General features: G+C 39.1%; 35 protein-coding genes. 29 read left to right on the top strand and 6 right to left on the bottom strand.

What is annotated here, in order from left to right:
• From Q1R07_RS09890 to Q1R07_RS09880, 3 genes are all read left to right on the top strand, one after another.
• On the top strand, positions 1-441 hold a 441-nt coding region (locus Q1R07_RS09890; RefSeq protein ID WP_300489321.1), incomplete at its 5' end, for a cbb3-type cytochrome c oxidase subunit I.
• Positions 442-522: 81 nt separating this feature from the next.
• Complete coding sequence (locus tag Q1R07_RS09885; RefSeq protein WP_300489318.1) at positions 523-2,391, top strand: transglutaminase-like domain-containing protein; 1,869 nt, start codon at positions 523-525, stop codon at positions 2,389-2,391.
• The gene (locus tag Q1R07_RS09880) at positions 2,388-4,310 is read left to right on the top strand and encodes a DUF3857 domain-containing protein (RefSeq protein WP_300489315.1); all 1,923 of its coding nucleotides are present in this window, start codon (positions 2,388-2,390) and stop codon (positions 4,308-4,310) included. The genes Q1R07_RS09885 and Q1R07_RS09880 overlap by 4 nt, the downstream gene beginning before the upstream one ends.
• A gap of 107 nt (positions 4,311-4,417) precedes the next feature.
• On the opposite strand, the gene Q1R07_RS09875 is transcribed toward Q1R07_RS09880, so the two are convergent.
• Entirely contained in the window at positions 4,418-5,833 is a 1,416-nt protein-coding gene (locus tag Q1R07_RS09875) for an amino acid permease (protein WP_300489312.1), read from the bottom strand.
• A gap of 93 nt (positions 5,834-5,926) precedes the next feature.
• On the opposite strand from Q1R07_RS09875, the gene Q1R07_RS09870 reads away from it, so the two are divergent.
• The 23 genes from Q1R07_RS09870 (at position 5,927) to Q1R07_RS09760 (ending at position 41,810) form a co-directional block, all read left to right on the top strand.
• Positions 5,927-6,145 carry a (4Fe-4S)-binding protein gene (locus tag Q1R07_RS09870; protein WP_300489309.1) on the top strand — a complete coding sequence of 73 codons (219 nt, stop codon included), beginning with the start codon at positions 5,927-5,929 and terminating at the stop codon, positions 6,143-6,145.
• A 1-nt stretch (position 6,146) separates the two neighbouring features.
• Positions 6,147-6,428 carry a GNAT family N-acetyltransferase gene (locus Q1R07_RS09865; RefSeq protein ID WP_300489306.1) on the top strand — a complete coding sequence of 94 codons (282 nt, stop codon included), beginning with the start codon at positions 6,147-6,149 and terminating at the stop codon, positions 6,426-6,428.
• Positions 6,429-6,473: 45 nt separating this feature from the next.
• Positions 6,474-7,496 carry a Holliday junction branch migration DNA helicase RuvB gene (gene ruvB, locus Q1R07_RS09860; RefSeq protein ID WP_300489303.1) on the top strand — a complete coding sequence of 341 codons (1,023 nt, stop codon included), beginning with the start codon at positions 6,474-6,476 and terminating at the stop codon, positions 7,494-7,496.
• Positions 7,497-7,501: 5 nt separating this feature from the next.
• Entirely contained in the window at positions 7,502-8,428 is a 927-nt protein-coding gene (gene queG, locus Q1R07_RS09855) for a tRNA epoxyqueuosine(34) reductase QueG (RefSeq protein ID WP_300489300.1), read from the top strand.
• Between the two features lie 164 nt (positions 8,429-8,592).
• The gene (locus tag Q1R07_RS09850) at positions 8,593-10,890 is read left to right on the top strand and encodes an NADP-dependent malic enzyme (RefSeq protein ID WP_300489297.1); all 2,298 of its coding nucleotides are present in this window, start codon (positions 8,593-8,595) and stop codon (positions 10,888-10,890) included.
• A 94-nt stretch (positions 10,891-10,984) separates the two neighbouring features.
• Entirely contained in the window at positions 10,985-11,566 is a 582-nt protein-coding gene (ruvA, locus tag Q1R07_RS09845; protein WP_300489294.1) for a Holliday junction branch migration protein RuvA, read from the top strand.
• Between the two features lie 3 nt (positions 11,567-11,569).
• Positions 11,570-18,787, top strand: a complete 7,218-nt coding sequence (sprA, locus tag Q1R07_RS09840; protein WP_300489291.1) for a cell surface protein SprA — start codon at positions 11,570-11,572, stop codon at positions 18,785-18,787.
• 61 nt (positions 18,788-18,848) lie between these two features.
• Positions 18,849-19,229 (top strand): glycine cleavage system protein GcvH, encoded by a 381-nt coding sequence (gcvH, locus tag Q1R07_RS09835; protein WP_300489288.1) that lies wholly within the window; start codon positions 18,849-18,851, stop codon positions 19,227-19,229.
• Positions 19,222-19,596 (top strand): VanZ family protein, encoded by a 375-nt coding sequence (locus tag Q1R07_RS09830; RefSeq protein WP_300489285.1) that lies wholly within the window; start codon positions 19,222-19,224, stop codon positions 19,594-19,596. Before gcvH ends, Q1R07_RS09830 begins: the two co-directional genes overlap by 8 nt.
• Positions 19,597-19,649: 53 nt before the next feature.
• Positions 19,650-20,393, top strand: a complete 744-nt coding sequence (deoC, locus tag Q1R07_RS09825; RefSeq protein ID WP_300489282.1) for a deoxyribose-phosphate aldolase — start codon at positions 19,650-19,652, stop codon at positions 20,391-20,393.
• Positions 20,394-20,405: 12 nt separating this feature from the next.
• The gene (locus tag Q1R07_RS09820) at positions 20,406-22,505 is read left to right on the top strand and encodes a gliding motility protein RemB (protein ID WP_300489279.1); all 2,100 of its coding nucleotides are present in this window, start codon (positions 20,406-20,408) and stop codon (positions 22,503-22,505) included.
• 47 nt (positions 22,506-22,552) lie between these two features.
• On the top strand, positions 22,553-23,095 hold the full coding sequence (locus Q1R07_RS09815) for an SRPBCC family protein (protein WP_300489277.1): 543 nt from the start codon (positions 22,553-22,555) through the stop codon (positions 23,093-23,095).
• A 142-nt stretch (positions 23,096-23,237) separates the two neighbouring features.
• Positions 23,238-24,140: a heme o synthase gene (cyoE, locus tag Q1R07_RS09810; protein ID WP_300489330.1), complete on the top strand. Its 903-nt coding sequence runs from the start codon at positions 23,238-23,240 to the stop codon at positions 24,138-24,140.
• A gap of 23 nt (positions 24,141-24,163) precedes the next feature.
• Positions 24,164-24,745: a cytochrome c oxidase subunit 3 gene (locus Q1R07_RS09805; protein WP_300489327.1), complete on the top strand. Its 582-nt coding sequence runs from the start codon at positions 24,164-24,166 to the stop codon at positions 24,743-24,745.
• Positions 24,746-24,789: 44 nt separating this feature from the next.
• On the top strand, positions 24,790-25,770 hold the full coding sequence (locus Q1R07_RS09800) for a cytochrome c oxidase subunit 3 (RefSeq protein WP_300489274.1): 981 nt from the start codon (positions 24,790-24,792) through the stop codon (positions 25,768-25,770).
• Positions 25,771-25,794: 24 nt separating this feature from the next.
• A complete protein-coding gene (locus Q1R07_RS09795; protein ID WP_136403856.1) occupies positions 25,795-26,148 on the top strand; it encodes a cytochrome C oxidase subunit IV family protein in 354 nt (117 codons plus the stop codon).
• A gap of 80 nt (positions 26,149-26,228) precedes the next feature.
• A complete protein-coding gene (locus Q1R07_RS09790; RefSeq protein WP_300489270.1) occupies positions 26,229-26,879 on the top strand; it encodes a hypothetical protein in 651 nt (216 codons plus the stop codon).
• A 27-nt stretch (positions 26,880-26,906) separates the two neighbouring features.
• The gene (locus Q1R07_RS09785) at positions 26,907-27,533 is read left to right on the top strand and encodes an SCO family protein (RefSeq protein ID WP_300489267.1); all 627 of its coding nucleotides are present in this window, start codon (positions 26,907-26,909) and stop codon (positions 27,531-27,533) included.
• A 5-nt stretch (positions 27,534-27,538) separates the two neighbouring features.
• On the top strand, positions 27,539-28,078 hold the full coding sequence (locus tag Q1R07_RS09780; RefSeq protein WP_300489264.1) for a DUF420 domain-containing protein: 540 nt from the start codon (positions 27,539-27,541) through the stop codon (positions 28,076-28,078).
• Positions 28,079-28,121: 43 nt separating this feature from the next.
• Complete coding sequence (locus tag Q1R07_RS09775; RefSeq protein WP_300489324.1) at positions 28,122-28,304, top strand: hypothetical protein; 183 nt, start codon at positions 28,122-28,124, stop codon at positions 28,302-28,304.
• Positions 28,305-28,615: 311 nt separating this feature from the next.
• Entirely contained in the window at positions 28,616-30,493 is a 1,878-nt protein-coding gene (locus Q1R07_RS09770) for a T9SS type A sorting domain-containing protein (protein ID WP_300489261.1), read from the top strand.
• A 29-nt stretch (positions 30,494-30,522) separates the two neighbouring features.
• Entirely contained in the window at positions 30,523-41,160 is a 10,638-nt protein-coding gene (locus Q1R07_RS09765) for an RHS repeat-associated core domain-containing protein (RefSeq protein WP_300489258.1), read from the top strand.
• A 2-nt stretch (positions 41,161-41,162) separates the two neighbouring features.
• Positions 41,163-41,810 carry a hypothetical protein gene (locus Q1R07_RS09760; protein ID WP_300489255.1) on the top strand — a complete coding sequence of 216 codons (648 nt, stop codon included), beginning with the start codon at positions 41,163-41,165 and terminating at the stop codon, positions 41,808-41,810.
• Between the two features lie 131 nt (positions 41,811-41,941).
• Here the strand turns inward: Q1R07_RS09760 and Q1R07_RS09755 are convergent, their stop codons facing one another.
• Positions 41,942-43,333, bottom strand: coding sequence for a DUF4403 family protein (locus tag Q1R07_RS09755; protein ID WP_300489252.1), 1,392 nt, complete (start codon positions 43,331-43,333; stop codon positions 41,942-41,944).
• A 142-nt stretch (positions 43,334-43,475) separates the two neighbouring features.
• Between Q1R07_RS09755 and Q1R07_RS09750 the strand changes: the two genes are divergently transcribed.
• The 3 genes from Q1R07_RS09750 (at position 43,476) to tsaB (ending at position 47,058) form a co-directional block, all read left to right on the top strand.
• A complete protein-coding gene (locus Q1R07_RS09750) occupies positions 43,476-44,909 on the top strand; it encodes a TolC family protein (protein ID WP_300489249.1) in 1,434 nt (477 codons plus the stop codon).
• A 6-nt stretch (positions 44,910-44,915) separates the two neighbouring features.
• Positions 44,916-46,235 carry an efflux RND transporter periplasmic adaptor subunit gene (locus Q1R07_RS09745; RefSeq protein WP_300489246.1) on the top strand — a complete coding sequence of 440 codons (1,320 nt, stop codon included), beginning with the start codon at positions 44,916-44,918 and terminating at the stop codon, positions 46,233-46,235.
• 148 nt (positions 46,236-46,383) lie between these two features.
• Positions 46,384-47,058 (top strand): tRNA (adenosine(37)-N6)-threonylcarbamoyltransferase complex dimerization subunit type 1 TsaB, encoded by a 675-nt coding sequence (tsaB, locus tag Q1R07_RS09740; RefSeq protein WP_300489243.1) that lies wholly within the window; start codon positions 46,384-46,386, stop codon positions 47,056-47,058.
• Here the strand turns inward: tsaB and Q1R07_RS09735 are convergent.
• The 4 genes from Q1R07_RS09735 to Q1R07_RS09720 form a co-directional block, all read right to left on the bottom strand.
• Positions 47,045-47,818, bottom strand: coding sequence for a mechanosensitive ion channel domain-containing protein (locus Q1R07_RS09735; protein WP_300489240.1), 774 nt, complete (start codon positions 47,816-47,818; stop codon positions 47,045-47,047). The genes tsaB and Q1R07_RS09735 overlap by 14 nt on opposite strands.
• An 11-nt stretch (positions 47,819-47,829) precedes the next feature.
• A complete protein-coding gene (locus Q1R07_RS09730; protein ID WP_300489238.1) occupies positions 47,830-49,854 on the bottom strand; it encodes a thioredoxin domain-containing protein in 2,025 nt (674 codons plus the stop codon).
• A gap of 40 nt (positions 49,855-49,894) precedes the next feature.
• Complete coding sequence (locus tag Q1R07_RS09725; protein WP_136403866.1) at positions 49,895-50,095, bottom strand: dodecin family protein; 201 nt, start codon at positions 50,093-50,095, stop codon at positions 49,895-49,897.
• Positions 50,096-50,181: 86 nt separating this feature from the next.
• Positions 50,182-51,081 (bottom strand): NifU family protein, encoded by a 900-nt coding sequence (locus Q1R07_RS09720; RefSeq protein ID WP_300489235.1) that lies wholly within the window; start codon positions 51,079-51,081, stop codon positions 50,182-50,184.
• Between the last annotated feature and the right edge of the window lie 256 nt (positions 51,082-51,337).

Below are 51,337 nucleotides of genomic sequence, written 5' to 3'. Positions count from 1 at the left end.
ATGATGAACAAAAACTTAGGTTACATCCACTTCTGGGTAACAGCAGTGTGTGCGTACGGAGTTTTCTTCCCAATGCACTTTATCGGTATGGCAGGTCTTCCAAGACGTTACTATACCAACACCGCTTTCCCTTTATTTGATGATTTAGCAGATGTTAACGTACTAATCACAATGTTCGCTTTAATCGGAGCTGCATTCCAGTTGGTATTCTTATGGAACTTCTTCTATAGTATCTTCAAAGGACAAAGAGCTACGCAAAACCCATGGAGATCGAACACATTAGAGTGGACTACTCCGGTTGAGCACATTCACGGTAACTGGCCAGGTGAAATTCCTGAAGTTTACAGATGGTCATATGACTATAGCAAACCAGGACATGATGAAGATTTCGTTCCTCAGAATGTACCAATGAAGCCAGGTGAAGAACAATTACACCACTAGGATTATTTGAATATTATATATATGTTTGCAAAAGCCTTCCCAAACGGGAAGGCTTTTTTATGTGTCATTAATTTTTATCTGATGAAGGGAATATTGCATTGTTTGCTATTGCTTTTGCTATCGGCTCCGCTTTGGGGACAGAACAATAAATCAAAGTATATCTATTACAATGAGTCGGTCACCATACGGAATGATAAGAAACTAAGAATAGAAAATGAAGTAACCTATAGTAAGCTTGTTGCTAAAGCTAAAGAAAGACAACATACGGTTGAAAGTGTTTCGTATGACTCTTTTAGCGATATCAACGGACTCACGGCAAATACAACTATTTTAGCAACCAATAAGAACTATTCCAATAGCACGGCTGTTACTTCGGATGTGTTTCTGGATAATATTTTTCATAGCGATTACAAAAAGAAAACGATTCACTTTCTTAATGTTCAGGATAATTCACTACTCAATCTGAAGTATAAAAAAGAGTATTATGAGCCAAAATTGCTGGATGGTTTTTATTTTCAGAATACGATTGAAGTCGAATCCGCCAAGTTAACGATTAAATGCCCGAAATCAGTTGAGATTGGGTACAGCCTGTTTGGTTACGATCGGGATAAAATTGTTTTCAATAAAGTAACGGAAGGTGATACGGTACTATATACCTGGGAGATGAAGAATGTTCCGGCTTTTGAACCGGAAGAAGACATGCCGGGAACATCGTATGTTGTGCCACATATAGTGTATTATATCAATAATTATACGGTTAACGGAAAGAAAGAGGAAATGCTCGGAAATTCTGACAACCTGTACAATTGGTATCGATCTCTGGTTAAGGATATGAATAAGTCGGATCAATCGGCTGTTAAAGCAAAAGCAGAAGCGTTAATTAAAGGGAAAACATCCGATTACGATAAAGCAAAAGCAATATTCGATTGGGTACAGGAAAACCTGCATTACGTGGCCTACGAAGACGGAATGGGGGGATTTGTTCCGAGAGATGCTGCTTTGGTTTTTACCCGTAAATATGGTGACTGTAAAGATATGGCTAACATTACAAATGAGCTGTTGCGTTATGCCGGACTTAAATCGTATGTAACATGGATTGGAACACGTCAGCGAAATTATACCTACAAAGAATTGCCGTCACCTTTGGCGGACAATCACATGATCACCTGTCTGGAACTGGATGGAAAGAAATATTTTTTAGACGCAACCGGTAAATATTCACAATTCCCTATGCCTACCGATATGATTCAGGGTAAAGAAGCGCTAATTGGATTGGGCGATGGCTATGTGATCGAAAAAGTACCGATAATAGACAAAAAGACTAACGGAATAAACCTGAATGCGGATTTAAAAATATTGGACAACGCTTTGATTGGAAAGGTTAAAGCCAACTTTTCCGGATTCTATAAAATGCGCTTAGCCGGAATGCTAGCGAATAATTATCAGAAAGAAAATGAAATCTGGAAAAGTCTTTTGCTCGCCACAAATAACAAAGCCGAAATCCAAATTGTCGCTACTTCAATCAAACCGTATGAGACAACACCAGTGCATGCTGAATATGAACTAAAGTTGGACAACTGGGCTAAGAATATCGAGGGGAAACTAATTGTAAAACCGATTTTGTTTTTCCCGTTAAAGAGTGCTCTGATTGATGTCGACAAACGGAAATATCCGGTTGAAAATGATTTTGAACAACATAATGATATTACCTATACTATCGAAATTCCGGAAGGCTATACTGTGGAATATTTGCCGAAAAATAACAAACAGGAAAACGAATTATTAGGTTTTCAGATCAGCTACACCCAAAAAAATAATCTATTAATCGTAAAACAGGAAGTGTATTCAACGGCACTATTGTTGGAAAAAGAAAACTTCCAACAGTGGAACGATATAGTCAATCAACTTATAAATCAATATAATCAATCTATAATTCTGAAAAAAGCATGAAAAAATTAATGCTACAATTGCTCTTGTTGTTTGTGGTTTTCCAGGTAGATGCCCAGAAAATCAAAGACTATTCCTGGGACGAAAAGCCTGTGTTCGACACCATACCGGAACGATATCAAGATTTTCCCGCTATTGTTTTAAAAGACAATCGTTGGGTTCACTTGCGAATGGGAGGCTATGGCTACTCCTCTTTTATGATGAAGCATATGGCGGTGAAGATTAATAAAAAGGATGTGATTAACCAATATAATAAAGTGCGCGCCGTTAACGGATTAACGCTAAAAGTAAGAGATTTTCATGCCCGGATTATAAAACCCAATGGAACGATAAATGTGTTGTCGGAAGATAAAATTATAGAAACAGAGGAAGACAAAATCAAATCATTGGTCTTTGAAGGTGTGGAGGAAGGAGATATTCTGGAGTACTATTATATTTTAAAAGAAGTGCCGATTGCTTCCAACTATGAGATCTTTCAATATGAAGTACCCTTGCTAAGGGCACAATTCCAGCTTAGCGGTAACCCGGGCGTACGTTTTTTATATGATAAAAGCGATTTGTTTTCGAAATGGGAAGATAATAGTGGCTACGTGTTTGTTGCCGAAAATATCCCGGCTTATAAATATGAAAAAGAGGCAAAGAACACATTGCTGATCAATAAAATTGTATACGAGGCGACAATCTTAGGGACTTTTAGACACTGGGGCTCCTTTTTTGACGCGGCATTTAGAAAGTTTAATAAAACACAAATATCCAAAGGGAAGTCGAAAGACTTCTTAAAAGATTTGAAACTGGATGATGCTACGAAAAGTACAGACGAACGATTAACGATTCTGGATAATTATATCAAAGATAACTTTGAATTCAGACAGCGTGGAGAAGCGTCTAAAATTAAGGAACTGGCGACAGGAAAGCAGAAGTTGAGTAGTATGGAAATGGTGTCGCTTTATGGATTAACATTGCAGCAAATGAAGATTCCGTTTAAGTTGATTTTTGGCGTGGATCGTTTTGTAGGGATAGTGCATCCGGATATATTCTATAGTGTAGTACCGCATAAGATCGTGTTCTATATACCGGAAACGAAGAAGTACATTACGCCTACAGAAGATTATATAAGTTACGGCCCGGTTACGGAATATGAATTACAAGACTCAGGAGGAGTGGTCTATGATTATAGCAATCCAACGAAACCAGATTATAAAGTTGAAGTACATCAGTTTCCGATAACCAATGCGGATTATACCCGAAAAGCCACGGAGACTGTTGTCGCATTAACCAATGACGGTAAAAATGCTACTCTGGAGAAAAAAATAGCCGCAACGGGTTATTTGGGGCAGGCGACAAGAGGATTTGTTAAGGAATTGAAAGTAAATGATGAAAAAGAGGCAATTGAAAAATTTGTAAAATATATCGCTTTGGAGGGTATGGAAATCAAATTGAACGATTATGGTTTTAAAGCAGAGGAGTTTTCGAACAATTATACGAATACACCTTTTGAGATAAATTTAAAAGCGGAGACTGTAGCCGATTTTACAGAAAGTGCAGGAAACTATCTGATGGTTAATCTTGGTAAAGTCATTGGAAAGCAAAACGACTTGTATCAGGAAACCACCCGGAAAAAGCCAATTGCAACCAATTATGCAAAGCAATACCAACATAAAATAGTGTTTACGATACCAAAAGGATACACCGTTGAAAGTTATAAGGATTTTATACAGAACAAGGAGCTAAAACGTGAGAATAAAACAATAGTTAAGTTTAGTTCTAATGTTAAAATTGTTGATAACCAATTTGTTGTTGAGATTGAGGAATTTTATAATGATATTAATTATCCTGTTTCGGAATATCCGTCCTATAGAGAGGTAATTAACGCGGCTGCCGATTTTAACAAAGCGGCACTGGTTTTAAAACCGCAAGGATAATATCAAAAAAAAGCCATCATTATGATGGCTTTTTTTAATATTGTTTTCAAAACCTGTCAGAACTTTATTCCGATAGGTTTGTCTCTTTTCTCTTTGTTCTTTTCTCTTTACTCTTTACGCTCCTTCTGTTTCGTAAGGTAATAAACCGGGATTCCGGCGAGCATAATCAATACGCCCCAACCGCAGGTGCTGGTTCGGTCGATCAATAAAGCTACACAAATAGCAGTGGCTACAATAATGTATAATGCCGGTAATACCGGATAGGCAAACGCCTTGTACGGTCGTGGCATATCCGGCATTTTGCGACGTAAAATAAAAATACCGTAGATCGTCAGTATATAAAAGATAATTACAATGATCATTACGTAATCCAACAAATCCCCATACTTTCCGGTAAGGCATAAAAAAGACGCCCAGATACACTGAATCCATAAACCCCAACCCGGAACACTTGCTTTGTTTAATTCGGCTGCTTTTTTAAAGAAAAGGCCGTCTTTGGCCATGGTGTAATATACCCGTGATCCGGCCATAATCAATCCGTTATTACAACCAAAAGTCGAAATCATAATCATTACCGCGATCACAATCGTACCGGTAGCGCCAAAAATATGTTGGGAAGCCGCTACGGCAACACGCTCCGATGGTGCAAAAGCAATGTCGTTTAATGGCATTACGGCCACATACATCACATTAGCCAATATATAAATCACACTCACGATCAGGGTGCCTAAAAACAAACTCAGTCCTACGTTTCGTTCCGGTCGTTTGATTTCACCCGAAATAAAAGTCACCCCATTCCAGGCATCGCTGGAAAATAACGAACCAACCATCGAGGCGGCAATAGCCGAAACCAACGTGTATCCCGAAATGGCAACCCAGGAATTGGTGTCCTTGTTAAACGTTTGTGCATTCCAGGCATCGGCCCAGTTGGCATTCCAGATTTCGGCTTTTGCGGCTAGAATAAAACCGAAAAGGATCAATCCGAATAAGGACGCAATCTTGGTAATCGTAAAGACCGTTTGAATGTATTTGCCATTTTTGACACCTTTACTATTGATATAACTTAGGAAAATAATAGTAGCTATCGAAACCAATTGTGCGGCATTTAATTGAAACGTACCAATCTCAAATAAAATATGGGTATCGCTTACCGTCGGAATCAGATAGGCGGTAAATTTAGAAAACGCTACGCCAACAGCGGCAATCGTACCGGTTTGTATAACCGAAAAAAAGCTCCATCCGTATAAAAAAGCAATCAGTTTGTTATAGGACTCCTTGAGGTAGATGTATTGTCCGCCGGCGTGTGGAAACATGGCACTTAGCTCGCCATAACTCACCGCTGCTGTTATAGTAATCAAAGCCGATACAACCCAAATGGCAATAAGCCATCCGGCACTTCCGATATTCTGGGTAATCCCGGCGCTGACAATAAAAATTCCGGAACCAATCATTGAGCCGACTACCAGCATGGTTCCGTCCAGAAGACTTAATTCCCGTTTTAATGTTGGGGTTTCTTTTTGCATGTGTTGTTGTTGATTTATTGGGGATAAATATATGAAAAATGCGTTTTATTATGCTTTTTTTTGTAACTTTCATAAAGACAAAAACAAGACATTATGGAAAGTCCAAAAGAATATTCCAATGGTGAAATTACCGTAGTTTGGAAGCAACAATTATGTGAACATTCCGGAAATTGCGTTCGCGGACTACCCGAAGTTTTCCGGGCTAAAGTCAGACCCTGGATCGAAGTACGTAAAGCGGGCTCGGATGAGATTGTGGAGCAAATAAAAAAATGCCCCTCTGGTGCTTTGTCCTATTACCATAACAAAAAATAAAATGGAAGATCATTTAAAGCTAGCGAATAATGAAGCGAAAAGCCGCTTCGAACTGGAAGTGGACGGGCATATCGCTTTTATCGATTATAAAATCAAAGACAAAAAGATATACCTCATCCATACCGAAGTTCCGGCCGAATTGGGTGGGAAAGGCATTGGCAATGCCATTGTTCTGAAAACACTTCACTATATAAAAGATAATGGCTATTCATTGGTACCATTATGTCCTTTTGTGGCGGCCTATATTAAAAGACACCCGGAATGGGAAGCGATTGTTGCGTAGTAAGAATGCGCTTGATCCCAGCCAAACATTTCCTATCTTTGCCAAATGAATGAGCATTTAGATCCGACTAACCAACGATACAATCCGGAGGAACTTGATTTAGAAAAAAAATTAAGACCGTTGTCTTTTGACGATTTTACCGGACAGGATCAGGTACTGGAAAACCTGAAAGTGTTTGTACAGGCTGCCAATCTTAGAGGGGAAGCACTGGATCATACCTTGTTCCACGGGCCACCCGGTTTGGGTAAAACCACTCTGGCCAATATTCTGGCGAATGAGCTGGATGTAAATATCAAAATCACTTCCGGTCCGGTATTGGACAAACCCGGCGATCTGGCTGGTTTGTTAACCAATCTGGACGAACGGGATGTGTTGTTTATCGACGAGATTCACCGCCTAAGTCCCATTGTAGAAGAATACCTGTATTCGGCTATGGAGGATTTTAAAATCGATATCATGATCGAAAGTGGACCCAATGCCAGAACGGTACAAATAAACCTTAGTCCGTTTACATTGGTTGGTGCGACAACGCGCTCCGGTTTACTGACCGCACCGATGCGGGCTCGTTTCGGAATCCAAAGCCGCTTACAATATTACAATACCGAATTGCTAACCACGATTGTACAACGTAGTGCGTCAATCTTAAAAATGCCAATCACGATGGAAGCAGCTATCGAAATTGCCGGCCGAAGTAGGGGAACACCGCGTATTGCCAATGCATTGCTACGTCGTGTCCGCGATTTTGCTCAGATAAAAGGCAATGGAAGAATCGATGTGGAAATTGCCCGTTTCTCCCTTAAAGCCTTACATGTAGATGCGCACGGACTGGATGAAATGGATAATAAAATCCTGAGTACGATTATCGATAAGTTTAAAGGCGGACCGGTTGGATTGTCAACACTGGCAACAGCGGTATCCGAAAGTGGTGAAACAATCGAAGAAGTATACGAACCATTCCTGATTCAGGAAGGGTTTATTGTCCGAACACCACGTGGCCGTGAAGTAACCGAAAAAGCCTACCATCATCTGGGGAAAACCCGTCCCGGTATTCAGGGAGGATTGTTTTAATAACCATGATTAATAATACGGAAAAATATACCCAATTGATAAAAACCGAAGCCAAACGCCTCGGTTTTTTGTCATGTGGAATATCCCGTGCCGGGTTTCTCGAAGCCGAAGCGCCCCGACTGGAAAAGTGGCTTAATGGCCAAATGAACGGGAAAATGGGGTATATGGAAAATCATTTCGACAAGCGGCTTGATCCGACTTTGTTGGTCGACGATGCCAAAAGTATTATTTCGTTAACCCTGAATTACTATCCCGAAGTCAAACAGAACGTCGGGAGTTATAAGATTTCAAAATATGCCTACGGTCAGGATTATCATCATGTGATCAAGGAAAAACTAAAGGAACTGTTGTTTTTTATCCAAAATGAGATCGGAGAAGTATCCGGTCGGGCTTTTGTCGATTCGGCTCCGGTTCTGGATAAAGCTTGGGCGGCAAAAAGCGGCTTGGGATGGATCGGAAAAAACAGTAACCTGCTTTCCAAACAGGTGGGTTCGTTTTTCTTTATCGCCGAGTTAATCGTTGATCTGGAATTGGATTACGACAATGCAACAACCGATCACTGCGGAAAATGTACCGCCTGTATCGATGCTTGTCCTACTGAAGCGATTGTAGCGCCTTATGTAGTAGATGGCAGCAAGTGCATCTCGTATTTTACAATCGAATTAAAAGAAAATATCCCGTCGGAAGTAAAAGGGAAATTCGACGACTGGATGTTTGGCTGCGATGTTTGTCAGGATGTATGTCCCTGGAATCGCTTTTCAAAACCGCATCAGGAACCGCTGCTCAAACCCAATGAATCGATATTGTCCTTTTCTAAAAAAGACTGGGAAGAGATAACCGATGAAACCTTCCGGAAAGTTTTTAAGGATTCGGCCGTAAAACGAACCAAATACGAAGGATTAATCCGCAACATGAATTTCTTAAAAGAATAATTCTAAATACTACTCCTTCTTATCTTTTTGTGAATCAGAGTCTTGCTTTTTTTTTGGCTTTTTGATTTACTGTAATAGTGCATTGTTTTTAAAATATTCGCTGTTAAAAGTTTCTAAAATTATGTGTATACCGTTATCTTTGTGAGTTAGTAAAATAAAAAACTATGCATAAAGACAGCAAAAGAAGAGAGGCTTTATTATATCATGCGAAACCTACACCCGGAAAAATCCAGGTAGTACCCACCAAAAAATATGCAACACAGCGCGATCTGGCACTGGCATATTCACCGGGAGTTGCAGAGCCATGTTTGGAGATTGAGAAAGATGTAAACAATGTGTATAAGTATACGGCCAAAGGAAACCTGGTAGCGGTGATTTCCAATGGAACGGCTGTCTTGGGGTTGGGCGATATCGGACCGGAAGCTTCAAAACCGGTAATGGAAGGAAAAGGACTTTTGTTTAAAATCTTCGCCGATATTGATGTGTTTGATATTGAAGTGGATACCAAGGACGTAGATAAATTTATTGAAACTGTAAAAAATATCGCACCAACTTTTGGTGGGATTAACCTGGAAGATATCAAAGCGCCGGAATCGTTTGAAATCGAACGACGATTGGTGGAAGAACTGAATATTCCGGTAATGCACGACGACCAACACGGAACAGCGATTATTTCGGCTGCGGCCTTATTGAATGCTGTAGAATTGGCCGGTAAGAAAATGGGAGATGTGAAAATGGTAATCTCCGGAGCGGGTTCGGCGGCTATTGCCTGTGCCAACCTGTATGTGTCGTTTGGTGTTAAACAGGAGAACATCGTAATGTTTAACAGTAAAGGAGCGCTGCGCAAAGGAGATCCTAGAGTTTCCGAAATGCAGGCAAAATATGCAACCGACAAAGAATACGCTTCTCTTGGCGATGCCATGTTGGGTGCTGATGTGTTTATCGGTTTGTCTTCGGGCGATATCGTAACACCGGATATGCTAGTAGGAATGGCCGATAATCCAATCGTTTTTGCAATGGCTAATCCGCGTCCGGAAATCAATTATGATGTGGCTATTGCAACCCGTAAAGATATTATTATGGCTACCGGTCGTTCCGACCATCCTAATCAGGTGAACAACGTACTTGGGTTTCCATTTATTTTTAGAGGAGCTTTAGACGTTCGTGCAACCAAAATTAACGAAGAAATGAAAAAAGCTGCGGTAGTGGCTTTGGCTAATCTGGCCAAAGAATCCGTACCGGAGCAGGTAAATATCGCGTATGGCGAAACCAAATTAATTTTCGGTAGAGATTATATCATTCCGAAACCGTTTGATCCAAGATTGATCGCCGAAGTACCACCGGCTGTAGCCAAAGCGGCGATGGAATCGGGAGTGGCAACAGCACCAATCACCGACTGGGATAAATACCGCGAGGAATTATTGGAACGTATGGGATCGGATAACAAAATGCTACGACTATTACAGAACCGTGCCAAAACAGATCCGAAGCGTGTTATTTTTGCCGAAGCCGATCATTTGGATGTGTTAAAAGCAGCGCAGATCGTTTTGGAAGAAGGTATCGGACAACCGATCTTATTGGGTAACCGCGAAACCATTTTGGAATTAAAAGCGGAAATCGGTTTCGAAGAGGAAGTGTTGATTATCGACCCGAAAACCAAAGAAGAGGAAGAACGAAGAAATCGTTTTGCAGAAGTATATTGGAAAGCCCGTCAAAGAAGAGGAACAACTTTATTGGATGCTCAGAAATGGATGCGCGAACGCAACTATTTCGCAGCGATGATGATTAATGAAGGTGAAGCCGATGCTTTGGTAACCGGATATTCCAGAAGTTATCCAACAGTTGTAAAACCAATGTTGGAGCTAATCGAAAAAGGACCTGGGGTGTCACGTGTGGCAACCACCAACCTTATGATGACCAAACGCGGACCATTATTCCTGGCCGATACGGCAATCAATCCGAATCCATCGGCAGAAGACCTGGCAAAAATCGCCTTAATGACTGCCAAAACAGTAAAAATGTTTGGTATGGAACCGGTTATTGCAATGGTGTCGTTCTCGAACTTCGGATCATCTAAAAATGAAGGCGCTTCCAAAGTACGTGAAGCAGTGGCCTATTTGCATAAAAACCACCCGGATTTAATTGTGGACGGTGAGATTCAAACCGACTTTGCTTTGAATTCGGATATGCTAAAAAGCAAATTCCCATTCTCAAAACTGGCTAATAAAAAAGTAAATACCCTTATTTTTCCTAATCTGGACGCGGCGAATATCACCTATAAGATGATAAAAGAGTTGTATAAATCCGTATCGATCGGACCAATCATGTTAGGATTGGAAAAACCGGTACACATTTTCCAATTAGGCGCCAGCGTAGAAGAAATGGTAAATATGGCGGCTGTTGCAGTTGTCGATGCTCAGGAAAAAGAGAAACGTTTCAAGCAACAAACAGTAAAGAAATAATTGCCGGTAACCGGACAAAATAGTGACTTTGCACTATAAAATTAGGATAGTAAAAGATTTTTCTTATTTTTGGTAATAACGAATACGGGTCAATATGATTGCACATATTAAGGGACGGCTTGCCGAAAAGTCGCCAACAGAGGTAATTATAGATTGTAATGGCGTAGGATATCAGATCCATATCTCGCTCCATACGTTTTCGTTATTGCCAGATAATGAGAATATTAAGCTCTATACTTTTCTTCAGATTAAAGAAGATGCGCATACCCTTTTTGGTTTTGTTGAAAAAGCCGAAAGAGAACTGTTTAAACTGTTGATTTCCGTTTCCGGTGTCGGAGCGGGAACAGCACGGACGATGTTGTCGTCTATTCCTCCACAACAAATCATTCACGCCATAGCCAATAACGATGTCGCGACGGTTCAATCCATTAAAGGAATTGGAGCTAAAACAGCGCAACGCGTTATCCTTGATCTGAAAGATAAGGTACTTAAAGTTTATAATTTAGAGGAAGTTTCGGCAGTAGAAAGCAATACAAATAAAAATGAAGCGTTATCAGCTTTGGAGGTTTTAGGATTCCTGCGGAAATCAGCCGAAAAAGTAGTTGATAAAATTGTTAAAGATAATCCAGATGCTTCTGTGGAATCAATCATTAAACTAGCTTTAAAAAATTTATAATTCTTGGAAACATTTTACTCGCATGATTTTTTTAAGAAGATAAAGACCGGACTCACGATTTTGGTTTTATTCTTTTGTTTTTCTGTCCAGGCTCAGGTTGATGAAGAAGAACAGGATTCTATTAAAACCGGTTCTTCAGTAGGAAAACTCAATATCTCCAATCCGAAAAGTATTGTGGAAGCTTATACCTATGATCCGGTAACCAATCGTTATATCTATACCAAAACTTTTGACGGTTTTAATATTAATTACCCGATCATCCTAACGCCAAAGGAATATGAAGAGTTGGTGTTGCGGGAGTCCATGCGAGACTATTTCAAGAAAAAATCCAGTGCTATCGACGGTAAAAAAGCAGGTAGCGAAGATGCGAAAAAAGATTTATTACCACGATATTATGTAAATTCCAATTTCTTCGAAGCCATCTTTGGAGGAAATACAATCGATGTAAAACCACTCGGATCCGTAGAAGTGGATTTGGGAATGCGGTATACCAAACAGGATAACCCGGCATTTTCCCCAAGAAATAGATCGACCTTTACATTCGATTTCGACCAGCGAATCAGTTTGAGTTTACAGGGGAAAGTGGGAACCCGTTTAAATGTAAATGCCAACTACGATACCCAGTCGACTTTTGCTTTCCAGAATTTAATTAAATTAGAATATACACCAACCGAAGACGATATTATTAAAAAGATCGAAGTCGGAAACGTAAGCTTGCCGCTAAACAGTTCTTTGATCCGTGGCGCGCAAAGTCTTTTCGGGGTGAAAGCACAATTCCAGTTTGGAAAGACGACCATTACCGGGGTTTTCTCCGAACAAAAATCACAAACCAAAACCGTTACCGCACAAGGTGGTGGAACCATTCAGGAATTCCAGTTGTTTGCATTGGATTATGATTCCGATCGACACTATTTCCTATCGCAGTATTTCCGTAATCGTTATGACGAAGCCTTAAAGCAGTATCCGCAAATTAACAGCCGGGTACAAATTACCCGTGTGGAAGTTTGGATCACCAACAAACAAAACCGAGTTAGTGGTACCGATAACAACCTGCGTAACATTATGGCGTTACAGGATTTGGGAGAGGCACAACAACTTGGCGTACCGGATGCCAGCATCATCGGAATACCTTCCGGCGGATTTTTTAACCAGCCAGCGGGCGCACCTGTTGATAATAAAAATAACAAATTCGATCCGGGAGCGATCGGAACCAACTACCTGAATTCGGGTATCCGTGAAATTGTAAACGGAAGTGCCGGATTTAGTGTGCCAGCCTATAATGTTATCGAAGGAAAAGATTACGCTAAATTGGAAAATGCGCGGAAATTATCATCCAACGAATATACCTATCACCAGCAATTGGGATACATCTCGTTAAACCAACGTTTGGCAAACGACGAAGTACTGGCAGTAGCCTATCAGTATACCGTGGGAGATAAAGTATACCAGGTTGGGGAATTCGGAACCGATGGTATCGATGCTACACAGGTTCAAAACGGAATCCCGTCTACTCAAAGTCTTATCGTAAAATTATTAAAAAGTAACCTGACCAACGTAAACCAACCGATCTGGAATTTGATGATGAAAAATATCTACCAGATCCCGGGTGCTTACCAGTTGTCTCAGGAAGATTTCCGTTTTAATATTTTATATACCGACCCTTCGCCGTTAAACTATATCGTTCCGGCAGGTCCGGGCAGTGGATCGCAACCCGCGATTCCGTTACCGGGTGATGTGGAAAATACCCCATTGATCAAAGTTTTCAATGTCGACCGTCTGAATTATACCAATGACCCGCAAGTAGGAGGGGATGGTTTCTTTGATTTTGTTCCGGGTATTACGGTCGATCAGCAAAATGGACGGATTATCTTTACAACGGTTGAACCATTCGGGGATCACCTTTTTGAAAAATTACGATCCAACGGAAACGAAAATTATGATGGAGACGTAACTAGCGGTATCGATTATAATGCCAACCAGCGTAAATATGTATTCCGAAACCTGTATAAAACCACGCAGGCCGGTGCTTTACAGGATAGTGATAAAAATAAATTCCAGTTAAAAGGTAAATTCAAATCCTCAGGAGGAGACGGTATTGCAATTGGAGCCTTTAACGTACCGCAAGGATCGGTTGTTGTAACCGCCGGTGGACGCCGTTTGGTTGAAGGTGTCGATTATACCGTAGACTACCAGAGAGGGCGGGTGCAAATCCTGGATCCTTCGCTACAGGCATCCAGTATTCCGATCGAAGTGTCGTTGGAAAACAACGCCATCTTTGGTCAGCAAACCCGACGTTTTTACGGTTTAAACGTGGAACACAAATTCTCGGATAAATTCTTGATAGGGGGTACATTCCTGCGATTATCAGAACGTCCGTTTACACAAAAATCAAACTACGGTCAGGAATCGGTAAACAATACCATTTATGGTTTGAATACCAATTTCTCTACCGAAGTACCATTCTTTACCCGTTTGGTAAACAAACTTCCGAATGTGGATACCGATGTGCCGTCGAACTTATCCTTCCGTGGAGAGATCGCCTATTTACAACCGGGTGCTTCTACTGCGGATCAGTTTAACGGAGAAGCGACAACCTATATCGATGACTTCGAAGGTTCGCAAACTACAATCGACATGCGTTCGGCTCAGGCCTGGTCGTTGGCGAGTACGCCGGTTGGCTACGGAGACGAATTGGCGGCTCCGGATTATGGTTTCCGAAGAGCGAAATTATCGTGGTACTCCATTGACCCGACGTTCTATGCCTCATCGCAATTACCGGCCGGATTATCAGTAGATGATATCTCTTCAAACCGTACCCGTCGTATTTATAGTCAGGAGTTATATCCGGTTACTGATATTGCACAAGGGCAAAGTACGGTGATCAATACGCTCGATTTAACGTATTATCCAAAAGAAAGAGGACCGTATAACTTTAGCCCGTTGGCAAATCCTTCCGACAACTCCATAGCCAACCCACAAAATAACTGGGGTGGTATTATGAGAGCGATCAACTCAACCAACTTCGAACAGTCGAATGTGGAGTATATCCAGTTCTGGATGATGGACCCGTATTACGGTTCCGATGTTCAGGGGATTACAACCAACGAAGGAAAATTAACCTTCAATATTGGTGAGATTTCGGAAGACATCTTAAAAGACGGAAGAAAATTCTATGAAAATGGTTTGGGACCAAATCAGGTTTTGGTACAACCGCAAGGTCCTTGGGGTAACGTACCGGCGTCGCAATCGTTAATCTACGCTTTCGATACCAATGAAGGGAATCGTGAAGCACAGGATGTTGGTTTGGATGGATTGAACGATGCTGAAGAAGCAGCAAAATTCCCAGCTTTTGCCAGTAATCCCGATCCGGCTGCCGATAACTACCAGTACTTCTTAAATGCACAAGGAAATATTATCCAGCGTTACCGTAATTATAACGGTGTTCAAGGGAACTCGCCAATCGCTGTTTCGGATACCAACCGTGGATCGACAACCTTACCGGATGTAGAGGATATCAACCGTGATAACACGATGAATACGATCAATGCGTATTGGAAGTTTGAAGTTCCGGTGAAGTATTATCCGGGTGAAGTTCCGGTTGGACAGGATTTTATTGCCGACGTTCGTGTAAACAATAACGTTGATCTTGCTAATGGTGGTACCGGTCGTGTACGTTGGATCTTATATAAAATTCCAATTCTGGAAGCAACCAGTGCCAATCAGGAAGGTTCGATTTCCGATTTCCGCTCGATCCGTTTTATGAGAATGTTCATGTCGAACTTCTCCGATCAGATCACATTGCGTTTCGGTGCTTTAGACTTAGTACGTGGTGAATGGAGACGTTACACCGGAACACTGGATCCTAACGAAACCGAACAACAAAACGAAAATGACAATACCGGGTTTGACGTAGTGGCTGTAAACATTCAGGAAAATGGTAACCGTTTGCCAATTCCGTATGTAACGCCTCCGGGAGTAACCCGCGAACAATTATACAATAACAACACGATTATCAACCAAAACGAGCAATCGTTATCGTTACGTGTTTACAAAAAAGATTCTGCCCTTCCGGGACTGGGAGGTTTGGAGCCGGGTGATGCCAGAGCCGTGTTTAAAAACGTAAGTGTGGACATGCGTCAGTTTAAAAAACTACGAATGTTCCTTCACGCCGAAGCGTTACAACCACCGGCCGAAACACAACCGTTAATGGCCGATCAGATGGTGGCGTTTATCCGTTTTGGTAATGACTTTACGCAAAACTTCTACCAGGTGGAGATTCCGTTAAAACCAACGGCTTTCTCGGCGCGTTCGGCGGAAGAAATCTGGCCTTCGGATAACGAGATCGATTTACGTCTGGAATTGTTAACCAAGTTAAAAGTGCTCGCATTACAGGGGAACCTGCCAAACCCGGTTGATCCGTTAACCGGTATTGGATATGCACGTGAGGATGTCCTGGATCCGTCATTGAGCGGAAAACCAAATATGCTGACATTAGGTATTAAAGGTAACCCGAACTTTGGTTTGGTACGTACCTTAATGGTCGGGGTAAAAAACATCTCCACTCAGGAAGTGCGCGGGGAAGTTTGGTTTAACGAATTGCGTATGTCCGAAATGGATAACAAAGGCGGTATGGCGGCTATTGCCAATTTGGACACTAACTTTGCCGACCTTATGAATATCTCGGCTACCGGTAGAATGAGTACCATCGGTTTCGGAACACTGGAACAGGGACCAAACGAAAGAAGTCGTGAAGATGTAAAACAATACAACATCGTTACCAATATTAACTTAGGAAAATTATTGCCTAAGAAATGGGGAATCAACCTGCCGTTTAACTACGGAGTAGGTGAGGAAATCATTACACCGGAATACGATCCGTTTAATCAGGATATCAAATTACAGCAGTTGTTGGATGTAACCGCCGATAGCGCCGAAAAAGACAATATCCGCAACCGTGCGATCGATTATACCAAACGAAAAAGTATCAACTTTATCGGAGTGAAAAAAGACCGTGCACCGGAACAGAAACAGCACGTGTATGATGTGGAAAACCTTACCTTGTCGTACTCGTTTAACGAAATGGAACACCACGATTTTGAAGTGGAAAGTTTGGTGGATCAGCAGGTGAAAACCTCAGCCGATTATGCCTATACATTCAAACCAAAAGCCGTAGAGCCGTTTAAGAAAACGAAGTTCATGAAGAAAAGCAGCTATTGGAAAATGTTGAGCGACTTTAACTTTAATTATTTGCCAACAACCATTTCATTCAGCTCGACAATTTTACGTCAGTACAACAGACAACAGTTCCGACAGGTAGATGGTGTGGAAGGTATTGCAATCGATCCGTTGTACAGAAGAAATTACTTCTTCAATTACCAATACGGGTTTAATTATAATCTAACCAAATCGCTGCGTATTAATTATAGTGCGTCATCGAATAACATCGTTCGAAATTACCTGGATGAAAATAAAATACCGGATCCGACAAATACTATCTGGGATAGCTATTTTGATATCGGAGAACCGAATAACCATACGCAACAGCTAAACGTAAATTACGATCTGCCGATAAACAAACTGCCGTTCTTAAGCTTTGTGAAATCAACCTATACGTATACCGGTGATTACAACTGGCAACGTTCGTCGGATGCTTTCTCATCAATCGATGGTTACGATTTGGGTAACACGATCCAGAATGCGGCATCACACCGATTGAATACGGTATTGACGATGGATAACTTCTATAAGTACATCGGTCTAACCAAACAACGTAGAAAAGCGGCGCCAAAAGCCAATACACCGGCTCCGAAAGCTCCGGTTCCGGGTCAGAAAATTACCCAGATCCAGCAAGCTCCGGAAGACAAACCGAATGTGATTATTGACGGTTTGATCGGATTGGCAACCAGTGTGAAAAATATTCAGATTAACTATACCGATAATGGTGGTACGGTACTTCCGGGTTATTTACCTAAAGTAGGTTTCTTCGGAACCATGCAACCGACATTAGGATTTATTATGGGTAGCCAGTCGGATATTCGTTATGAAGCAGCCAAAAACGGATGGTTAACCAACTATCCGGAATTCAACCAGAGTTTTACACAGGTGCGTAATAAATTATTGGATATTACCGCACAGGTAGAACCGTTTAATGATTTGAAAATCGACTTAAATGCGAATCGTACCTATTCACAGAATTTCTCGGAACAGTATGATGTGGATTCCTTTGGAAACTATAACGCCCGTTCACCTTACGATTTTGGTAACTTCTCGATTTCGACTGTGTTGATTAAAACAGCGTTCTCAAGAAGTGATGAAACCGGTTCGGATGCGTTTAACGATTTCAGAGAAAACCGATTGACAATTGCAAGACGTTTGGCAACCGAAAGAGGACTGGATCCGAATAACACCACTCCGGACGGTTATCCGGTTGGATTTGGAAGAAACAGTCAGGCGGTATTGTTACCGTCGTTCCTTGCCGCTTATACCGGAACAAGTGCTTCGAGTGTGTCGACAGGAATTTTCCGCGACGTGCCAATCCCGAACTGGAATATAAAATATACCGGATTGATGCGCTATGGATTCTTTAAAGAAAACTTTAAACGATTCTCGTTACAACACGGATACCGTGCCTCGTATACGGTAAGTTCATTCCGTTCGAATTTCGATTACGATGCCGATCCGAATGCTATAAACCCGACAACAGGAAACTATCCGGTAAAAACGATTGTAGCGAATGTCAATTTAGTGGAACAGTTTAACCCATTGATGCGCGTGGATTTTGAAATGAAAAACTCATTCAAGATTTTGGCCGAAATGAAAAAAGACCGAAGCTTGTCGTTGAGTTTCGATAACGGATTGTTAACCGAGGTAAAAGGAAATGAATATACACTGGAATTTGGATATCGTTTTAAAGATGTTACGATCAACTCCAAACTGGCCGATAATCCAATGGGTGTGATTCGTAGTGATATTAACCTGAAAGCGAATTTAACATTGCGTCAAAACCAGACAATCGTTCGTTATTTGGATTACGATAATAACCAGTTGGCTGGTGGTCAGGATATCTGGTCGCTAAAATTAACAGCCGATTATATGTTTAGTAAAAACCTGACAGCGATTTTCTATTATGACCATTCGTTCTCACAGGCGGTGATCTCGACTTCGTTCCCGATGACGAACATCCGCTCCGGTTTTACACTGCGTTATAACTTTGGAAATTAATAAGGAAAACATTTTAAAGTTACCGCTAATAAAATTACATTTGTCAATAAAAATAAACACAATGAATATACCATCTAACTTAAAGTACACAAAAGATCACGAATGGGTAAGCCTTGACGGCGAGGTTGCAACGATTGGAATTACTGATTTTGCACAAAAAGAATTAGGAGATATCGTTTATGTTGAAGTAGAAACGTTGGATCAGACACTGGATAAAGACGAAGTTTTCGGAACCGTTGAAGCGGTAAAAACAGTATCGGATTTGTTCTTACCTTTAACAGGAGAGATCATTGAATTTAACGAAGATTTAGAGTCAGAACCGGAAAGTGTTAACAGCGATCCTTACGGAGCGGGATGGATGATTAAAGTAAAAATCAGCAATCCGGCAGAAGTAGAAGAACTTTTGTCAAGCGAAGATTATAAAGCCTTGATTGGTGCGTAAACTCAATCTTTTACTCGCATTAGGTTGGTCGTTAGTGATAGGTATTGCCTGTCTGATAACCATTAATACGGATGTGGGCGGAAAAATTCCTTTTAAAGATAAGTTTGTACATTTTGTTTTTTACTTTCTGTTTACCATTCTGTGGTTTCGGACACTCGATAGCAAGTTCCCAAAAGAACCATTGGTAAAAAAACTGCGAATCGTATTTCTTTTCGGGTTTTTATACGGCGTTGGAATTGAAGTTTGTCAGGGTTTGTTTACAGAAAACAGATCGGCCGACATTTTAGATGTGCTGGCCAATACCACAGGAGGACTTATAGCAATAGCATTGCTTTACATAAACAGAAGTCAGAAGCTGAAAGACTAAATTAATTGCAACATAGTAATCCCACTTTTGTGGGATTTTTTTATTTTTATACCATGGATATTAGAAATTATTTAGACTCGACCTATTTAAAAACCGCCGAACAGGCTGGTGTTTCAGAAACGGAGAACCGAAAAATTGTTGCCGACTATGTTGCGGAAGCAATTCGGGAAAAATTCAAACTGATTATGATTCGCCCGGATATGGTAGCGATGGCCCGAACGATGATCGCTGAAAATAATTCAGCGGTAACCATCGGAACGGTTATCGATTTTCCAAACGGTAACGGAACATTGGAAGAGAAATTAAATGAAGCGGAACAGGCCATTCAGGATGGTGCAGACGATCTTGATTTTGTAGCGGATTACGAAGCATTTAAACGCGGTGAAACCGATAAAGTAAAAAAAGAAGTCCTGGAGTGTACCCGTTTGGGATTATCGCATAACAAGATCGTAAAATGGATCATCGAAGTAGCGGCTTTAAACGACCATCAGATCGTACAGCTATCGGCATTGATCAAAAACGTCGTTATTGCCAATTTTAAAGAAAATCAATACGAATTGGTTTTTGTGAAATCATCAACCGGATTTTATAAAACCGAAGACGGGAAGCCAAATGGCGCGACTGTGCCGGCCGTAAAACTAATGCTGGAAAATTCATTTCCGCTACCGGTAAAAGCAGCCGGTGGTGTACGTACATACGAGGAAGCACTGGAAATGGTGCGTTTGGGTGTAAAACGAATCGGAACCTCTTCGGCGAAAGCTATTGCCAACGGAGAGCAATCAAATAGTGAATATTAAACCCGGTATTACATGAGGTATTTATGGTGTGCCCTGTTCTTGTCACTTGGATTGACAAATGCGTTTTCACAAACCGAAAACGAACAGTTTCCGGTTTTTAAGGACTGTAAAGATAAACCGCAAAAAGAGCAGGAATCCTGCTTTAATGCTAAAGTTCAGGATTTTTTCTATTCGCATTTTAAAGTGCCACAGCAGGTAACCGATGCGAATTATAAGGGAACGGTTATTGCCTTGTTTGAAGTCGATTCGACCGGGACATTTAAACCCTTGTATATCGATGCGGCCTATCCCGAACTGAAAGAGGAAACCAAAAGAGTTTTTGCGCAGTTCGAAAAAGTAGAACCGGCAAAATTTGCAGGTAGGGCAACCTATGCTAAATATACGGTGCGTATCGCTATTCCGTTGGAAAAATCGGTATCGGATGAAACAACAGCTGTAGCGACTACTTCCGGAAAAACCAATCCAAAAGTACAACAGGAACTGGATGAGTTTGATAAAATTGTTAGCAAGCCCTTTCGGAACCCGCAGTTTAAAAGCCATCTGAATATTCCTTTTTCACATCAGAATTATGCCGTTTTCGATGCGGCCGTAAATCAGGTGGGAAGTAATAACCATTCGGCTTCCAAACCGTATTCTTATGCGGAAGTGGCCAAATATTACGATTTCGATAAGGAACAGCAAAAACTGCTCAAAAATAAAACCTCCTGGTGGGGACGAAAACTCTGGAATGAAAACCTGGTTGCCATTCAGGGTGACGGCTATTGGTTTACGATCAACCCGATTTTCGACCTGCGCGTTGGGAAAGATATGGATAGCGAACTCAAATATACCTATGTGAACACCCGCGGGGTACATGTTCAGGGGGCGTTGGGCGAGCAGCTAACGTTCTCGAGTTCGGTTTATGAAAGTCAGGGGCGTTTTGCGGATTATTACAACCGTTATGCTGAATCGATTAAGCCATCGGGTGGAAATCCGGCGATTATTCCGGGTATCGGGATCGCTAAAGAATTTAATGGAGATGGCTACGATTTTCCGCTTGCGGAAGCCAATATATCGTATACGCCTAATAAATTCATCAACCTGCAATTGGGTTACGGACGGAATTTTATTGGAGATGGATACCGCTCACTGATTTTTAGCGATGTGGCCAGTCCGTATCCGTATTTTAAAATCAATACGACGTTTTGGAAAATTAAATATACCAATACCTATATGTGGTTGAAAGATGTTCGTACCGATGTAACAGCCGAAAAGACATACGCCACCAAATATATGGCCAATCACTACCTGAGCTGGAATGTTTCCAAACGATGGAATATGGGATTCTTTGAATCGGTGGTTTGGAGTAATACCAACGACCGTGGTTTTGATTTTAGCTTTGTTAACCCGATCATTTTTTATCGTGCCGTTGAATTTACATCGTCTTCCAAAAGCGGAAATGCCGTTTTGGGACTTACGTCGAAATATAAGCTGAGCAACCAAATGAATATCTACGGACAATTCCTGTTGGATGAGTTTTCGTTAAGTGATATTAAAGCGGGTAATGGAAGCTGGAAAAATAAATACGGCTTCCAGATTGGTGGAAAGTATTACGATGCATTTAAGATTAAAAACCTGATGTTGCAGGCCGAATACAATTATGTGCGTCCGTATGTGTATTCGCATAGTAATGTGTTAACGAACTACGGACATAATAACCAAAGTATGGGACATCTTTGGGGTGCCAATCTGAAAGAAGTGGTCGGAATTGCCCGTTATTATTATGGACGCTGGTTTGTCGATGCAAAACTGATTTACGGACAAAGAGGACTCGATTTTAACACGGCGGATAATACCTATAATTACGGCGGTGATATCTACCGTAATTATGACGAAGACCGTCCTTTTGATACCGGAGTGGTAACCGGACAAGGAAATAAAACGAATGTTTTAATAGCCGATCTTCAGGCGGGTTATCTGGTAAATCCGGCGATGAACCTGAAACTTTTCGGAAATGTGATTTATAGAAACTTTGATCCGGCTACCGAAACGCCAAGTGCAGTAAAAAGTTCGACAACCTGGTTTTCAGTTGGTTTGCGGGTAGATTTGTTTAATTGGTACTATGATTTTTAATTATTTTTTGTAATTTTAGAATTATAACCAATAAAAAACATCATTTTATGAGAATCATAAAAAATATCATACTGTTCTTCCTGGCGGTTATCGTATTGTTACTCGTGGCGGGTTTGTTTGTGAAAAAAGACTATGCTATTGAAAGAGAAGTAGTGATCAACAAACCTAAAGCGGAAGTGTTCGATTATATAAAGCATATTAAAAACCAGGATTACTATAGTGTCTGGAATCGGAAAGATCCGGCGATGAAAAGAGAGTATAAAGGAAACGACGGAGAAGTTGGTTTTGTTTATGCCTGGGAAAGTACCAATAGGGAAGTTGGAAAAGGCGAACAGGAAATTGTTCGTATTGTCGATGGCGATCGTGTGGATATGAAGCTGCGTTTTAAAGAGCCTATGGAAGCCGATGATGATGCGTATATGATAACCGAAGCGGTGTCGGAAAATCAAACCAAAGTCAAATGGGGCTTTAAAGGTTCGATAAACTATCCGATGAATCTGCTACTGCTGTTTATGGATATGGAAAAAGAATTGGGCGGTGCTTTGGATACTGGTCTGAAGGATATGAAGACACTATTGGAAAAACAATAAAAAAATATGGAGAGAGGTCGAAAGACCTCTCTTTTTTGTTAAAACTGCTGTTTGCGGTTGATTTTAAGGGTTTACTTTTGATGAAAACTAATTTTTGAAGTATATTTGCGCACCGTTTTTATAAATAATAATGAAAACTGCCTTGAACGCTTCAGAAAAAACAATTTCACTTACCTCTTTATTTGCGGATTTTAAAGGAATCACCAAAGCGGGACTGGCTATTAGTGTTGTCTTTTCGTCTATAGTAGGCTATTTATTAGGAGTTTCCGATGAAACGCCTTTTAGCTGGATTACTTTTATACTACTTGGAATTGGTGGCTATTGTATGGTGGGGGCTTCCAATGTATTTAATCAGATCATCGAAAAAGATCTGGATGCGTTGATGGATCGTACCAAAAACAGACCACTTCCTTCCGGGAGAATTTCCAAACAAACTGCCTTTATTTTAGGAGCCGTGCTTACCGTTGTCGGGATCGCTATTTTGTATACGATCAATCCGAAAACGGCCATGTTCGGCGCAATATCCATATTTTTATATACCAGTGTTTATACGCCTTTAAAGACCATGACACCACTTTCGGTGTTTGTAGGTGCTTTTCCGGGTGCCATTCCGTTTATGTTAGGGTGGGTAGCGGCGACCAATGAATTTGGTATTGAGGCCGGAACACTTTTCCTAATTCAGTTTTTCTGGCAATTCCCGCATTTCTGGGCTATTGGTTGGTTTTTGTATAAAGACTACGAAAAAGCCGGGTTCTTTATGTTGCCAACAGGAAAACAGGATAAGAAAACCGCCTTGCAAACGATATTGTATACTGTTTGGTTGATCATCGCTTCGTTGATTCCGGTAGTTGGGTTTACAGGTGATTTAAAACTGAGTTATGTAGCGGCTGGTTTTGTATTGCTTTTAGGACTTTGGATGTTGTATTTTGCAGTGAAATTATATAGAGAAATGGACGAAAAAGCGGCCCGCAAATTAATGTTGGTGAGTGTTTCGTATATTTCGTTGCTGCAATTGGTATATGTTATAGATAAATTTTTACGATAGGCTATATGAGTGCAATAAATAGTATGAAAATGTCAGTGGAAGAACATAACGAAAGAAAAGCAAAATCGTATAAGATGATGCTTTGGTTCGCGATGATCAGTATTGTGATGGTGTTTGCCGGCTTAACAAGTGCCTATGTGGTGAGTAAGTCCAGACCGGATTGGTTAAAGGATTTTACCCTGCCGAGTGCTTTTATTGCCAGTACGGTAGTGATGTTGCTGAGTAGTGTGACTTTTCATCTGGCTAAAAAAGCCATTCAGAAAGATAACAGAAAAGCGACTACCAATTTGTTATGGCTTACATTGGCTTTGGGAATTGCTTTTGTGGTATTGCAATTTGAAGGTTTTGCACAAGTTATCGAAAGCGGTTATTTTTTTACCGGAAGTGAGAGTACGATCACAACTTCGTTTTTATACGTGGTTGTAATTGTCCACTTAGCCCACTTATTCGGGGGTTTAATAGCACTTTTGATCATAATTTATAATCATTTTAAACAAAAATACAATTCAGGTCAAACCCTTGGTATAGAGCTAGGTGCGATGTTTTGGCACTTTCTTGATTTTCTTTGGGTGTATTTGTTTTTATTTTTCTATTTCTACAAATAGAAAAAAAATGTAAATTTGGGAACTTTTTAACTAATTACTTTATAATGGGAGCGACAGTTACTACAACAGCTACTAATGGAAAAACTTGGGACGGCGGTAATGAGCCGATGGGAGCAAGTTATGGTAAGATGATGATGTGGTTTTTCATCGTATCGGATGCCTTGACTTTTTCTGGATTTCTAGCAGCCTACGGTTTTTCAAGATTTAAATTTATAGAATCCTGGCCTATTGCGGACGAGGTTTTTAATCACTTCCCGTTCATGCATGGCGTTGATGCACCGATGTATTACGTGGCATTGATGACATTTATTTTGATTTTCTCATCCGTAACCATGGTATTGGCGGTTGATGCAGGACATCACATGAAAAAAACAAAAGTAGCCGTTTACATGCTTTTAACCATCATTGGTGGTTTTATCTTCTTGGGATCTCAGGCATGGGAATGGAAAAACTTTATCCAGGGTACTTACGGGGCTGTGGAAACTAAAGGAGGTTTAATCCTTCAGTTCGTCGATAAAGACGGAAAAAGAGTAGCGTTGGGTGATTTTGCTGCGCACCTTCCAAAAGAAAGAGAACAATTAACCCGAAATAAAGGGGTTTGGTATATGAACGAATCGCATGCTATTCCTACCTATTCTGTAGAGCAGGTTGTAGAAGGATTCAAAGCCAATCCGGATCTATTGATTCGTTCGGAATTCAATACAAAAGACAAAACGAAAACCGTATTGTCGAGAGAAGAATCATTGAAAAAATTAAATGACGTTAAATATGTAGTGGAAGGGGCAAACCTGATCCGCAACGAGTATGGTCATAAATTATTCGCAAACTTCTTCTTCTTTATTACAGGATTCCACGGATTCCACGTATTTACCGGAGTATTGATCAACATCTTGATTTTCTTTAATGTGATCTTAGGAACATACGAGAAAAGAAGAAGTTATGAAATGGTTGAAAAAGTTGGATTGTACTGGCACTTTGTAGATTTAGTTTGGGTGTTCGTATTTACATTCTTCTATTTAGTTTAATTGATTTAAAAGAATAAGTATATCATGGCACATACCGCGCACGAATCAAATACAAAAAGAATATGGGTTGTTTTCGGAATCCTTTCCGTAATTACAATCATCGAAGTTATTTTAGGTATCGATAAACCAAAAGCATTATACATGACAAATCTATTGTCGATGAATTTGCTAAACTGGATTTTCATTATCTTAACCGTTGTGAAAGCTTACTATATCATGTGGGCCTTCATGCACCTTGAAGGAGAAAAAGGAAGTTTCAGATGGTCAATTGTTGGACCTCTGGTTTTTTTAATTATCTATTTAGTGTTCATCTTACTGGTAGAAGGTAATTATATCTTTGATGTGTTTAAAAATTCCGATTACAGATGGATTTTTTAATAGCATATTAAATTATAAAAAAGGCGGTTATTCAACCGCCTTTTTTTAATTTTGTGAAGACTAAAATTCAGGTATATCCCATGAAAAAATATATTGTTCTCACCGTTCTTTTTGCATTGCCTATATGTGCTTATCTGTTCTTCGCATCCGGAGTAAACAGTTTTGCAAAATTGCCTACCGTAACACCTAATATCAAGGAACTTTCCAACTGGAAATCACTTGACGGCGATACCATTCGTCTAAAAGATAAAATCACGATTCTGGGATTCCCCGGATCCGAAATCTTGATCAATAAAGGAGACGCCTTTAACCTCGATCAGAAAATCTATAATAAAAACAGAGAGTTTGCCGATTTTCAGGTGGTGATGCTAGCACCCGAAGGAACCGAAGATCAGGCACGCCAGTTAAAAACGGAATTAAGCGGAATTTCCGATTTAAAAGTGTGGCATTATGTATTTGCCAAGCCGGAAGAAATCCAGGCCTATTACGATGCGCTTAAACTGGTTGGCAAGCTGGATAAAAACCTGAGAACGCCCAATGTTTTTATAATTGATAAAGATCTCAACCTAAGAGGACGCAAAGGGAAGAATAAAAAAGGCGAAGAAGAATATAAAGAAGGTTATAATACAATCTCGGCTGCCGATTTACACAATGAAATGAGTGACGATGTGAAAATCATTCTGGCCGAATACCGACTGGCGCTTAAAAAGAACAACAAACGCAAAATATAATCCGCATTACTCTAAATAGTTTACCTTATGAAAAACAAATCGTATATCGGAATTTCATTTATCGTGCTGATCTTCGGGATCTGGGCGGTGCCGAAAATTCTGGCCAAATTTCAAAAAGCAGATTTAGTAACCATCGGACCGGTGCCGAAGTTTGAGTTAACCGATCAGAACAATAAAAAAATAAGCAATACCGATTACCTTGGAAAAGTATACGTAGTGGAATTTTTCTTTTCGACTTGTCCGACGATTTGTCCGATTATGAATCAGAATATGCTGAAACTACAGGAAGAGTTTTACGGAAATCCAAGTTTCGGAATTGCCTCCATTACGATCGATCCGGAACACGATACACCGGCAGTTTTAAAAGCGCACGCCGATCAGTTGGGAGTGAAAAATTACAATTGGCATTTCCTGACTGGTGATAAAAAATATATATACGATCTGGCGTTAAAAGGATTTAATCTGTATGCCGGAGAAAACGATAAACAGGCTGGCGGATTTGAACATTCCGGTTTGTTTGCTCTAATCGACAAAGAAGGAAACATCCGTTGTCGTAAAGATAGTTTTGACAACCCGATTTTGTATTACGATGGTTTGGAAGAAGCGGGAATCAAAGCGATAAAAGAAGATATTAAGAAATTGCTAGAAGAATAAGTATAATGGAAAATTCAGTAGAAAAAAAATACAATAAATGGATTGTGGTGCTTTCGGTTGCGATACCGTTAGTAGTAGCGTTGTTGTTTGGTGTTAATCTTAGAAAATTAGGTTATGATGTACAGCCGTTATCCTTTTTACCGCCTATTTACGCGACGATCAACGGAATAACAGCGGTTTTACTGGTTGCAGCGGTTTGGGCGATTAAAAACGGCAAAAGAAGCCTGCATGAAAACCTGATGAAGGTGGCGATTGCCTGTTCGGTAGCATTCCTGGCGATGTATGTGGCCTATCATATGACATCCGATTCGACAAAATTCGGAGGCGAAGGAGCGATCCGTTATATCTATTACTTTATTTTGGTAACGCATATCCTTTTATCGGTGATCATTATTCCTTTTGTATTGATTACCTATGTAAGAGCGATAGCGGGAAGTTTTGACCGTCATAAAAAGATTGCAAAAATTACCTTCCCGATGTGGTTGTATGTAGCCGTAACCGGTGTGATTGTTTACCTTATGATTGCGCCCTATTATGTGCATTAAGAAGACTATAAAGCCACTGTTTTTATCGGTTGTGGTATTGCTAATGTCGCTAAATGCAAATGCGCAATGTGCGATGTGTCGGGCGGCTTTGGAAAGTGAAGAAGGAGGCGTAAAAGCAGAAGCCGTAAACGACGGAATTGTGTACCTGATGGTGATTCCGTATGTATTGGTTGGTGTGTTGGGTTATGCGATTTACCGCTTAAAGACAAAGAAGAAAGAGAGATAAAGAAATATTATATTATTGGATAAAACCGGAATTTTATCACTTAAATAAAATAAAAAGTGATAAAATTCCGGTTTTTCTTTTTTTTGATTTTTTAAATGTTTTTTTTAGCAGCTTTATTGTTAAAATCTTGTTTTTAGTATTTTAAAGCTGTAAGTATTGTGTTTTTTTTAATATTGTATGATGAAAAGCTTATGTTTTTATTAATAATTTAAAAATAAGTCGAAATTGCTGTTGTAATTTATAGTTTTGCTGTTTTGTTTAGAAAACAGTATTAAATTTTTGATAAAATAGTAATGAAGACAACTTTTTTTGTGAAATCTTTACTGATATCGCTGATTATCTTAGGTTTTCAATCGGTTTTAGCTCAGCATAATAAAGGCTTTTCCTCAAATCGATTATGGATAAAAGGCGTACAGGATACTTTACCAACTTCTCGTAATACAGTGGATAATGTTCTGCTGTTTAATTTTAATCCAACAATATTAAATACGGAAAGTCTGTTCAAAAACAAATTGAGTGATCAGTCATCTCTTTTTGTGGTTTTTAAATCGGATGTAGAAGAAGAAAAATCTGTTTTAACACTTAAATATGGAAAAGAAAAAACGTTTGTAACCAATAAACAAATACTTAGTGATAAAGTATTGGAATACAAAGAAGTTGATTCTAAAAATGGTATTGTATTAAGTTATCTCTATGATAAAACAGAACCGTTTGTAAAAAAGAAAAATACCCTTCTTTTTGATATTGTTGATGATATTCAAAATAGTAAAGACAACAAAGAACAATTGTTGGAATTTATTTATTTCCCGAAAGTCGTTAGCGCAATAGAACGCCGTAAAGTAGAAACCTATCTTTCGATAAAATACGGTATTTCCTTAAAAGGGAATTACGACTATATTAACGCTACCCATGATACGATATGGGATTATAACAAAAACAAAAGCTATAATAGCCGGGTAACTGGTATCGGTCGTGCCGATTCTCAGCAATTGTATCAAAAGCAGTCCGGGAATGCAGAACATGACGGATTATATATCGGTTTAGGGACGATTGAAAAAGAAAACAGAGCCAATAAAAATAAGCTGAAAGATAATACATATCTTATTTGGGGAGATAATAATAAGATGTCTGGTATTCCGGTTAAAAATGATGCGGGAGTACAAAAAATGGATCGAATATGGAAATCGGTTGCTTTTAATAAAATAGCGCAAGACACTATTTTTACTCAGGTGCAAATCCTGAAAAAAGAAATGAAAATCGATTCTGGTCGGGCTGAAAAAGATAAATTCCTTTGGTTAGTAGTTTCAGCACAAACGGAAGGGGAATTCGATTATACTTCTGCTATTTATTACAAACAAGTGCAGACGGTTAACAATGATACCCTTCATTTCAATAAAATTCCATGGAAAGATACAGCGTTGTTTACCTTTATAAAAGCACCGGCTTTCTTTGCCGAAATAAAAACAACAGATCCTAACTGTATCACAGTACAAGAAGGTAAGATCGAAGTTAAATTTATCGGTGGTCAGGCTCCGTATAATGTGACATTACTTTCCGGAAATCTGAAAAAACAATATACTACAACAGAAACGTCTTTATTGTTGGAAGATGTTCGTCCAGGTACTTATCGTTTAACGATTGTAGATCATAATAAACAGGTATTTGAAAAAGAAGCGATCGTAAAAAGTCTGGATAATTTGGATGTAAAACTTGCTGAAAAATGGTATTTAAGTACTGATGGATCAATCGAGATCATACCTATAATCACTGAAGGCAATGATAAAGGACTTACTTATGAGTGGTTTCAGGATACTGATATAATCGCAACCGATAAAAAAGCAACCATCACTCAAACCGGAAATTATTCGCTTCGTATTCTTAACAAGGAAGGTTGTTCAAGAGTGCTGCCTTTTAAAGTATTGGCAAACGATAATAGTAACGGTGATCAATTGGTACTTTATCCGAATCCGGTTGGCGTTACCAGCGATTTTGCTATAGTGTTTAACTTATTAGAAAAAGCCGATGCTCAGATTAAAGTATACGATTTAAACGGAAAACAAATTCGCGAGAAAAGCTTCAAAAATATAAAGTACCATACACATAAAGATAATATTGGTGTTGAAGGAACTTATATGGTACTGATCAGTATAAATGGTGAAACATCAGCCAGAAAATTAATAGTTAGATAATACAATTACCCCTACTCATATTTATAAGCATGGATTATAGAAATACCCATTATTCCGGAATAAAGAAAAACGTTTTTCAAACGGTTCATTATATTGTTTTGATTGGTATGCTGCACAGTACATTTGTAGCGCCGGCTCAAGGTGTTTTAGAAGCCTATTTTAAGCCGTCGAACATCCAATATTATGCCGGTTCGATGGCAAAAAAACATCCGGAAAGATTATTCGGTAATTCCGATACTACAACTTTGTCTAATCAAGTCGGACAAATTAAAACGGAACCGGTTCGCGTATCGGATGATATTACAACAGGAAAAACAGCAACGCCGGCTGCAAAGCAATGGGTAGCAGATATCCCGTCGGGAATTATAGGAAGTACAAAAGAAATGCCGCTGGATAGCCCTTCGGATAATGTTTTTAAATTCAATATCGATGCGTTGCCGGATAGCCGTGATTACAATGTCTATCTGAAATATGATGTATATGGTGTAGACGGTGTTAATGCCGTATCAAGATCCATTAACGACCGTTTGGCGACAGGTGGTTATATCGTTAAAGAAACTAAAAACTGGAGCCAACAAAAAGAAGAGATCGATGGAAATTGGTTAAAAAACGGAGAGAACAAAGTTGTTTTTGCCACTCCGGAACGATCAACCTACCAATATCGCATCAAAAATGTGACGATTGCAGTTGAGAAAAAGAACCCGTTAGAAATCGCACCGACGGTCATTGTATATAATTCAGATATCACACTGTCAAAAGATAATAAAATCTATATAAAAGGATTTTTAAAGGGGAAAGAAGAAGCGATTGCTAAAGTAACGGCTAATGGAAAAGCATTACGTTATAATAACGGTGAATTCGAAGGATTTATCGAGTTAAGTGACCGTATTAAAAAAGATCAGCTTGTTGTGATCAAAGCGGAAGAGGAAGAGGGATTAATCGGGCAGGAATTACTTACCGTTGGTCATCTTTTAGAAGCCGATCAGTCTTTTGAAATCGAAAAAACGAAAGATTTTATATCCAATCGTTTTGAAGCCTACAAAGGCGGTATGTTTGCCATATCTGGAGCTAAAATTACAATACCGGACAGTGCATTGGTAAAATCAAGATTGGTTTCGATTCGGGAGTTGCGAAAAATTGATATCGTTCCGTTAGGTTCAGGATTGATCAACGTAACAAAAGGAGGGAAGGCCTATCGTTTTTTACCGGATGGAACAAAATTTGAAAAACCCGTAAAAATTGCATTGGAATACGATAGTCTGTTAATCCCGAAAGGATATACAGCTGCCGATATTAAATCCTTTTATTTTGACACCCAACAAAAAAGATGGATTGAAGTAAAAAGAGATCAGGTGGATACGAATGCAAAAAGTATTGTATCCGAAACAACCCATTTTACAGATTATATCAACGGAATCATTCAGGTGCCGGAAAGTCCACAGTCGACAGCATTTGCGCCCACCATGATGAATGATATCAAAGCCGCAGATCCGTCTGCTGAAATCACAATGATGAATCCACCACAGGCGTCATACGACGGTAATGCGAACGTGAGTTATCCGATCAAAATACCGGCCGGAAGAAAAGGTATGCAGCCTAATCTTGCCGTACAGTATAGCAGCGAATCCAAAGATGGATGGTTAGGAGAAGGGTGGAATATTTCTGTTCCGGCGATCACATTAGATACCCGTTGGGGAGTTCCGCTTTTTGATGTGCAAAAAGAAACGGAAATTTATACATTAGCAGGAGAACAGTTAATGTATCCGAAAATGGCCAACGGAGAAGACTATATGCCGAACCGACATATGGATGCCGGTACAGCATCAAATGGATCAACGGTATATAGTACCGAAAAACAGTTACGTTCCTATGCTTTATCCGCAAATAAAAAAGCATTTTCATTTAGAAAGAAAACGGATAATACATTAGTTGAAAGATTTGGTTCAACACCTGCAAATTACTTTTGGAAAGTAACGGCAACCGATGGGACTGTAAGTTGGTATGGTGGAAAAGATGGAGCAATAGTCGATAATGCGGTTATTAAAAATGATAATAATAATATCGTGCATTGGGCGCTTTATATGACGGAAGATGTAAATGGAAACCGAATAAAGTATGTATATGATAATTTTAACCTTGGAGTCCAGTCAGGTGATAATGCAATTCTTACAGGTGGGAGAGTTTTTAATATAAAAAATATTTATTACACCGGTAAAGGAGGAGACGATGGAAAATACCGTGTCGATTTTACAAATGAAACAAATGTAATAAGACCAGATGTGTCTGTAAACAATAGACTGGGAATTAAGCAGATTAATGTATACCGATTGAAAAAGATTGATGTTCTATATAATACAGCATCGATAAGAAGCTATGACTTTGTATATGCGATTGGAAAGTTCAATAAATCATTGCTTAAGACAATTACTGAAAAAGATGCAACGGGACAGATAGCCTATTCTCATAATTTAATGTATTATGATGATTTAGAGAATACCAATTTGTTCAATCAGGGAGTAAAAGTACAGGTCCCGGAAATCGCACCGAATTACCAACTTAGTTTTGGTAATATGCTGAATGCATCAAAAATGAATTCTTCTCAAAATGTTGATAAAGGATGGGAAGTAGAACCGTCTTTAGGGATTCAGTTAAGGTTTTGGAGCATCAGTCAGAATCCGTCGCCTACCTTTATGTTTGGTTTTCCGTTTGGTGAATCTACAACAAAAGAGGTTGGAAAAGTGACTTTAGTTGATATTGATGGAGATGGATTAGAAGATGTGGTATATCAAAAAAGTGATGGACTTTGGTATCTTGGGCATAAAGTTCGGGACTATGATACAACGGAACATTATTTTGATTCCGCCAAAAAAATAAATAAAGCGGGAGAATTTTTTAGAAGTGAGGGTACATCTAAGAACAAGTTTTTAGAAGGATGGAATTTTAAGTTCCAGTTGTTTGGAGCACCATTCTTTTTCGGAACAAAACGATTTAAAAGTAGTTCGGAAACCATTACCTATTTTACAGACGCGAACCATGATGGTTTAATTGACATTGTAAGTAATGGAGTGGTGTATTTTAACCGACTGGATAGTAATGAAACACCAACGTTTTATGCTTCCAGTGAGCTAACACCAAATATGGTAATCACTGCCGATCCAGGTATAAGACCAAATGAAGAGCCAGATCCAGATAATCAGCAGATGGATGTGATGACGGATTATGATGTCGTACGGGTGTGGGTATCACCAGCTAGTGGACATGTTATAATAAGAGACCGAATTTCTCTACAAGGAAATAACCCTGAAGATAAGGCAGTCTATTCTATTGAAGTATTAGGAGGAAGAAACATCGGTTACAGACTTTATTTAAAAGAATTAACAGCTGCTCAACCACCGGTAGATGTATTGATTACAGATGATAATGTCCCTTTAGGGGCAGACTTTCTCAATAATAATGGAGTATTAGCAGTTGATAAAAATGTTAAATTCTATTTTAGGCTACATAAAAATACAAATGGCTCTAATGTCGTTTTAAATTCAAATCCTAGTATAGAGTTTGTTGATGAATTTGGAGTGCCGATGGGGCCGCTTTTAGATCCGAACGGAATCGATAATAATAGAAGTAACTATGCAGATTCTTTTATTTTGAGTAAGGAGGACGAAACGGAATTACCAGGGACAGGAACTGTTAAATTTGAGTGGTCCAATTTTACAGTGGCGAATATGTCGGATGATGTGACTTATAAAATTGTAAAATATACGTATGATCTGACTAATCTTCAAGCACAACCGTTGGAGGAGGTGATCTATCAGAAAATTTGCCCGCAAAACTCGAGTACGGTTGTGTCAATGGCAGGGAATACAATGGCTATAGATGTTAGTAACTACGTCATGTCTAATCTCTCAAATAACCAACAAGTTGTTTTTAAATTATTTGTAGAATCTGATTCTAACGTAAAATGGAAAGCAATTGAATGGAAACCAAAATTCACCTATATCCCTGATGCCAATGCAATTACTGGGGGAGTGGTAAATCGAAGCGTCTATAAATATCCGATAGTCAAATATTCAATATATAGAGGATACACAAGTAAATATCGTTTAGGTCCCAATCATAACAATGTATATGACAGACCTATAATTTGGAATGTGCCTAATACGGTTCAGACCTATGGTTTAAAAATTAATAATATGTTGGAAAGTAATCCAGCTTATCCGTTTACAAATGAAGATAATGGTTCTTTCCTGATGGTAGTAAAGAAAAATGGAAAATATATAGCGAAAAGAAAAATAACGATCCAAAATGGAACAGTCAATGTTTCAAATAATAATGACCCCATCCCTCTTTATACTGGAAATATAAACAGTATTGCGACACCGGTTGATATAAACGTAGAGTTTTATGTTGATGGTGCGCAAAATGATGAGCTTTTTGTAAAATGGAGAGGGTTGGTGCAGAGTCACTATGAGTCTTATATAGCGCCAGATGGTGTTACAATAGTAACAACTTATAAAGATAGAGGTTCGTTAATTTATATTGGTTATGATTGGTCATTACCCTATCAAACTGGATCTTATTATAATCGTGAAGTTCCTTATAGCGCTTACTATACCAGTAAAAGCTATGGAAATTCTCAATATCAATATTGGGGAGAAATATTCAGGTATTCTTTAGAACATTTAGGCTCATTGCATAATGGATGGGGACAGTTTTTGTACAACGAAAATCATGATCCAAATCCCAATACACGATCAGATAGTTATGGAAAACTACTTAATCATAGTGTAATTGCCAATCCGATGTTAGGAATGTCTACCGATATATTGGCAGATATGGGCATTGATACCAGTCAGTGTGATAATGCTCCGGATCCAGGAGCCTGTATACAAGGGGTGTTGACTTCGGCGTTTAATTTGCCGAATGAAAATACTGATTTTTCACAGTATAGCATTCAGGATTTACAAGCGTTGGGTGATTTATTAAACCAGTTTTCGATTAATCCGCCAGCTATTTGTTTATTGGAAGCAAAGCCAACGCGAAATGTGAATGAAAATAACCAAATGATTGAGAAATGGGAAGGTTTTTTTGATACCACATATTCCAGTGCAACGACTATGCGGGCTGGTGATTTTACAACATCGTCTTTTGGAGATATGTTTAATGAAGACGACAGTCATACTCATTTTACAGAGCAAGCGGATATGAATACAGGTATGTTTGCTATTAACAAACAGCATCAAAGTGCATCAAGATCGTATACTGTAGGTTGGGGACCGATTAACTTTAGTCGTAGTAGCTTGAATGATGAGGGATATAGCCAATCAACACGTGAGTTTATGGACTTGAATGGTGACGGATACCCGGAAATATTCCTAACAGACAATCTACAAACAACAACTATGACGGGTGGACATAGAAGCCCGTCGGGAGATCCCGGTTTTGGACATATATCGGTTAGTCATAGTGAAAATAATGGCTTTACCTTAGCTAAAGGATCTATTATTGCAGGGAATAAGAGTACCGGATCCGATTCAAATAGTGATAGCAATGGAAGAGGGGGGGAAGAAAAAAGAGCAATGAATATTGGGAAACCTTCTGATAGAATTGGAGTGTCGGTGAGTCTAGATGGAGATAATCACGGTGAAAACTTTTGGCAGGATGTTAACGGTGACGGATTGCCCGACAGAATTAATATCGATGGTAATGTTTTTAGAGTTCAGTTAAATAAAGGAACAATAGGACAAACAGTATTTGAAAATGCAAATTATAGAAACCTAACTTCTTATATGAGTACGCCAAGTCCGTTGGGAGTAAGTTTAGGTTTTAGTATTGATGGAATGGTTTCAGGCTTGTTACAATCTGTACCGCTCGAATTTAGTATTGATGTAGGAGCTAGTAGAAATGGAAATAACACAAGAGTTACTTTTGATGATGTTAATAATGATGGGCTTGTAGATATAATTACAAATAATGGAGTGCGTTTTAATGAAGGAACCCGATTCTCAGATACGGTTTATCCGATCACAGTAAATCTGAATAATGATTCTCAAAGCACTGCTTTATCCATAGCCGGACAGGTAGCCATGTTTTCTCATTTTACAATCTGTTGTAAATTCCTGTTTGTTTATTTTCCTATTCTGCACTTTAAATGGGGAGCTAGTGTAGGAGGTAATGCCAATCTTTCGATTACTGAAAACCTGAAGTCATACAGAGATTTTAATAAAGACGGGTTTACCGATATGGTAGCCAAAGACGGAGGGGATTTTATAGTTTATCACTCTAATATTAAAAGAACCAACTTGTTAAAAACAGTTCAGAATCCATTAGGAGGAACTTTTACAGTTGACTATACACCGAAACCGGTTGATTATAACAACCCGCATTCCCGATGGGTAATGTCCGGTCTTGTAATTCATGACGGAAAAACATTGGCTAATGAAGGAGTTGATATTTATAGAAAAAGTTTCGAATACGAAAGAGGACGTTATGACAGACGGGAAAGAGAGTTCTATGGTTACGGAATCGTAAGAACGCTTGATTATAAACCAAATGAACAAGCGTACAGAACTACGATAGCGGAATACCATAACGATAATTATTTCTTAAAAGGATTGGTGAAGAAATCGTATGTAAAAAAAGGCCCTTATTATGGTACAGCCAGCGGTCCTGTATTCTCACAAATGGAGAATTTCTATGAGTTAAGAAAGATATTAGCTAACGGGCAGATGGATACCAATTCTTCATTACCGTTAACATTTGACGTGGGTGGTAAAGAAGGTAGAAGACAGGCCGGTGTTGTAATGGTTAAAACCCGAAATGAGGTTTATGAATTAGGTACAAATACAATTGTTTCGGAAAGTCGTATGAAATATGACGGTTACGGAAGGGTGACTGATTATATAAATGATGGTGATCTGGCAACAACAGCTGATAATTATTCGTCTACGGTTTCTTATCATAATGATGCTGTTTTAGTCGCTAAAAATATCTTGAATGTTCCGAAAGAGATTAAGGTGTTCGATTCCAGTAGCGGTTCATCTGTATTAAAACGAAGAAGAATAACGGATGAAATCAACCCGAATACAGGAGCAATCGGAGCGATTCTGGCCTATAAAGACGCGGGTAGTTTTGTAAAGACCACTATGGAATATGATGGTTTTGGTAATCTTACACGGGTGGAATTCCCTCGAAATCATAATAACCAGGCTTTCTGGTATATGTACGGGTATGATACAGCAACCAATAAGTATGTGACGCAGATCGATGATGCCTTTGGTTATTATTCGACTACAGAATACGATCCGAAATTTGATAAAGTATTGGAGACTATCGATATTGGTGGTAGTATTGCGCAATATCAATATGATACCTTTGGTCGACTAGTTACAGTAAAAGGACCGAAAGAACTCGTTGCGGCCATTTCGGATTATACGATTAAATTTAAATATTATCCTACTCACGCGGATTTAGGAGCTAACCCATGTATTTCAAGTACCGACTTCCTTCCGGTAGCGGTAACAACGCATTATGACGAACAACACGATCCGAATGCGATTGAAACGTTTACGTTTATGGATGGATTGGGAAGACCAATGCAGGTGAAAAAAGATATTGAAATCAATACTGGAACAATCGATAAACCGGTGTATGAAGAAGCGATGTCGGTTTCCGGATGGGTGTATTACGATGATTACGGAAGAGGAATCCGACAGTATAATCCTACTTATGAAGGTAAAAGTTGTACAGTAAATTATAAAATCAACCAACAGGTGGTTTCGTATTTCTCGAAAACGGAATACGATGAGTTGGATCGTGTGGTAAAAACGATAGATCAGGATGGTAACGAAGCAATAACAAGCTATACTATCGATGCCGATCAAAATGGGAATCTGGCATTTAAAGCAAGATCGGTAACGGATCAAAACGGATCGCAACAAGTGATATCGGAAATATTTAAAGATATCAACGGAAGAGTGAATATGACTAAGAATGTAGGGCCATCCGGCGACATCTGGACAAAATTCAACTATAATGGAATTGGTGAATTGTTGACCTATGTTGATGCGGAAGACTTGACTACAACGTATGATTATGACGATTTGGGAAGAAAAACGGAAGTAACACATCCGGATAACGGAACAACGAAATATGCATATGACAATGCCGGTAACCTTACGAAATTGGAAACCGCTAATTTAACAAATGCCGGAACTGCTATTTCATATGAATATGAATACAACAGACCGATTAAGATTAAGTTTCCGCCAACCGCAAGTGGAGTCAATATTAGTGATGTGACCTATAAATATGGAAATGGCGGGCCGGTGACGGGTAGACTAGTCTATCAAAAAGATGCTTCGGGAGAGCAACATTTTGATTATGGTAGTATGGGCGAACTGATTTATAACAGACGTACCGTAGTAGGACCGAATATCCCGACGCGTGTATTTGAAACGTATTTTGAATACGATAGCTGGAACCGATTAAAAAAGATGACTTATCCGGACGGAGAAAGAGTGTCATATTACTACGATCTTGGTGGAAACTTGAACCGAGTGCTAGGAAATGTAGCTAGTACGGATTACGAATATATCAAACGTATCGATTACGATCACTATGAACAGCGAACGTATTTGTTATATGGAAATAATACGGAAACAAAATATACATATAGCCCGTCATTACGACGTTTGAGTAATCTGAATGTTAAAACAGCTGCCCAGCAGAATATGTTTAATAATAATTATACATATGATAATGTCGGGAATGTCAGAACAATTTCAAACAATGCGCCTTATAATCCTACAAATCAATTAGGAGGAACGTATGAGCATACATTCAAATACGACAACTTAAACCGACTGACATCGGGCAGAGGAAGTTTTATAGGGTTTGTAAATCGGGAGACGAATAACAACAGTGATTATTCATTGGATATGGAGTATAATGATACGCATGGTGTCAAAGTGAAAAACCAGACACATGCTGTTAATAGTTATTTGACGAATCCGGATAATACCTATAGTAATAATTACGAATATATTTCGGGATCGCATAGAGTGAAGAGTATTGTCGATTCGAATACCGGAAATACGGAAGATTTTAAATATGACTTAAACGGTAATATGACCGTACGATCAACATCGGTAGGAATGAATACTTCGATGTATTGGGATGAAAGTAACCGTTTACGCGTGGTCGATAAAGACGGTCAGATGCAACATTATATTTATGATGCTATCGGAGAGCGTATCTTAAAGGGAACTTCACGAGTGGAACAGGTGTTCGAAAATGGAACATTGGTAAACGGAAGTGGTGTAAGTTTTGAAGCCTATACGACTTATCCGAGTGCGTATGTTGTAGTCGACGGAAGAGGAGAATACAGCAAGCACTATTATGCCGGAGCGCAACGTATTGTTAGTCGAATCGGAGAAAGCGATGCAAGTATTTTTGAACGTTTGGATAAAACGGAGTTGGATATTAAAAAGCTGCAATTGGCTCAAAAAACAGATTTGGAACAAATGGTTTCAAAATCGGATAACGGAAAAGTATACTTTAAAGATTATAAACCGGAGATACTTACGAAAGAAAAAGATGGTGAGGAGCTGGAGAGTGAACGAGCCTCGCAGGTAACAGAGCAGTTCCCGTATACAGATATTTATTATTATCATCCGGATCATTTGGGATCGAGTACGTATTTAACAGATGCGAACGGAATGCCGTACCAATTTTTCTTAAATTTACCATTCGGGGAAACAATGGTAGAAATGCACAGTTTTACAGAAAACTATACGTCACCGTATAAATTTAACGGTAAAGAACTGGATAGCGAAACCGGAATCTATTATTATGGTGCCCGTTATTACGATCCGAAAATTAGTAATTGGTTAAGTGTGGATCCGTTAGCTGGAAGTTATCCAGGGTCTAATCCTTATGCTTATTGTTATCAAAATCCTATAAGATTTATTGATCCTACAGGTATGGAAGGAGAAAAAAATGAAGGTGATCCTAAGAAAAGAATAAATGTGGTGGTTTTGCCTAAAAAAATATCAGATAGTGATCAAGCTTTATTAAATGTGAAAGAATCCGCTGAAAATCATTTGGATAGCTCTGTTGTTAAGATTTATGCTAATGATACTAAGGATTTAGTGAAACAATTAATAGAAAATAATATTGGTAATGATCAAATAGGTACTTTGGTTTTAAATTCTCATGGGGATTACGATAAGCAATCTTTTAAGATTGGATCAGAAAGAATTGAAGGAAAGTCAGATTTTAAGGATTTGGGGAAAGCATTGAGTCCTTTTACTGATGAAAGTTCGAAGATTGTTATTCAGGCATGTCATCAAGGTGGTGGTAAAGATTTGAAGGTGAGTGAAGCCAATATGAAAGCACTATCGCAAGGTAGTGGGGCTATAATTTATGCTCCAATGACATGGGGAAGAGGGAGTGTTAATTTGTTTAATAATTCTAATTTTCTGCCATGGGGTACTAATTTTGGAGTGGTTGATCAAATACCTGAAAAATATAAAGATAATTGGTCTAATATTAGGGTGAATTCAGCGTTTATGAATCAATATAAACGTTATGATCCGAATTTGAATTGTAATAGATTTTCAACAATTAATGGTGGATACTACACTCGAAAAGGTAATTTTAAGTTTTAATTATGAAGAAATTATTTGTATTAATTGCGGCTTCTCTTTTCTCCTGTAAAGGAGAAATAAAAAATGGAAATGAAAATGAAAATCTTAAAAATGTTGATAGTAACGCAAAAATTGACTCTTTAAAAAGAATGGGCTTCATCATATCAGATAGCATTAATTTCTTTGAAATGAAAGCAGATAGTGTTATAGTTAAAGGGAGTGAATTTTTTGCATTAAAAGATGAAGGGGATGTTATTGTAATTAATGAGTTTGACAATGGGAAAATAAAAAATAGGAATATTAAAAAAGTTGGAAACTTTTATTTTGAAAAAATTGAACAAAGTTTTACGGGTGATGAGGAAGAGTTGTCAACTTATTTTGTTTATTATAGGAATGATAAAATTGTTGTTTTTGATATTAGAAGAAATGTGTTTTCTAAAACCGAGTACCTCACAGACATTTTTTTTGTTTATAAAGATAGGATAAAACATTTTTCACAAGAAGATACGGATAATGTTTCTATTCATGAGATTCCGGTTGATTCAAATGTGTTTAATGAGGATTGGTGTAAACAACAGTTTTTAAAGAGTAAGCATATAAAGGAAGATAATATTTCTTATAAGGATAGGATTCCATCATTTTATTGTGATTTCATTTTTCAAATTCATTAAATAGCCAGATCGCTCGGATTTGCAATCCGAGTAAATAGAGAAACAACCAAATCACCCAGATTTGTAATCCGTGATATAAAAAATCCGAACCATATGGTTCGGATTTTTTTATATTGTAAAGACAAAACGTTTTATTCCATTCCGTCGATTTTAATGCTCATTTGTCCGGAAGTTTTAATAAAAGCGATGATAGCTTTATCGGTAACCTCAACTTTGTCAAAAATAAAATCGTTGATGTTTCCGTTCACAAAAACACCTTTCATTGGGGAATAATTGTTTAAGTACGGCAGCATATTTTTCTTACCTTCTTCCAGATTGTCTTTGATCGAATAACGACAGCTTTCCTGTATTTTATTTAGAATATAACCCTGCATCAACCAGTTGGCCGTTTTGGTCAGGATGCCTTTGGTGTTTAATACATAATCCATTTGATCAAAATAAATCTCTTTTGATACCGCATTGTAATTAGGAATACCCGACAGGTAAATCGTACCATCTAAACTACCGGTCATACTTAATGCAATGATCATTTTACCATCTTTATGCCATAAGTCAACTTTTTGAACTGTTATCTTTCTGCTTCCGGAAGCAAATTCCTTACCCTGAAAGTTTTTGGTAATGATGCGTGAGGCACTTTCATAGGTCGAAACGGCGGCAACCGTGGCTTCAATCTTATTTGGCATTTTGGCAACCGGTTTTAAAACGATAGCTTCTTTTTTAAACGTGTTTAGCGGCTCCTGACCTACGATGGTTTGCATTTTGCATTTTAAGCCCATATCCATCGTGATTTTGCTTTTTGATAATATAGCGTCGGTTACATATAATTCGGTTGGCGCTACCTTAAACCAGGTTTCGTAAACCTCACTGGTTTTAAACGGCGTACTGATTTTCTCCAGAACGGCTAACACCTGTGGTTTGAAATCGGTGGTTTTGTTAATGGCATCATCTATGGTTTTGGCAATTTTGGCTTTAAACAAACGGATCGTCGGATTGACAACATAGGTAATCGGTACATTTTTGCCGGCTACGACAATACTCGGACTGTCTTTCCATTCGAAATCTTCAATTGCGGAAGTTGTCGAAAGTTTCCAGTTCGATAATTTGGCATCACTCAAAAGGGTGATTTGTCCGTTTAAGTTGATTTCTTTGGTGTCGTTCAATCCTAAAAAGTCAGTCCCGTATTTGAATTTAGCCCATATTTTTAAAGGAATTACCGATCGGATTTTACCATCTTTCTCCGTTAGTTTTATCGGTGCCTGTTTCCAGATTTTCATCTCCGTTTTATCATCGGCCAGAATACTATCGTTATAAATTAATCCGTTTAGGGATTTGTTGAGTTGGATTTCAATTTCCTTTAGCGAAATTTCTATCGGCATATTGATAAAAGAAGTGGTGGTTTCGTAAACCGCGGGTTTGTTGTCGCTGGGTTCCGGTTTTAGGGTATTAATTTTTCCGGTACTCCCGCAACGGGTCATTAGCATTGCCAGGCTTATTACTGCCAGGAATGAAAAAAAAGTTTTCATAAGAGTTGTCTAAAAATCTTCGGTAAAAGTAGGTTTTTATTGAAATAAAATTGTAACGTTCGTTAAAGAATTGCGTCTAATGGATACCGAATAAAAATGCATATGTGCACAGAAATTTTATATTTGTAGGAAAATCAATAATATGAAGAACACAACATTGCTGTTTTTGGGTTTGTCCATGGTGACAATTCAAATGAAAGCACAAGCTAAAAAATGGACTTTGGAAGAGTGTGTGAATCACGCAATGGAGAAGAATATTTCGATCAGACAATCGATTTTAGATAAACAGGTTGCCGAAATCTCTAAAAAAGATGCTTGGGGGAATTTCCTGCCAACCGTTAACGGGCAAGCATCGCACTCCTGGAACGTTGGTCTTAACCAGAACATCACCACAGGTCTTTTGGAAAATCAAACCATTCAGTATACTTCTGCCGCATTGAATGTGGGAATTGATGTTTATAAAGGGTTACAGCATCAAAATCAGTTGCGAAAAGCCAATCTTTCGATCATCGCGTCACAATATCAATTGCAGAAAATGCAGGAAGATGTTTCGTTGAATGTTGTGAATGCCTATTTGCAAATCCTTTTCAATAAAGAAAATTTAAAAGTGCAGACCAAACAGCTGGCCTACGATACCAAACAAATGGAGCGTACACAAGAGCTTGTTGATGCCGGAGTAGTACCAAAAGGGGACTTGCTGGATGTGAAAGCTACGGTTATGGCTGATAATCAGAAATTGATTGCCGGAGAAAACGCACTGTTGCTGTCAAAGCTAAGTTTGGCACAATTATTACAATTGGACGATTTTCAGGAGTTTGATATTGTTGATTCTGAAACGCCGGTACAAAACAGTAGTGTGTTGCTGGAAAATCCAAAAAATATTTTTCAGAAAGCAAAAGAAACCAGAGCCAATATAAAAATTGCGGAAGCCAATGTTTCGATAGCCGAAAAAGATTTGTCTATCGCAAGAGGAAAATACCATCCGACACTTCAGGGATTCTATAGTTTCAGTACCCGTGCGGCTTATGCCGATAGAATTACCGGTTACCAACTGGATGCGGCTAACCCGACACTTCCAACACAGTATTTTACGGAAAATGGATTACAGGTGTTGCAAAACAACTACCGTCCGGTTTTAGGAAGTCCGGAGCCAATCTTTGATCAGTTTAGCAATAACAAAGGACAGAATTTTGGATTGTCGTTAAATATTCCGTTGCTAAATGGTTTCTCGGTTCGCAATAATGTCGAGCGTTCTAAAGTAGCGTTGGAACGTTCCAGAATCGCATTAGAACAACAGGAACTGGATTTGGAAAGAACGGTTTATACCGCTTTTACCGATACAAAAGGATCGCTTAAATCATACGAAGCGGCTGTGGCAACGCTGGAAGCCCGACAAGAATCGTTTAACTATGCGAAAGAGCGTTACGAAGTGGGCTTGATGAATGTTTTCGATTTTACACAGGCACAAACGTTATTCGTAAATGCCCAGTCGGAAGTGTTGCGAACAAAATATGATTATATATTCAGAACGAAAATATTGGAATTCTACTTTGGGTTACCAATTATTCAAAAATAAAAATTTATGAAAAAGAGTACAAAATACATCCTGTTGGGTAGTGTTGTTTTGTTAGTTGTTGTACTGGTTGCCCTTAGTAAATCGGGTGTGATTGGTAACAAAGAAAAAGGAACGGAAGTAGAAACGACGCAAGCCAACCAGATGACAATTGTCGAAACGGTTTCGGCTACCGGTAAGATACAACCTGAGATTGAAGTGAAAATTTCATCCGATGTTTCCGGAGAGATTATTGGTCTTCCGGTTAAAGAAGGACAAACAGTAAAAAAAGGAGATTTGCTGGTTCGCATCAAACGCGATTTATACGAGTCGGGAGTGAACCGATCGGTAGCGTCTTTATCAACGTCTAAAGCGGGATTAAGTCAGGCGGAAGCTCAGGTAAAAGAAGCCAAAGCCAACTACGATCGAAACAAACAGTTATTTGCCAAAGGTGTTATTTCAAAATCCGAATGGGATAAGATCGTATCGACCTATGAAGTGGCTGTTGCTGCAAAACAATCGGCTTATTACAATGTGCAAAGTGCTACGGCAACTGTGACCGAAGCAAATGATAACTTAAACCGAACAACTATTTATGCACCGGTAGACGGAACGATTTCCCGACTGGATGTGGAATTAGGAGAACGTGTATTGGGAACGCAACAAATGGCGGGTACCGAATTATTGCGTGTAGCCAACCTCAACAATATGGAAGTGGAAGTCGATGTAAACGAAAACGATATCGTTAAAGTAAATATCGGCGATCCGGCCAAAATCGAAGTGGATGCCTATCTGAAAAAAGAATTCAAAGGAATTGTAACCAGTATTTCCAATTCGGCCAGTTCGACGCTAACAGCCGATCAGGTGACCAACTTTAAAGTAAAAGTACGCATCTTAAAAGAATCGTATGAAGACCTTTTGGTTGGAAAGCCTTCTAATTATTCGCCTTTCCGTCCGGGAATGACAGCAACGGTTGATATTGAAACCAAACGTAAAGAAAACATTTTGGCGGTGCCAATTAGCTCGGTAGTGATGAAAACCGATGCCGATATTTCGGGAGCTAAAAAAGATATCATGGAAGAGCTGGAGAAAGAGGAAAAGGAAAAAACAAAAGGCTCTACCGAAAAGAAATTTGAATGCGTATTTGTGAAAGTAGGTAATAAAGCGGAATTGCGTAAAGTCAAATCCGGAATCCAGGACGATACCAATATCGAAATCGTCGAAGGTTTGAAAAAAGGAGATGAGATTATTACCGGACCGTATACTACAGTTACTAAAGATTTAAAACCGGGGGATATGGTTGTGATAAAAAAAGCCGGATCGCCCGATAAAGGAAAAGATAAAAAATAATAACGCTTAGTTTTTTTGATTTTTACCGGATTTTTCCGGGAATACATTTGCCACGGTTGCACCATTTTTTCAGGCTATAGAGCGGAAAAGATATTGCAATCGTGGCAAAAAAATATATGATTATCTTTGCCAATAATTTTTACTGAAGATGGCTTACATTTTGAATATTGAAACGGCAACAAAGAATTGTTCCGTAACCCTTGCAAAAGACGGAGAAATACTGGTGTGTCTTGAAATGGCCGAAGAAGGCTATTCCCATGCGGAAAAACTTCATGTCTTTTTTGAACAGGCTTTGCAACAGGCGGGGTTAACGTTTCAGGATTTAAACGCGATAGCGGTAAGTCAGGGGCCGGGTTCGTATACCGGACTCCGCATTGGTGTTTCGGCGGCAAAAGGCTTGTGTTATGCGCTCAATATTCCATTGCTGGCAATCGATACGCTGGAAACGTTGGCACGACAATTAACGGTAACCGAAGGAAAGATTATCCCGATGATCGACGCCCGAAGAATGGAAGTTTTTACGGCTGTTTTTGATTCGGCCTATGCCCGACTACGCGCTACGGAAGCAGAAATTATTGAAACTACAACTTACGATACACTCGAAGGAACGTTGCATTTGGTTGGCGATGGTGCCGCAAAATGCAAAGCGGTTTTAAATGATCCGAGGTTTGTATACCATGATACGATTGTATATCCGTCGGCTAGAGAAATGAGCCGGATCTCCTTTGAAAAGTATCAAAAAAGCGACACTGTAGATGTCGCTTACTTTGAGCCTTTTTATTTAAAAGATTTTGTGATGACTACAAAACCTAAGAAGTCGTAACGGAAACAATTTTACTGCTTTCTTCCAGTAATTCCGAACAAACGGTACCATAATCGGCATTATAGGTCCAGGCACGAAGGGAAAAAATCACATTCTTTTCGCCCATATCGCTAATCACGACTTCCGGTGCCGGAGTTTGTAATACTTTCGGATGATTTTTTACCAGTGCTTCCAATTTGATTTTGATGTTTTTGACATCCGAATCATATCCCGTTGGTACTACCAAAGTGGTTCTGCGGGTTGTTTTCTGCGAAAAGTTTTTAATCTTTCCGTTGGATAAAAGGCCGTTCGGAATATAGATGATCTGGTTTTGAGCCGTTAATATTCGGGTCGAAAAAATCTGAATCCCCAGTACTTTTCCATTTTCGGACTGCGCTTCGATAGTGTCGCCTACTTTAAAGGGTTTAAAAAGGATGATCAATACACCGCCGGCAAAATTCGAAAGCGAACCTTGTAGTGACAAACCTACGGCAAGTCCGATGGCTCCTAAAATGGCAACAAACGATGATGTTTCGATGCCTAATTTGGAGATTACTGATACAAATAATAAGATTCGTAATGCCCAGATCAGGAAATCCAACAGGAATTTGATCAATGTGGGTTCCAGTTCTCTTTTGGTCATTACCGTTTCGGCAATCTTTCGGATAAAACGGATTCCCCAAATCCCGACAAACAGGATGATGATCGCCGAGATCACTTTGGGTGAATAATCCAGTAAAACATTAAAATAGTGAATAAAAAAGTTATTCATTTGTTCCATAAGGGGGATATTTATTTAATTGCTAATTCGTCTAATACAGTGGTCAGTTCACGAACGGGTAACTGACAATTTCTGTTTTCACAAATATAAAACAGTGTGTCCTTTTCGTCAAATCGATTTTGAAGAAATGGGATTTTTGAAGGGGTTGTACTTCCGGCGATAACCACATGTGGGTAATAATGTCGCTGCACAGCCTTTATGCCGGCAATCGCATCCGCACCGCAAACGGCCAGTTCTTTGTTGTCGGTCGATAGGTTCATCCATAAATTCAACCAGTTCGAAAAAGCCGAACCATAATCGATATTGGGAATGACATGGTTGAGCATTTGCATAGCCGTTTTTTCATAATGACTGTTGTGAAACAGTATGCCAAGTGTAAACAGGTTGTTGGCCATAACCGAGTTGGACGACGGGATTACATTGTCTTCAATCTCATAATGTTCGGCGATTAAGGCAGTTGTGTTTTTGGCTTTAAACAAGAAAAATTGCTGTGTTTCATCATAGAAATGATCAAAACAATAATCGGTTAACTGTTTGGCGTGATATAAAAAGGTTTCGTCCAGTGTAGCCTGATATAAACTGATAAAAGCGTCGACCGTAAACGCATAATCTTCTAAAAAGCCAACGATACTGCTTTGCTCGTTTTTATAGCTATGCCATAAATAGCCGTCTTCCGACCAAAGTTTTTCGATGATAAAAGAGGCATTCCGAAGTGCCAGCTCAAGGTAAGAAGAAGTTCCGATGGCGTTATACGCTTCAACATATCCTTTTAACATAATAGCGTTCCACGATGTGAGCGATTTATCATCCAGTCGTGGTCTGGGTCTTTTTTGCTGTTCACGGAATAATAACTGTTCCCACTGTTGTTTTTTGTCGGAAAGTGCCGTTACGGTCAATCCGAATTGTTCGGCGATATTTTCCAGCGACTGACTTTGGATAAGGACATAATTGTCGTGCTCCCAATAGCCGAAGTCATTAATGTTAAACAAGGCGGCAAAAATCTCAAAATCGTCTTGTAAGAGTTGTTGCAGTTGTTCTTTTTGCCAAACGTAATACGCGCCTTCTTCGAGTTGCTGTTTTGCGTTTAAACTGTCGGCATCCAAAGCGGCATAAAAACCGCCTTCCGGATTTAAAAGTTCGCGTTCGACGAATGGCAACGTTTTTTCGATTACTTCTTTATACAGTGGATTTTGTGTCCGTTTATAAGCCTGAGCATATAGCGTAACCAACTGACCGTTGTCGTAAAGCATTTTTTCGAAATGCGGAACATGCCATCGGATATCGACGGAATAACGGGAAAAACCGCCACCCAATACATCGAATAATCCACCGTGAGCCATTTTTGTCAGGGTCAGGTCTACAAAATCCAATAGGTCTTTTGAGGATGTTTGATAGCCAAATCGTTGTAGGAAAATAAAATTATTCGGCATCATAAATTTCGGAGCCCGTGCATAACCTCCAAAATCCCAGTCAAAACTCTTAGCCCATTTTTCAATCAGTATTTTGATTCGTGCCGGATCCTGTTCTTCGGGATTGGCTTGTGCGTGGTTTACGATTCCTAAAAACGAAATACCTTCGTGTAATTTTTCGGCATATTCCAGCATCTTAGCGGGATTCGTCTGATACAAATTTTGAAGCTGGGTTAAAATATCAATCCAGTTTTCTTTTTTAAAATAGGTACCACCCCAAACCGGCCGGCCATCCGGTAAACAAACCACATTGAGCGGCCATCCGCCATGACTGGTCATGAGTTGTACGGCTTTCATATAAATAGCATCCACATCGGGACGTTCTTCACGGTCGACTTTAACGGAAATAAAACCGGGATTCATAATGTTGGCTACTTCGCTGTCTTCAAAACTTTCATGTTCCATCACATGGCACCAATGACAGGCCGAATAGCCGATGCTAACGATCATGAGTTTGTTTTCCGCTTTGGCGGTTGCGAGCGTCTGGTCGTTCCATGCTTTCCAATGGATCGGATTTTGCGCATGTTGGAGTAGGTAAGGACTGGATTCGTATTGGAGTTCGTTCATGGTTTTAAAAAAGGCGTTCGAATGAACGCCTGTATCTTTTTTATTTTATTTCAAAAGTGAGTTTCAGATTTACCCTGAACTCTGTCACTTGATCATCGTTAACAACAGCACTTTGTTCCTGTACATAAACCGATCGGATGTGCTTTAGCGTTTTCGATGCTTCTGCAACCGCTTTTCGGGTAGCATCTTCCCAGCTGGTTTCCGAACTGGAAAGTAATTCAATAACTTTTAGTACGCCCATAATTTACCAGTTTTTAAGGTTAAACTATTAAAGGTAGTGTATAAAAGTTGAAAAAGCAACTGCTGTTGTGGGAGAACAGTTGAAAATTAACCGTTTACCGCTTCTACTTTGATATTCTGATCGTGTAACATTTCTTTTAGCATGTTTTCAATACCGTTTTTCAACGTAAAAGTTGATGACGGACAACCGCTGCAAGCTCCTTGAAGGATCACCTTTACACGTTTTTCGGTTTCGTCGTAGGATTCGAAAATAATGTTTCCACCGTCTGAAGCTACAGCCGGTTTTACATATTCGTCCAGGATATTGATGATTTGCTGCGACGTTACATCCAGATTGTTAAAATACTCTTCCTGTTGTTTTTCGTGGTTGGCGGTTTTTACGATCTGCGTTTCGTCGATGATTTGTTTGCCTTCTTCAATATAATTTTTGATAAAAGTGCGCACCTCCTGTGTGATTTCCTGCCACTCGTTAATATCGTATTTGGTGATCGAAATATAGTTTTCGTCGATAAATACTTCTTTTACAAACGGAAGCTTGAATAATTCTTTTGCCAACGGCGAAGGAGCTGTCTCGTCGATGTTTTTAAACTCCACGCTGGTTTTGGTTAGTAACCGACTGGCAACAAATTTTAATACCGATGGATTAGGCGTCGTTTCTGCATAAACAGTAACCGGTACTTTTTTACTTTTGTTTTCATCGATGTTGATGATCTTTCCGCCTTTGTCTACAAAACTTTCGATTTGTTCGGCCAATAATTCTTTTACCTCATGCCATTCTACAATCGAATATTTTTCGATGGCAATAAAGTTACCTGAAATGTACACCGTCTTAACAAAAGGCAGGTAAAATAGCTGTTTTGCAAGGGGTGACGGTGCGGTTTCGTCGATGTTTTTAAACTCGAAACTTTCACTTTTTGTTATGAAATCTGGAAATTCAAACTTCACAATAGCAGGGTTTTGCGTATCTCGTATTGTTACTTTTAACATTTTTTTTGTGATTTTTTGCAAATTTAACGAACATATATCGTTTGAATAAGTATATTTGGAAATTTTAAAGGAAAAATTAACATAAAGGAACTGTTTTAACCCCAAAATAAGATATTTTACAAGCTTAAGCAAATATGAAAAAACTCTCCCCTCTATTGTTTTTGCTATTCTCTGTTGTGGCTTTTTCCCAGCCTATAACGGTGAATTCCAATACATATACGGTTCCTCAATTGGTTCAAGATGTTTTGATCAACTC

It is taken from the genome of Flavobacterium sp., from assembly GCF_030146175.1.
In the GTDB taxonomy this organism is placed as follows: Bacteria; Bacteroidota; Bacteroidia; order Flavobacteriales; family Flavobacteriaceae; genus Flavobacterium.
This window is presented reverse-complemented; position numbering and strand designations above follow the sequence as displayed.

Bases quoted from the DNA above. Each gene is read 5' to 3' on its own strand.
- Q1R07_RS09885 (WP_300489318.1), top strand. From the start codon at position 523: ATGAAGGGAATATTGCATTGTTTGCTATTGCTTTTGCTATCGGCTCCG.
- Q1R07_RS09880 (WP_300489315.1), top strand. From the start codon at position 2,388: ATGAAAAAATTAATGCTACAATTGCTCTTGTTGTTTGTGGTTTTCCAG.
- Q1R07_RS09875 (WP_300489312.1), bottom strand. From the start codon at position 5,833: ATGCAAAAAGAAACCCCAACATTAAAACGGGAATTAAGTCTTCTGGAC.
- Q1R07_RS09870 (WP_300489309.1), top strand. From the start codon at position 5,927: ATGGAAAGTCCAAAAGAATATTCCAATGGTGAAATTACCGTAGTTTGG.
- Q1R07_RS09865 (WP_300489306.1), top strand. From the start codon at position 6,147: ATGGAAGATCATTTAAAGCTAGCGAATAATGAAGCGAAAAGCCGCTTC.
- ruvB (WP_300489303.1), top strand. From the start codon at position 6,474: ATGAATGAGCATTTAGATCCGACTAACCAACGATACAATCCGGAGGAA.
- queG (WP_300489300.1), top strand. From the start codon at position 7,502: ATGATTAATAATACGGAAAAATATACCCAATTGATAAAAACCGAAGCC.
- Q1R07_RS09850 (WP_300489297.1), top strand. From the start codon at position 8,593: ATGCATAAAGACAGCAAAAGAAGAGAGGCTTTATTATATCATGCGAAA.
- ruvA (WP_300489294.1), top strand. From the start codon at position 10,985: ATGATTGCACATATTAAGGGACGGCTTGCCGAAAAGTCGCCAACAGAG.
- gcvH (WP_300489288.1), top strand. From the start codon at position 18,849: ATGAATATACCATCTAACTTAAAGTACACAAAAGATCACGAATGGGTA.
- deoC (WP_300489282.1), top strand. From the start codon at position 19,650: ATGGATATTAGAAATTATTTAGACTCGACCTATTTAAAAACCGCCGAA.
- Q1R07_RS09820 (WP_300489279.1), top strand. From the start codon at position 20,406: ATGAGGTATTTATGGTGTGCCCTGTTCTTGTCACTTGGATTGACAAAT.
- Q1R07_RS09815 (WP_300489277.1), top strand. From the start codon at position 22,553: ATGAGAATCATAAAAAATATCATACTGTTCTTCCTGGCGGTTATCGTA.
- Q1R07_RS09805 (WP_300489327.1), top strand. From the start codon at position 24,164: ATGAAAATGTCAGTGGAAGAACATAACGAAAGAAAAGCAAAATCGTAT.
- Q1R07_RS09800 (WP_300489274.1), top strand. From the start codon at position 24,790: ATGGGAGCGACAGTTACTACAACAGCTACTAATGGAAAAACTTGGGAC.
- Q1R07_RS09795 (WP_136403856.1), top strand. From the start codon at position 25,795: ATGGCACATACCGCGCACGAATCAAATACAAAAAGAATATGGGTTGTT.
- Q1R07_RS09790 (WP_300489270.1), top strand. From the start codon at position 26,229: ATGAAAAAATATATTGTTCTCACCGTTCTTTTTGCATTGCCTATATGT.
- Q1R07_RS09785 (WP_300489267.1), top strand. From the start codon at position 26,907: ATGAAAAACAAATCGTATATCGGAATTTCATTTATCGTGCTGATCTTC.
- Q1R07_RS09780 (WP_300489264.1), top strand. From the start codon at position 27,539: ATGGAAAATTCAGTAGAAAAAAAATACAATAAATGGATTGTGGTGCTT.
- Q1R07_RS09775 (WP_300489324.1), top strand. From the start codon at position 28,122: ATGTCGCTAAATGCAAATGCGCAATGTGCGATGTGTCGGGCGGCTTTG.
- Q1R07_RS09765 (WP_300489258.1), top strand. From the start codon at position 30,523: ATGGATTATAGAAATACCCATTATTCCGGAATAAAGAAAAACGTTTTT.
- Q1R07_RS09760 (WP_300489255.1), top strand. From the start codon at position 41,163: ATGAAGAAATTATTTGTATTAATTGCGGCTTCTCTTTTCTCCTGTAAA.
- Q1R07_RS09755 (WP_300489252.1), bottom strand. From the start codon at position 43,333: ATGAAAACTTTTTTTTCATTCCTGGCAGTAATAAGCCTGGCAATGCTA.
- Q1R07_RS09750 (WP_300489249.1), top strand. From the start codon at position 43,476: ATGAAGAACACAACATTGCTGTTTTTGGGTTTGTCCATGGTGACAATT.
- Q1R07_RS09745 (WP_300489246.1), top strand. From the start codon at position 44,916: ATGAAAAAGAGTACAAAATACATCCTGTTGGGTAGTGTTGTTTTGTTA.
- tsaB (WP_300489243.1), top strand. From the start codon at position 46,384: ATGGCTTACATTTTGAATATTGAAACGGCAACAAAGAATTGTTCCGTA.
- Q1R07_RS09735 (WP_300489240.1), bottom strand. From the start codon at position 47,818: ATGGAACAAATGAATAACTTTTTTATTCACTATTTTAATGTTTTACTG.
- Q1R07_RS09730 (WP_300489238.1), bottom strand. From the start codon at position 49,854: ATGAACGAACTCCAATACGAATCCAGTCCTTACCTACTCCAACATGCG.
- Q1R07_RS09725 (WP_136403866.1), bottom strand. From the start codon at position 50,095: ATGGGCGTACTAAAAGTTATTGAATTACTTTCCAGTTCGGAAACCAGC.
- Q1R07_RS09720 (WP_300489235.1), bottom strand. From the start codon at position 51,081: ATGTTAAAAGTAACAATACGAGATACGCAAAACCCTGCTATTGTGAAG.